Annotated in this window: 54 protein-coding genes (2 of these 54 cut by a window edge); 26 read left to right on the top strand and 28 right to left on the bottom strand. The window is 70.2% G+C overall.

All coding sequences use genetic code 11. The features are described from left to right. The 4 genes from LXM64_RS13235 to LXM64_RS13250 all read left to right on the top strand — a co-directional run. Nucleotides 1-556: the end of a cohesin domain-containing protein gene (locus LXM64_RS13235; protein ID WP_234073602.1), read on the top strand. Its footprint begins 713 nt before the window's first position; the window shows 556 of its 1,269 coding nt (coding positions 714-1,269); its start codon lies off the left edge, out of view; the stop codon is at nucleotides 554-556. Continuing rightward, on the top strand, nucleotides 553-2,397 hold the full coding sequence (locus LXM64_RS13240) for an amidase family protein (protein WP_234073603.1): 1,845 nt from the start codon (nucleotides 553-555) through the stop codon (nucleotides 2,395-2,397). The genes LXM64_RS13235 and LXM64_RS13240 overlap by 4 nt, the downstream gene beginning before the upstream one ends. Before the next feature lie 148 nt (nucleotides 2,398-2,545). Continuing rightward, a complete protein-coding gene (locus LXM64_RS13245; RefSeq protein ID WP_234073604.1) occupies nucleotides 2,546-3,022 on the top strand; it encodes a hypothetical protein in 477 nt (158 codons plus the stop codon). Nucleotides 3,023-3,109: 87 nt separating this feature from the next. Beyond that, complete coding sequence (locus LXM64_RS13250; protein WP_234073605.1) at nucleotides 3,110-4,759, top strand: ATP-binding protein; 1,650 nt, start codon at nucleotides 3,110-3,112, stop codon at nucleotides 4,757-4,759. Nucleotides 4,760-5,152: 393 nt separating this feature from the next. Here LXM64_RS13250 and LXM64_RS13255 read toward each other — a convergent pair whose 3' ends face one another. The 3 genes from LXM64_RS13255 to LXM64_RS13265 form a co-directional block, all read right to left on the bottom strand. Further along, nucleotides 5,153-5,530, bottom strand: coding sequence for a PLD nuclease N-terminal domain-containing protein (locus LXM64_RS13255; RefSeq protein ID WP_234073606.1), 378 nt, complete (start codon nucleotides 5,528-5,530; stop codon nucleotides 5,153-5,155). Between the two features lie 132 nt (nucleotides 5,531-5,662). Beyond that, nucleotides 5,663-5,929, bottom strand: a complete 267-nt coding sequence (locus LXM64_RS13260) for a hypothetical protein (RefSeq protein ID WP_234073607.1) — start codon at nucleotides 5,927-5,929, stop codon at nucleotides 5,663-5,665. 70 nt (nucleotides 5,930-5,999) lie between these two features. Next, complete coding sequence (locus LXM64_RS13265; protein ID WP_234073608.1) at nucleotides 6,000-6,473, bottom strand: hypothetical protein; 474 nt, start codon at nucleotides 6,471-6,473, stop codon at nucleotides 6,000-6,002. Between the two features lie 46 nt (nucleotides 6,474-6,519). Between LXM64_RS13265 and LXM64_RS13270 the strand changes: the two genes are divergently transcribed. Beyond that, entirely contained in the window at nucleotides 6,520-6,927 is a 408-nt protein-coding gene (locus LXM64_RS13270; protein ID WP_234073609.1) for a VOC family protein, read from the top strand. Here the strand turns inward: LXM64_RS13270 and LXM64_RS13275 are convergent. The 3 genes from LXM64_RS13275 to LXM64_RS13285 are packed head-to-tail and all read right to left on the bottom strand — an operon-like array spanning nucleotide 6,905 to nucleotide 8,975. Further along, entirely contained in the window at nucleotides 6,905-7,861 is a 957-nt protein-coding gene (locus tag LXM64_RS13275; RefSeq protein ID WP_234073610.1) for an alpha/beta fold hydrolase, read from the bottom strand. The genes LXM64_RS13270 and LXM64_RS13275 overlap by 23 nt on opposite strands. Then, nucleotides 7,858-8,334 carry a hypothetical protein gene (locus LXM64_RS13280; protein ID WP_234073611.1) on the bottom strand — a complete coding sequence of 159 codons (477 nt, stop codon included), beginning with the start codon at nucleotides 8,332-8,334 and terminating at the stop codon, nucleotides 7,858-7,860. The genes LXM64_RS13275 and LXM64_RS13280 overlap by 4 nt, the downstream gene beginning before the upstream one ends. An 11-nt stretch (nucleotides 8,335-8,345) precedes the next feature. Then, nucleotides 8,346-8,975: a hypothetical protein gene (locus LXM64_RS13285; RefSeq protein WP_234073612.1), complete on the bottom strand. Its 630-nt coding sequence runs from the start codon at nucleotides 8,973-8,975 to the stop codon at nucleotides 8,346-8,348. Between the two features lie 84 nt (nucleotides 8,976-9,059). On the opposite strand from LXM64_RS13285, the gene LXM64_RS13290 reads away from it, so the two are divergent. Beyond that, nucleotides 9,060-9,734: a helix-turn-helix domain-containing protein gene (locus tag LXM64_RS13290; protein ID WP_234073613.1), complete on the top strand. Its 675-nt coding sequence runs from the start codon at nucleotides 9,060-9,062 to the stop codon at nucleotides 9,732-9,734. A 72-nt stretch (nucleotides 9,735-9,806) separates the two neighbouring features. Next, nucleotides 9,807-11,177: an NtaA/DmoA family FMN-dependent monooxygenase gene (locus LXM64_RS13295; protein ID WP_234073614.1), complete on the top strand. Its 1,371-nt coding sequence runs from the start codon at nucleotides 9,807-9,809 to the stop codon at nucleotides 11,175-11,177. 57 nt (nucleotides 11,178-11,234) lie between these two features. Here LXM64_RS13295 and LXM64_RS13300 read toward each other — a convergent pair whose 3' ends face one another. The 7 genes from LXM64_RS13300 to LXM64_RS13330 form a co-directional block, all read right to left on the bottom strand. Next, nucleotides 11,235-11,645 (bottom strand): DUF2255 family protein, encoded by a 411-nt coding sequence (locus tag LXM64_RS13300; RefSeq protein ID WP_234073615.1) that lies wholly within the window; start codon nucleotides 11,643-11,645, stop codon nucleotides 11,235-11,237. Nucleotides 11,646-11,697: 52 nt separating this feature from the next. Further along, nucleotides 11,698-12,687, bottom strand: coding sequence for a class I mannose-6-phosphate isomerase (locus LXM64_RS13305; RefSeq protein ID WP_234073616.1), 990 nt, complete (start codon nucleotides 12,685-12,687; stop codon nucleotides 11,698-11,700). Nucleotides 12,688-12,706: 19 nt separating this feature from the next. Then, complete coding sequence (locus LXM64_RS13310; RefSeq protein ID WP_234073617.1) at nucleotides 12,707-13,873, bottom strand: ADP-dependent glucokinase/phosphofructokinase; 1,167 nt, start codon at nucleotides 13,871-13,873, stop codon at nucleotides 12,707-12,709. Nucleotides 13,874-13,908: 35 nt separating this feature from the next. Then, the gene (locus LXM64_RS13315) at nucleotides 13,909-14,772 is read right to left on the bottom strand and encodes a ketose-bisphosphate aldolase (protein ID WP_234073618.1); all 864 of its coding nucleotides are present in this window, start codon (nucleotides 14,770-14,772) and stop codon (nucleotides 13,909-13,911) included. 61 nt (nucleotides 14,773-14,833) lie between these two features. Further along, on the bottom strand, nucleotides 14,834-15,679 hold the full coding sequence (locus tag LXM64_RS13320) for a carbohydrate ABC transporter permease (RefSeq protein ID WP_137418964.1): 846 nt from the start codon (nucleotides 15,677-15,679) through the stop codon (nucleotides 14,834-14,836). A gap of 1 nt (nucleotide 15,680) precedes the next feature. After that, complete coding sequence (locus LXM64_RS13325; protein WP_234073619.1) at nucleotides 15,681-16,610, bottom strand: carbohydrate ABC transporter permease; 930 nt, start codon at nucleotides 16,608-16,610, stop codon at nucleotides 15,681-15,683. 67 nt (nucleotides 16,611-16,677) lie between these two features. Then, complete coding sequence (locus LXM64_RS13330; protein ID WP_137418962.1) at nucleotides 16,678-17,973, bottom strand: ABC transporter substrate-binding protein; 1,296 nt, start codon at nucleotides 17,971-17,973, stop codon at nucleotides 16,678-16,680. A gap of 230 nt (nucleotides 17,974-18,203) precedes the next feature. Here LXM64_RS13330 and LXM64_RS13335 point away from each other — a divergent pair, with 230 nt between their 5' ends. Then, nucleotides 18,204-19,010: a DeoR/GlpR family DNA-binding transcription regulator gene (locus LXM64_RS13335; protein WP_234073620.1), complete on the top strand. Its 807-nt coding sequence runs from the start codon at nucleotides 18,204-18,206 to the stop codon at nucleotides 19,008-19,010. A 58-nt stretch (nucleotides 19,011-19,068) separates the two neighbouring features. Here the strand turns inward: LXM64_RS13335 and LXM64_RS13340 are convergent, their stop codons facing one another. After that, on the bottom strand, nucleotides 19,069-19,752 hold the full coding sequence (locus tag LXM64_RS13340; RefSeq protein WP_234073621.1) for a hypothetical protein: 684 nt from the start codon (nucleotides 19,750-19,752) through the stop codon (nucleotides 19,069-19,071). Between the two features lie 237 nt (nucleotides 19,753-19,989). Between LXM64_RS13340 and LXM64_RS13345 the strand changes: the two genes are divergently transcribed. Further along, nucleotides 19,990-20,670: a hypothetical protein gene (locus tag LXM64_RS13345; RefSeq protein WP_137418960.1), complete on the top strand. Its 681-nt coding sequence runs from the start codon at nucleotides 19,990-19,992 to the stop codon at nucleotides 20,668-20,670. Between the two features lie 148 nt (nucleotides 20,671-20,818). Here the strand turns inward: LXM64_RS13345 and LXM64_RS13350 are convergent, their stop codons facing one another. Further along, on the bottom strand, nucleotides 20,819-22,108 hold the full coding sequence (locus LXM64_RS13350) for a glycosyltransferase (protein WP_234073622.1): 1,290 nt from the start codon (nucleotides 22,106-22,108) through the stop codon (nucleotides 20,819-20,821). Further along, a complete protein-coding gene (locus tag LXM64_RS13355) occupies nucleotides 22,105-24,252 on the bottom strand; it encodes a glycosyltransferase (RefSeq protein WP_234073623.1) in 2,148 nt (715 codons plus the stop codon). The genes LXM64_RS13350 and LXM64_RS13355 overlap by 4 nt, the downstream gene beginning before the upstream one ends. Before the next feature lie 119 nt (nucleotides 24,253-24,371). Here LXM64_RS13355 and LXM64_RS13360 point away from each other — a divergent pair, with 119 nt between their 5' ends. Both LXM64_RS13360 and LXM64_RS13365 read left to right on the top strand, forming a co-directional pair. Further along, nucleotides 24,372-25,541 carry a polysaccharide pyruvyl transferase family protein gene (locus LXM64_RS13360; protein WP_234073624.1) on the top strand — a complete coding sequence of 390 codons (1,170 nt, stop codon included), beginning with the start codon at nucleotides 24,372-24,374 and terminating at the stop codon, nucleotides 25,539-25,541. A 40-nt stretch (nucleotides 25,542-25,581) separates the two neighbouring features. Then, complete coding sequence (locus LXM64_RS13365; protein ID WP_234073625.1) at nucleotides 25,582-26,310, top strand: peptidase M23; 729 nt, start codon at nucleotides 25,582-25,584, stop codon at nucleotides 26,308-26,310. Nucleotides 26,311-26,409: 99 nt separating this feature from the next. Here the strand turns inward: LXM64_RS13365 and LXM64_RS13370 are convergent, their stop codons facing one another. After that, nucleotides 26,410-26,568 (bottom strand): hypothetical protein, encoded by a 159-nt coding sequence (locus LXM64_RS13370; RefSeq protein ID WP_234073626.1) that lies wholly within the window; start codon nucleotides 26,566-26,568, stop codon nucleotides 26,410-26,412. An 84-nt stretch (nucleotides 26,569-26,652) separates the two neighbouring features. Between LXM64_RS13370 and LXM64_RS13375 the strand changes: the two genes are divergently transcribed. The 4 genes from LXM64_RS13375 (at nucleotide 26,653) to LXM64_RS13390 (ending at nucleotide 31,829) form a co-directional block, all read left to right on the top strand. Further along, the gene (locus LXM64_RS13375; RefSeq protein WP_234073627.1) at nucleotides 26,653-28,113 is read left to right on the top strand and encodes a glycosyltransferase family 2 protein; all 1,461 of its coding nucleotides are present in this window, start codon (nucleotides 26,653-26,655) and stop codon (nucleotides 28,111-28,113) included. A gap of 51 nt (nucleotides 28,114-28,164) precedes the next feature. Further along, nucleotides 28,165-28,566 carry a hypothetical protein gene (locus LXM64_RS13380; RefSeq protein WP_234073628.1) on the top strand — a complete coding sequence of 134 codons (402 nt, stop codon included), beginning with the start codon at nucleotides 28,165-28,167 and terminating at the stop codon, nucleotides 28,564-28,566. A gap of 51 nt (nucleotides 28,567-28,617) precedes the next feature. Then, a complete protein-coding gene (locus LXM64_RS13385) occupies nucleotides 28,618-30,150 on the top strand; it encodes a zf-HC2 domain-containing protein (RefSeq protein ID WP_234073629.1) in 1,533 nt (510 codons plus the stop codon). 104 nt (nucleotides 30,151-30,254) lie between these two features. Continuing rightward, on the top strand, nucleotides 30,255-31,829 hold the full coding sequence (locus tag LXM64_RS13390; RefSeq protein ID WP_234073630.1) for a LuxR C-terminal-related transcriptional regulator: 1,575 nt from the start codon (nucleotides 30,255-30,257) through the stop codon (nucleotides 31,827-31,829). A 16-nt stretch (nucleotides 31,830-31,845) separates the two neighbouring features. On the opposite strand, the gene LXM64_RS13395 is transcribed toward LXM64_RS13390, so the two are convergent. Next, nucleotides 31,846-32,028: a hypothetical protein gene (locus tag LXM64_RS13395; protein ID WP_137418952.1), complete on the bottom strand. Its 183-nt coding sequence runs from the start codon at nucleotides 32,026-32,028 to the stop codon at nucleotides 31,846-31,848. A gap of 87 nt (nucleotides 32,029-32,115) precedes the next feature. Further along, nucleotides 32,116-32,823: a hypothetical protein gene (locus LXM64_RS13400; RefSeq protein ID WP_234073631.1), complete on the bottom strand. Its 708-nt coding sequence runs from the start codon at nucleotides 32,821-32,823 to the stop codon at nucleotides 32,116-32,118. Between the two features lie 373 nt (nucleotides 32,824-33,196). Here LXM64_RS13400 and galU point away from each other — a divergent pair, with 373 nt between their 5' ends. Further along, complete coding sequence (gene galU, locus LXM64_RS13405) at nucleotides 33,197-34,087, top strand: UTP--glucose-1-phosphate uridylyltransferase GalU (protein ID WP_234073632.1); 891 nt, start codon at nucleotides 33,197-33,199, stop codon at nucleotides 34,085-34,087. 97 nt (nucleotides 34,088-34,184) lie between these two features. Further along, nucleotides 34,185-35,555, top strand: coding sequence for a cell division initiation protein (locus LXM64_RS13410; RefSeq protein WP_234073633.1), 1,371 nt, complete (start codon nucleotides 34,185-34,187; stop codon nucleotides 35,553-35,555). 167 nt (nucleotides 35,556-35,722) lie between these two features. On the opposite strand, the gene LXM64_RS13415 is transcribed toward LXM64_RS13410, so the two are convergent. Further along, the gene (locus LXM64_RS13415) at nucleotides 35,723-35,935 is read right to left on the bottom strand and encodes a hypothetical protein (protein ID WP_137418948.1); all 213 of its coding nucleotides are present in this window, start codon (nucleotides 35,933-35,935) and stop codon (nucleotides 35,723-35,725) included. Nucleotides 35,936-36,137: 202 nt separating this feature from the next. Between LXM64_RS13415 and LXM64_RS13420 the strand changes: the two genes are divergently transcribed. The 4 genes from LXM64_RS13420 to LXM64_RS13435 all read left to right on the top strand — a co-directional run bounded on the left by LXM64_RS13420 (nucleotide 36,138) and on the right by LXM64_RS13435 (nucleotide 42,268). Beyond that, nucleotides 36,138-37,220, top strand: coding sequence for a sensor histidine kinase (locus LXM64_RS13420; RefSeq protein WP_234073634.1), 1,083 nt, complete (start codon nucleotides 36,138-36,140; stop codon nucleotides 37,218-37,220). A gap of 334 nt (nucleotides 37,221-37,554) precedes the next feature. Then, nucleotides 37,555-38,253: a TetR/AcrR family transcriptional regulator gene (locus LXM64_RS13425; RefSeq protein WP_234073635.1), complete on the top strand. Its 699-nt coding sequence runs from the start codon at nucleotides 37,555-37,557 to the stop codon at nucleotides 38,251-38,253. 19 nt (nucleotides 38,254-38,272) lie between these two features. Further along, nucleotides 38,273-38,626, top strand: coding sequence for a nuclear transport factor 2 family protein (locus LXM64_RS13430; RefSeq protein WP_234073636.1), 354 nt, complete (start codon nucleotides 38,273-38,275; stop codon nucleotides 38,624-38,626). 132 nt (nucleotides 38,627-38,758) lie between these two features. Then, on the top strand, nucleotides 38,759-42,268 hold the full coding sequence (locus tag LXM64_RS13435) for an LPXTG cell wall anchor domain-containing protein (RefSeq protein WP_234073637.1): 3,510 nt from the start codon (nucleotides 38,759-38,761) through the stop codon (nucleotides 42,266-42,268). A gap of 61 nt (nucleotides 42,269-42,329) precedes the next feature. On the opposite strand, the gene LXM64_RS13440 is transcribed toward LXM64_RS13435, so the two are convergent. From LXM64_RS13440 to LXM64_RS13450, 3 genes are all read right to left on the bottom strand, one after another. Next, a complete protein-coding gene (locus tag LXM64_RS13440; protein ID WP_234073638.1) occupies nucleotides 42,330-43,370 on the bottom strand; it encodes a hypothetical protein in 1,041 nt (346 codons plus the stop codon). Nucleotides 43,371-43,455: 85 nt separating this feature from the next. After that, entirely contained in the window at nucleotides 43,456-43,620 is a 165-nt protein-coding gene (locus LXM64_RS13445) for a hypothetical protein (protein WP_161594136.1), read from the bottom strand. A 76-nt stretch (nucleotides 43,621-43,696) separates the two neighbouring features. Further along, on the bottom strand, nucleotides 43,697-44,848 hold the full coding sequence (locus LXM64_RS13450; RefSeq protein ID WP_234073639.1) for a MalY/PatB family protein: 1,152 nt from the start codon (nucleotides 44,846-44,848) through the stop codon (nucleotides 43,697-43,699). Nucleotides 44,849-45,047: 199 nt separating this feature from the next. Between LXM64_RS13450 and LXM64_RS13455 the strand changes: the two genes are divergently transcribed. Continuing rightward, nucleotides 45,048-46,076: a TerC family protein gene (locus LXM64_RS13455; RefSeq protein WP_234073640.1), complete on the top strand. Its 1,029-nt coding sequence runs from the start codon at nucleotides 45,048-45,050 to the stop codon at nucleotides 46,074-46,076. Nucleotides 46,077-46,185: 109 nt separating this feature from the next. Here the strand turns inward: LXM64_RS13455 and LXM64_RS13460 are convergent, their stop codons facing one another. After that, nucleotides 46,186-47,019: an endo alpha-1,4 polygalactosaminidase gene (locus LXM64_RS13460; RefSeq protein ID WP_234073641.1), complete on the bottom strand. Its 834-nt coding sequence runs from the start codon at nucleotides 47,017-47,019 to the stop codon at nucleotides 46,186-46,188. Next, complete coding sequence (locus LXM64_RS13465) at nucleotides 47,016-47,381, bottom strand: response regulator transcription factor (RefSeq protein ID WP_137418939.1); 366 nt, start codon at nucleotides 47,379-47,381, stop codon at nucleotides 47,016-47,018. The genes LXM64_RS13460 and LXM64_RS13465 overlap by 4 nt, the downstream gene beginning before the upstream one ends. 69 nt (nucleotides 47,382-47,450) lie before the next feature. Here LXM64_RS13465 and LXM64_RS13470 point away from each other — a divergent pair, with 69 nt between their 5' ends. Beyond that, nucleotides 47,451-49,439 carry an ATP-binding protein gene (locus tag LXM64_RS13470; RefSeq protein ID WP_234073642.1) on the top strand — a complete coding sequence of 663 codons (1,989 nt, stop codon included), beginning with the start codon at nucleotides 47,451-47,453 and terminating at the stop codon, nucleotides 49,437-49,439. Between the two features lie 277 nt (nucleotides 49,440-49,716). Here LXM64_RS13470 and LXM64_RS13475 read toward each other — a convergent pair whose 3' ends face one another. The 3 genes from LXM64_RS13475 to LXM64_RS13485 form a co-directional block, all read right to left on the bottom strand. Continuing rightward, complete coding sequence (locus LXM64_RS13475) at nucleotides 49,717-51,480, bottom strand: hypothetical protein (protein WP_234073643.1); 1,764 nt, start codon at nucleotides 51,478-51,480, stop codon at nucleotides 49,717-49,719. A gap of 239 nt (nucleotides 51,481-51,719) precedes the next feature. Further along, complete coding sequence (locus tag LXM64_RS13480; RefSeq protein WP_234073644.1) at nucleotides 51,720-52,877, bottom strand: cystathionine gamma-synthase; 1,158 nt, start codon at nucleotides 52,875-52,877, stop codon at nucleotides 51,720-51,722. Further along, on the bottom strand, nucleotides 52,874-53,884 hold the full coding sequence (locus LXM64_RS13485) for a pyridoxal-phosphate dependent enzyme (protein WP_234073645.1): 1,011 nt from the start codon (nucleotides 53,882-53,884) through the stop codon (nucleotides 52,874-52,876). The genes LXM64_RS13480 and LXM64_RS13485 overlap by 4 nt, the downstream gene beginning before the upstream one ends. Before the next feature lie 403 nt (nucleotides 53,885-54,287). Between LXM64_RS13485 and LXM64_RS13490 the strand changes: the two genes are divergently transcribed. From LXM64_RS13490 to LXM64_RS13500, 3 genes are all read left to right on the top strand, one after another. Then, the gene (locus LXM64_RS13490; RefSeq protein WP_234073646.1) at nucleotides 54,288-55,268 is read left to right on the top strand and encodes a MetQ/NlpA family ABC transporter substrate-binding protein; all 981 of its coding nucleotides are present in this window, start codon (nucleotides 54,288-54,290) and stop codon (nucleotides 55,266-55,268) included. Between the two features lie 109 nt (nucleotides 55,269-55,377). Then, nucleotides 55,378-56,412 (top strand): methionine ABC transporter ATP-binding protein, encoded by a 1,035-nt coding sequence (locus tag LXM64_RS13495; protein WP_234073647.1) that lies wholly within the window; start codon nucleotides 55,378-55,380, stop codon nucleotides 56,410-56,412. After that, nucleotides 56,412-56,576: the 5' end (the start) of a methionine ABC transporter permease gene (locus tag LXM64_RS13500; RefSeq protein WP_234073648.1), read on the top strand. Its footprint extends 498 nt past the window's final position; only the first 165 of its 663 coding nucleotides appear in the window; its start codon is at nucleotides 56,412-56,414; its stop codon lies off the right edge, out of view. The genes LXM64_RS13495 and LXM64_RS13500 overlap by 1 nt, the downstream gene beginning before the upstream one ends.

Here is a 56,576-nt window from a genome sequence, read left to right on the forward strand (position 1 = left end):
GGCCAGCGGTTACGGCACGACGGTCGCGAAGCCCTCGTCCGGCACGGTCGTCGCCGCACCCCAGTCGAGCGCCGCGCCCACCAACCAGACGGCGCAGATCGAGGCATCGACCTCGAAGCCCGGACTGGGCGACACCGTCGAACTGACGGTCACCGGCCTCGCCGCGAACACGGCACATCGCATCGAGCTGCACTCCGACCCGATCGTGCTCGGCACCGCGGTCAGCGACGCGGCGGGCTCGTTCACCTTCACGGCGACGATCCCGAAGACCGCCCCCACCGGCGAGCACGAGATCGTCGTCCTGGCCGACGACGCCGTGGCGGCGACCCTCCCCATCACGATCGCGGAGGCGACCGCATTCCCGACACCGACGGCCAGCCCGACCGCTTCCGCCACCGCGGCCCCCGAGGTCGACACGGATGCGGCATCGTCCGCCGGCTCCGCCGACGGCCTCGCCTGGTGGATCTGGGTCGTCATCGCACTGATCGTGGTCCTCATCGCGGCCGTCATCGCCCTCACGATGTCCCGCAACCGCAGCAAGGAGAAGAGCGAATGACGCACGTATCCATCGCCCCCGTCCGCCGCGCGACGCTGCTCGCCGGGATCGGCCTCGCCACCGTCGGCGTCCTCGTCGCCGGTGCGACGCCCGCCTACGCCGCCGACGACTCGGTCAGCTACCTCGCGCCGGAGTACCAGGTCGGCGAGCTCACCGGCGACGGCAAGGTCGACACCGACGACCTCGCCATCCTGATGACCGCCGTCGGAAAGACGTCCGATGACGCCGACTGGGAGACCGTGGCCGCGGCCGACGCCGACGGCGACGGCGTGATCACCGTCCTCGACGTCGCCGCGCTCTCCAAGGCGTACCTGTACGACGACGACCCGTTCGAGATCCTGGAGACCGATGTCGTCGCCGTCCAGAAGGCGATGACCGCCGGCGTCCTCACCTCCGAGCAGCTGACCGCCGAGTATCTCAACCGCATCGCCGCCTACGACCGCGTCGCCGGCATCGACCCCGCCACTCCGGCCGAGATGCTGGAAGCGATCGTCGCCACCAACCCGAACGCGATGGCGGAGGCGAAGGCGCTCGACGCCGAACGCGCCACAACCGGTCCGCGCAGCATCCTGCACGGCATCCCGGTGCTGGTGAAGGACAACATCAACACGCTCGACATGGCCACGACAGCGGGCTGCGCCTGCCTCGCAGACAACCGCACCTCGACCGACGCGGAGACCGTGGAGCGGCTGAAGGCGATGGGAGCCATCGTCATCGCCAAGGCCAACCTGTCCGAGTTCGCCCAGTCCACGGCATCCTCGATCAGCAAGTACGGCACGACCCGCAACGCCTACGGGCTGGGACGCGACCCGGGCGGCTCGAGCGGCGGCACCGGTGCATCCGTGTCCGCCAACCTCGGCGTCTTCGGACTCGGAACCGACACCGGCGGCTCCGTGCGCGTCCCGTCCTCGTTCAACGCGCTCGTCGGCATCCGCCCCACCATCGGACTCGTGAGCCGCGAGGGCGTCATCCCTCTGGACCTCTACCGCGACACGGTCGGCCCGATGGCCCGCTCCGTCTCGGATGCGGCACTCGCTCTCGATGCTCTGGCCGGCAGCGATCCGATGGATGCGGTCACCGCCGGCGCCGACGGCGTCAAGCCGCTGTCGTACGCACAGGCCCTCGACCCGAAGGCACTGCAGGGCAAGCGCATCGGATACATCTCGGGCCTCGTCTCCGGCAACCAGAACGCCGTCGGATTCCGCCTGGTCCGGGGCGCGTTCGCCGACCTGGAGGCCGCCGGCGCCACCGTGATCGACGTCGGGAGCTTCGGCACGGTCAACGGCTACGGGCTCGGGAGCCTGCCGGGCAGCTCCTCGTTCACCCACGACATGAACGAGTACCTGAACGCCTACTACCGGCCGGGCTACACGTTCGCCGACCTCGCGCAGCGGGTCACCGACGCGGCGACCAGCGGCGGCCCGACCCTCTCCACCTGGTCGGCGGCCACCGTGCGCGGCTGGGCCTCGACGAGCGACGCCACCCGGGATGCGGCCTACCCGAACTTCAGCCGCACCCAGCAGGCGATGCGTGACCGCGTCGATCAGCTCATGGCCCAGTACGACCTGGATGCCGTCATCTACCCGAGCACCGGCGGGACGGTCGGCTCCCCGGCCAGCAACAACCGCATCAGCGCGTTCAGCGGCTACCCCGCGGTCTCGGTGCCGATGGGTTTCGCCGACTCGACGCTCGACGAGACCAGCTACAGCGGATTCCCGATGGGTCTGGAGTTCCTCGCCGAGCCGTACTCGGAGTCGAAGCTCCTGGGCTTCGCCTACGCGTACGAGCAGCAGACCCAGCACCGCCGGCCGACAACGCTCTTCCCCGACCTCGCGGGCTGAGCATTCCGCACGGCCACGCGCGCCCCGCTCCGCTTCGGCGGGCGGGGCGCGCGTGGCTCTGCCCGTTCACAGACCTTCCCCGCCGGTTTCTGTCCCCGCCTTCCCCTGCCCCTCCCACCAACCTTCAGTAAGGCGTAAGGTTGAGGACATGGAGACCTTCCTACTCCGCCTCGACCGTCTCGCCGGCGGCCGCATGGCGGGCTACCGCGTCGACCGCCCCGACGACCCTCGTGTGAGCCGCGCCTTCCGAGCGATCACGATCCTGCTCGTCGTGTGCTTCCTGCTCGGCATCGCCACCATCGTCACGTCGGCCTGGCTCACCGCATCCGGCGAGGACGTGGGCTTCGCCGTCTGGATGCGGTGCCTCGTCGTCCTCGGCATCACCACGACCCTCTTCTACTTCCTGTGGCGTGCGCGCGCCGGCTGGTACTGGGCGATCCGTCGCCTGCAGCTGTTCAGCCGGATCTTCCCGATCGTGGCCCTCGTCCTCGCAGCGATCCCGGGGCTCTACCCGTGGTGGGTCATCAGCGAGCAGATCGTGTTCGCCATCCTGCTGATCGGCGTCTCCGACTACCTGCAGTCCGACTACCTCCGCGCCGCCTACCCGAAGCCCACGCGCCCCTAGCGCAGCGACGGCCCGCTCGTCGGCTGTGGCGCTCGCGCGCCGGCAGTGGCATGGTCATCTCATAACGGGGTGATCCGAGGAGCAGCAATGCCGTTGTTCGAGATGGAGGCGAGCCCCCGGGGCCGCATGCGCGTCTTCGGGCGCACGCAGCTGCCGTTCGCCCTCGGCGCTGTGTTCATCGCCGCCGTCGCCGCGCTCGTCGACGCGTCCCTGCTGGGGCGCTGGCCCATGATCACGGGCTTCGTGCTCACCATCATCGCCACGTGCGCCGCCATCGCCGTCCCGTGGGAGCGCCTGCATCCGGCGGCCATGATCTCGATCGCCGTGCTCGACATCGTCACCGTCGCGTTCCTGCGCGCGGAACTCGCACCGCTGGTGCCCGCGGTCACGATCCTCGCCCTCTTCCCCCTGCTGTGGTTGGCCTACGGATTCCGCTGGTACGGCATGATCGTCGCCGTCATCGGCGCCGCCTTCATCACGTCGTTCCGCTTCGTGTACGTCGCGCGCTGGCCCTCGAACCCCGCCGAGTGGGCGAACGTCGTCACCTTTCCCGTCCTCATCCTCGGCGTCGCGGTCATCGTCTACATCGCCGCGAACCAACTGCGTCGCAATGGCGCGCGCCTCGCCGCAGCGTCCCGTGCGCAGTCCGAAGCGCTCCGCGACGCGAGGGATGCGGAGGCGATCGCCCGCGGCATCCTGAACACCGTGAGCGCGGGGGTGGCCTTCTACGACGCCGATGGCCGCCTGGACGTTGCGAACACCACCGCGCGCCGGATGACCGATGTCGCGGGCTTCCGACTCGACACCCCGCCCTACAGCGGCGAGCACGCCTTCAGCGCCGACCGCGTCACCCGCATCCCGGACGAGGAGCAGATCATCCCGCGGGCCCTGCGCGGTGAGACGATCGCCGACCACTTGGAGTGGATCGGTCCACCCGACTCGCAGGTGGCGATCATCGCCTCATCGGGACGCGTGCACCGCGAGGACGGCGTGCTGCTCGGAACCGTCGTCGTCGCCTACGACGTGACCGAGCTGGCGGATGCGATCGAGGTGCGCGAACACTTCCTGCGCACGGTGTCGCACGAGCTGCGCAGCCCGATCACGAGCATCACCGGCTTCCTCGATCTGATCGACGAGGCCGTCGACCCCGCCGACACGAAGGTGCACGACTACATCGACATCGTCACCCGCAAGACCAACGACCTGCTCGACCGCGTGCGGGACCTTCTGTCGGCGAACGACGGAGCCAAGTCGCCGAACTGGGCCAGCAACGACGCCGCCGTGCTCGTCCGGGATGCCGCGGAGAGAACGCGTGGTCTCGCCGACAGCCACGACGTCGTCGTTCAGGCCACCGGACCCGATACCCTGCCCGTTTTCGCGGACCGTGAGCAGCTGACGAGCGCGATCGCCGAGCTGCTCACCAACGCCATCAAGTTCGGTGATCAGAGCGCCGTCGTCACCGTCCGCTACGGCCTCGTCGGACGCCGCGTCACGATCGCCGTCACCAACTCCGGCCACGGGATCGCGCCCGGCGAACAGCGCCGCGCGTTCGACCGCTTCTACCGTGCGCCGTACGCACGCGCCCAGGCGATCCAGGGATTCGGGCTCGGCCTCACCAACGTGCGCGCGATCGTGGCGGCTCACGGTGGCCACATCCACATCGACAGCGTCCACGACGAACACACGACCTTCACGCTCGACGTCCCCCAGCACCCCTACACCGTCAGCCAGGCCTGACCCGTCCCCGCTGCTTCCCCAACGCGCCCGAACTCCTGCAAAACCGCCGGATCCCCCTCACACCCCGACCCCGCACTCAGTTCTGCAGGAGTTCGGACCACCCCCGCGCGCCGCCGAAGTCGTCGAGGGAGGAAGAGCGAGAGAAGAGGCAGCGGGGAAGAAGAGAGACAGAAGAAGAGAGACAGAAGAAGAGAGACAGAAGAAGAGAGACAGAAGAAGAGAGACAGAAGAAGAGAGACAGAAGAAGAGAGACAGAAGAAGAGAGACAGAAGAAGAGAGACAGAAGAAGAGAGACAGAAGAAGAGAGACAGAAGAAGAGAGACAGAAGAAGAGAGACAGAAGAAGAGAGACAGAAGAAGAGAGACAGAAGAAGAGAGACAGAGAGCGCGGCGCCTAGAGGCCCGCGGCGCCGCTGTCCTTCGCGGCCCGCCGGCGCCGGATCTCGGCCTCGAGGGCGGCGGCACGCTCCTCGCGCTCGAGGTCGGCGAGCTGCTGCTCCGTCGTGCGCGTATCGCGCGGCCGCGGCGCCGGAGCGGGCGCAGCCTCGTCCCTCGACCACCGGCGCGGGTCACCGAAGCTCATGGCCTCGCGTCCTCCGCTCCATTCGCGACCGAGCGTGAACCAGAGGATGGAGCCGACGAGCGGCAGCAGCACGATGAAGAAGATCCACGCGACCTTGGGCAGGAACCGGATCTGGTCCTCGCGGCGCGTGATGGCGTCGATGAGCGCGACCACCATGACGGCGAAGATGATCAACGCGAGGAACGGCATGCATCCAAGGTGCCGCAGTGAGCCGTCGAGCGCAACGGTCGCGGCGCCCGCATCCGGTCGCGGAGCCCGCATCCCGCACGACCGACGGATGCGGGCAGCCCCACCGACCGACGGATACGGGCAGCCCCGCCCTCAGCCGGCGACGAGCCAGACGATGACGGCCGCGACCAGCAGCACGGGCGAGATCCATGCCATCCAGCGGGTCGTCGGCAACGGCTCCCACCACACGCGCAGCAGGCTGACGAGGACGAGGAAAGAAGCCATGAACACGACCGCGAGGTGCACGCGCATGACGGTGCCCGCCACGATGAGGATCACGCCGCACACCTGCATCGCGAACAACCGCCACAGCACCACGTGCGGCGGCCGGAAACGTCGACGGGATGGTTCCGCGGTCACGGCAGCAGCCCCGACATCGCGGCATCCGGCCGTACGCAACGGCCACGGAGGTCGCAGAAGGTAGGCATGGTCACAGCGCGCCCAACGCGTCGACGAAGACCTGCGGAAGCACGACGTTCTCGGGAGCGGCCTGGAAGAGCGGCGCGACGTTCTCGACCCTGTGCCCGGCGATGCCCGTACCGATCGGCGTGACGAGGAAGGTCGTGTCGGGATGCGCGTACGCGTAATCGAGGAAGTCGACGATCTGCTCGAGCATCGTGTCGTAGCCGCTCATCGTGTCGATCGCGTAGGAGCGCCCCGTCGGCCCGACTCCCACCCCCCACTCGGCACCGAAGCTCTCGAAAGCGGCGCGCGCCGCACCTGCGCCGTGCTCCCCCGCCGCGTTGCTGCCGAACACGAACACCTCGTCGTCGGCGAGCTGCGTCACGACCTCCGGAGTCCGTCTGGATCGGAGCTCTGCACGGCGTCCCTCCTCCTTCTTCCCGCCTCGTGGTTCACGAGACGGCCCGAGCAGGAGTCCGAGCAGGTCGTTGAAAGCAGACATGCGCCCAGTATTCAGCACCCTCTGCGATGCCCGGCACAATCGTCGAGTGGCACGAATTCATCACATCGAGATCTGGGTCGCCGATCTGCAGCAGACGGTCGCGGAGTGGGCCTGGCTACTCACACGACTCGGTTCCACACGGCAGAGCGAGTGGGCGAACGGTCAGTCCTGGTCGCTCGGTGAGGCATACCTGACGCTGACCACCTCGCCCGCGCTCTCCGACCCTGAGCACGACCGCCGACGGGCAGGCGTGAACCACCTCGCCTTCGCCGTCGACACCACCGACGAGGTCGACGCCATCATGGCGGATGCGGGGGCACACGGGTGGCGGCCGCTGTACCACGACCGTTATCCGCACGCCGGCGGTCCCGATCACTACGCGGGCTGGGTGGAGAACTCGGCCGGTTTCAAGGCGGAGATCGTCGCAGCCCTCAGTCCTGCTGCTCCTTCATGATCCGGGCGTGCGAGGTCTTCCCGCGCGCGACCTCGCGATCGTCACGGCGCAGCACGCCGACGAACTCGACGAACCGAGCCGCGAACGCGCGGAACGCGGCCGACACGCTCGCTGCGCGCGGCTCGGGCGTCTCGGCCTCCGCATCCGGCATGAGGTTGAGTTCGCCGTCGGTGTCTCGGGGCGTCCGCGCGAACGCGACGCACAGCCGCGCGACGCCCTCGGCATGCCCGTGCATGACGGAATGCGCCGCGCCTCCGATCTCCCACGTCGACGCGAACGGGATCTCGCGCGCCACGCGCTCGACCCACGCGCGCGGCACCACGTCGTCGTGCTCGCCGCGGATGACGAGCGTGTGAGCACGGATGTCGGCGAACAGCTCCTCGATCGGAAACCGCATCATCTCCGGCAGCACCCGCAGAAACCATCGCGGGCCGCACAGCAGGTAGGCGCCCACCGCCAGCACCTTGATCTTGAGCGGTTCGTGCCACGTCGATCGCAGGAACCGCAGCGCGAGCCGCGGTAGCCGACGCGCTTCGGGGTCGACGACCGGGCCGATGAGCACGAGCGTCGAGATCTCCGGCCGCCGCCGCGCGACCTCGCTCACGATCTGCGTGCCCATGGAGTGCCCGACGAGCACCGGGTCCTCCAGGGCGAGCTCGTCGAGCACCGCCTCCACCGCATCCGCGTACTGCGCGATCGACATGGCGGATTCCGGATGCGGCACGCCGCCGAACCCGGGCAGGTCGAGCGCGTGCACCGCGCCGAACTCGTTCAGCTGCGGAGCCAGGCGCTCGAAGTAGGTCGCCGCGACGCCGATCCCCGCGACGAGCACGAAGGCACGCTCCCCCTCCGCCCGGATGGAGGACACGCGCGTGTAGGCCGTGCCGCATGCGACACGGTGCACGTCGATGACGGGTGCGGACGCGGCCGTCACGGTGAGGACGCGAACAACGAGCCGACGAACAACAGGAGCGCGAAGGCCGCCACGGCGTTGCCGATCATCACGAGGAAGGCGGACATCGTGAGTCCCGCGAACGCGCGACGCCAGAAGGACGCGCCGGCGGGCACGGTCGACGCGTAGGAGAAGGTACCGACCGCGATGATCACGATCTCGAACGCGGCGATCCACCATGCCTGGAGCATCGCCACCTGAGGCGCGAAGACACTCACGGCGAAGTCGCCAGTCACCGCTGCGTACACGCTCACAGCCAGCCACACGAGGTTGAGGGCGAACAGGGGCCACAGCCACGCCCAGCGCTCCCGCACGTCGAACCGCGCGTCATGCCCGTGGACGCCACCGTGCTCGGTGCGCTCACGCACCGCATCCGTCGAACGCGCCCGGCGCGAGGGCACGGCCTGCCGCCATCCGCAGTCCGGCTCGACACAGGTATAGGTGACGGCGCTCATACCGATCGAGGCTATCGGTCCGAGCGGCGGGCACGCAGGCCCTGCACGAGCAGCACGATCGTCATGACGAACGCGAACAGCGGCAGCCCCACGGCGCCGAGCGCAAGGAGCGTGCCTGTGCGATAGTCGACGTTGCCCATCCGGCCGAGGCCGATCCCGCCGCCACCGGCTGTCACGTCGCCGGCCAGCAGGAACTCGCCGTCGTAGGCGTCGATCTGCGACCGACAGGTGACGGATGCGGCAGCCCCGCCCGCATCCGCAACGCTCTGCACGGGCGAGAAGCCTTCGCCGTGGGTCATCCACCACAGCGTGTCGTCCCACCCCGGCGACGGCACCGACCAGGTGCGCAGGGGGGTCCCGTCGGTGGTCTCGGCCCGGCACTCGACGAGCCCCAGCAGCGGCGCGGCGCCCGACGCCCACACCCCCGTCACCCCCTCCGCGGGAAGCTCCACCGTCTGCCCCAGCGGCACCGGCTGCGCCGCCGCGACCGACTGCGACACCGGCACCGCCCACAGGGCCCAGATGAGTGTGCTCGCCACGACGCACACCCCCACCAGCGCCCACAGCAGCTGCGTCCTGTGCCGCATCCGCATCCGCGACTCCTGCGCCCGGAACGCTTCGTCGGCGGCGAGATCGGTCACGCGTCGAGTGTACGGATGCGGCATCGACCGCCGCATCTGATAGCGGCGACGAATCGCACACCGCGCCTCACCTAGGCTGGGCGCATGAGCGAGCAGCCCTCACCCACCGCCGCCGCCATCGGCCGGGCCGTGCGGGAGGAACGCACGCGCCGTCAGCTCTCGACGCGCGCGCTCGCGGCGGCCGCCGGGGTCTCGCAGCCGTTCCTGACGAACGTCGAGAACGGCCGGGTGATGCCGAGCATCGCCTCGCTCTACAGCCTCGCCGGCGCCCTCGGCGTCTCCGCCGCGGCGCTGCTGCCCGAGCAGCCCATCCGCCTGGAGGTCGTCCGCGCCGGCGGCGGCTCCCGCATCCCGATGCGCGACACTGACAAGCGCAGAAGCAGCGACGGCGACCGGGGCGGCAAGGAAGACGGCGAGACCTATACGCAGCTGATCGCCGGCGCGCGCGGGCGCCAGCTCGGTGCCTATCGGTTCGAGCTCGCGGCCGGTTACGAGGACGTGACCTACGCGCACGACGGCGAAGACATCGTGCACGTGCTCTCCGGCTCCCTGACCTACCGCTACGCCGACCACGACGACGTCGAGCTGCACCCTGGCGACACCCTCTGGGTCGACGCGCGCGGCGAGCACTCCTGGGTGGTGCCCGCCGCGCAGCACGGCATGACCGAGCTCCTGCTCATCACCGCCGCGGGCGCGACGCATCGCCATGGCAGCGGCTCAGACGTCGACGCCGAGCCCGCGACAACCACGCAGCGATAACTCACACGAATCGTTACATCGACGGCGAGCACCGGTCACACCCGCGAAACACGCGATTCCTAGCGTGGCCGCATGCCCACCAAACAGCTCGTCCTCGGCGCGTTCGAGGAGTTCACCCCCAACTTCATCGGCAACAGCTGGCACCACGAGCGCGGCGACACCGCCGCCTTCGCCACGCTCGAGTTCTGGACCGACATGGTCAAGAAGCTGGATGCGGCGGGCTTCGACTTCTTCTTCATGGCCGAGGCCATCGGCTACCCCATGAACGACGCCGGCGAGGTGCCGGAGGCCGTCATCCGCGAGGCCGTGCAGTTCCCCGTGCACGACCCGCTCACCATCATGTCGGCGCTGGCGGCGACGACGCCGCGCATCGGCTTCGTGGCGACCGCATCCACCACCGCGCAGCAGCCCCTGCTGAACGCACGCACCTTCACGACGCTCGACCACCTGACGGGCGGGCGCATCGGCTGGAACATCGTCACGAGTGACAACCAGCAGGCGCTCGTACGTCTGCTCGGCCGCACGCAGGTCACCCCGCACGACGAGCGCTACGCCGCAGCGACCGAGTTCGTCGACCTCGACCTCGAGCTCTGGGAGGGCGCCTGGGAGGACGACGCCGTCCGCGCCGACAAGAAGAACAAGGTCTTCGCCGACCCGAGCAAGGTGCACCGCATCCGTCGCGACGGCACGTACTTCACCTTCGACGGCTACTTCCCCGCGACCCCGTCGCCGCAGCGCACGCCCACACTGTTCCAGGCGGGCACCTCCGAGGCGGGCACGACGTTCGCCGCGCAGTACGCGGAGTGCGTGTTCACGCAGGACCGCAACGCCGCGCGCCTCGCGGCGGGCATCGCGCGCCTGCGTCAGAAGGCCGTGGATGCGGGTCGACCCGCATCCTCCATCAAGGTCGTCAACGGGGCGTCGTTCATCATCGCCGACACCGAGGAAGAGGCCGAGCGCCTGCGCGCCGAGCTCAACACGACCGCCACCCGCGAGGCCACGGCCGCGCTGTTCCTCGGGTGGTCGGGCGTGGACCTCGCCCAGCTCGACCCCGAGGCGACGCTGGATGACGTCTCGACGGAGGTCGGGCACACGATGCTCGCCATGTGGCGCAACCCCGATGGCACGAGCCCGACGATCGGCGAGATCCTCGACTCGCTGCCCGCCACGTTCGGCGGCATGAAGTTCACCGGCACCGTCGCCTCGGTCGCCGACCAGGTCGAGGCGTTCGTGGCCGAGACGGACGTCGACGGCTTCCTCGTCGAGAACTGGTACGGGGGCATCGAGGGCTACACGGAGTTCACCGACCAGCTCATGCCGGAACTGCGCCGCCGAGGCCTTCTGCCCGAGACGCCCCGCACGGGCACGCTCCGCGAGATGCTGACCGACGCCGACGGCCCGCGCCTTCCCGACTGGCACCCCGCGGCCCGCTACCGCCGCTGACCCGGCCGGGATTTCCCGCCCGCTCGCTTCGACGGATGCCGGAGCTCTCCGTGCCCCTCAGGCGGGGCGGACGATGAGCGTGTGCCGGAGCGACTCGGCGCTGACCACGGGCGGCACGTGCTCGGGGAAGTCGGCCGCGTACTTCGCCTCGTAGGCGGCGGAGACCGCATCCTGCACCGGGTCGTCGGCGGCCACGCGGGCGAACGTCACCGCGACCCGCGGGTCGTCGAGCGCCGCCACCGGATCCTGCTCGGCACGCGCACCGTCGGCCAGGGTGAACGCCGCCGGACGCCCCGACTCGGCGCGGCGGAACCACGCCGTCCTGTCCCCGTACGCGGCGCGGACGTAGGCGGCGTCACCGACGACGACGGCCCAGATCGGCGTGGCCACCGCGTTCCCGTCGCGGCGGGTCGTGACGACGGTCACCGTCGAGGTGGCAGCGAGGTGGGCGAGCAGCGCATCCGTCATGCCCCGAGCCTAGGGCGTACCCAACCCCCGTCCGACGGATCGGCACGCCCGGTCAGGGCGCGGGCGGGCGGGCGACGAGCACCTCGCCTTCTCCTGCCACCGCCACCTCGCCCTCCGCGGCCGGGACGAGGAATACGCTCCCCGCCGGCGCGGACTCCCCGGCGATCTCGAGCGCGCCGCGGGTCACCACGAGCACCGCGAAGCCCGCGGCGATACGCACCGCATCCGTCACGCGATGCCGCTCGAGCCGCACGAACGAGTCGGCCTCGGACGGGAACACCGATTCGGGACGCGCCGCGAAGGGCGCATGCTGAACGAGCCGCGTGAGTTCGGCGGGCGCCCGGCGGTTCAGGTTCACGGCGTCGAGCGCTCGGGCGAAACCGAGGCCGAGATGCCCGTCCCGGGCGCCGTCGAGCTCGAAGCCGCGCCACTCGAGCAGGATCGAGAGGTCCTCGGGCTGCTGCAGCTCCAGCAGCAGCACCCCCTCACCGATCGCATGGAGCTCGCCGGGCGGGATCCACACCACATCGCCCGACTGCACCGGCACGGTGTGCAGGAGATCGAGCAGAGCCACCGTGTCCTGATTCTCGACGAGGTCGCGCAGCTCGCTGGCCGCGACGGGACGGCGCAGCCCGACGTGCACCCAACCGCCGCGGAGGATGTACCAGCCCTCGGCCTTGCCGTGCGCGTGGCCCAGCCGTTCGGCGGCGAACGCGTCGTCGGGGTGGGCGTGCACCGGCAGCCGCTGCCCGGCATCCAGCAGTTTCACGAGCAGCTGCGGGTCGGCACCCCACCGGGCGACGTGCGCCTCGCCGAGCCAGCGCACGGGATCGGCGGCGATCTCCTCGCGCAGCAGCGCGCCGCCGGGCAGCCGGCTCAGCCCGACCTCGCGTTCGCCGAACACGGTCGTGCACGAGGCGACCCAGTCCTCCGGCTCGTGACTTGCCGCGGGCGCCTCGCGACGGAAGTCGGTGATCTGCCGCCCGCCGCGGTAGAAGCGCCGAGCGGGCCGGTTCGACGGCAGCCGCACGATCATGCTCATGCCAGGAACCCGCCGACGTTCATGCCAGGAACCCGCCGACGAACGTGTCGCCGAGGCCGATCGTGGTGGGGTGGGCGACGTCGACGCGGTACGCGGCGACGCCCACCGCACCGGGGACGAGGCGCTGCACCTCGGCCACCACCCGTTCGCCGTCCGGATGCCGGTCGAACCCGGCCGTGGCCGCCATATCCTCCGCGGTGGCCGCGTCGCCGAGGCGGTAGCGGGTGGCCGCGAGCCGCACGGCGTTCTCGAGCGCGCCGCGGTGTCGGCCGGCCTCCGGCCCCGTCGCGATCGCCCAGTACCGCGTGTGCACGACGAGCGCGGGGGCGCCGATCAACCCCTGGGCCGCGGCGAGCGCGGCGGCCACATCCGCGGCATCGGTCAGCGACACCGGGCGTCCGACGTACTCCTGCAGTTCGTCCTCGTTCATGCCGTGCACGTCGATGACGTCGCCGAGGCGCGCACGGACGATGTCCGAGAATTCCCTGCGGTAGAAGCCCGCATCCTCGTAGTAGACGAGCGCATCGGCGGGCAGGCGCGTCATCGCCGCCCGCAGGTCGTCGAGCCGTGAGGACAGAAGCGCCTCGTCCTGCATGGTGTTGAACCCGGAGACCAGGAAGGCGCCGGCGTCGGCGAGCGCGTCGGCGAGCTCGGGCGCCAGCGCCATCTCGCGGTTGGGCGCGTCGTTCGCGAAGATGATCCGGTTCGGCGCCGGCGCGATCACCTCGCCGTCGACGAGGGCGACACGCGCGCCCGTGGGGTACTGCACGATGAGGTGCGGGTCGAGGGTGTCGCGGGTCGCCGAGCAGATGTAGGCGAGCTCGGGCGGCAGCAGACGCCGCACGTTGTCGTCGATGCTCACGAGGTGCTGCACGCTGGGGATGCCCAGCCGGGCGAGCGCGAGCCCCGCCCGCACGCCCGTGCCGCCCAGCGTAACGCGCGTCTCGAAGCGTTCGGCGAAGCGCGTCACGATGTCGGATGCGGCCACGAACCGCTCCCCGCCGCCGCCGGCGGCAAGGAAGCCGAGCACCGTCACGACGAGCGCGCGCTCGTCGTCGATCGGCGCCGCGGTGGTCAGCTCGCCCCGGCGCACGCCGTACGCGCGCGCCAGCTGCTCGAGCACGGCCGCATCCCATCGAACTTCGTAGTCGACGGTGCCGCCGAGCCCCAGGACGAGCTTTCCCACCACGGCGCCTCCTCGTGAATCCCGTGACCTGCCGGTCAGTACAGCGCGGCCTTGCCGGCCGCTCCGAACAGGTCGATCTTCTCTGCCGCGGTGACCTTCAGCGCCGCGATCGCGCCCGGCTGGATGGCGTTCGGCTCACGCAGCCGCTCGTCGGTACCGAGGATCTCGCGCATCTTGTTGTGGTACGAGACCTTGATGTCGCTGGAGATGTTGATCTTGTTCACGCCGAGCTCCACCGCGCGACGCAGCTCGGAGTCGGGGTTCGCCGATCCGCCGTGCAGCACGAGCGGGATGCCGACGGCCGCCTTGATCTCCTCGAGCAGATCGTGGCGCAGTTCGGGGTTCTTATCGGCCGGATACAGACCGTGCGAGGTGCCGATCGCGATCGCGAGGCTGTCGACGCCCGTCTCCTCGACGAAGCGCACCGCGTCCGCCACGTTCGTGTAGATGATCTCCGCCGCGCCCGACTCGCCGTAGCTGTCGTTCGCGCCGATCGTGCCGAGCTCGCCCTCCACCTGGATGCCGACGGCGTGAGCGGCGTCGACGACCTTGCGCGTCAGCGCCACGTTCTCCTCGAACGGCAGGAGCGAGGCGTCGATCATGACCGAGGTGAACCCGGACTGGATGGCGACGATCATCTGCTCGTAGCTGCCGCCGTGATCCCAATGGATCGCGACGGGAACCGACGAGCGGTGGGCGCGGGCGTGCATGGCGGCGATCAGGTCGGTGGTGATGTGCGAGACCTCATCCGGGTGGATCGCGATGATCACCGGGGCCTGCTTCTCCTCGCTGATGTCCATGACGCCGTTGAACATCGCCCAGTCGCTGATGTTGAACGCGGGGATGGCGAAGTTGTGCTCGTTGGCGACGTCGAGGATGGACTTACCGGTGTACAGCACGATGGATTCTCCTTGAGTGGGATGGGTGACGGGACGTCGGGACAAACGGGAAGGGCGCGGGTCAGCTCTTGACCGAGCCGGCGGTCAGGCCGCTGATGAAGAACCGCTGCAGCACGAGGAAGAGGATCAGCACGGGGATCGAGCCGAGGATGCTCATCGCCATGATCTGGTTCCACTCGTAGGAGTGCTGGCCCATGAGCAACTGGATGCCGATCGGCACCGTGCGCATGTCGGTGGTGCGGGTCAGGGTCAGCGCGAACAGGTACTCGTTCCACGCGATCATGAACGTGTAGATGCCGACCGAGACGATGCCCGGCACCGAGATCGGCACCAGCACCCGCCAGAGCGCGGTGAACGAGCCCGCCCCGTCGACGCGCACGGCCTCGTCGAGCTCGCGCGGCAGGGTGTTGAAGTACCCGGTCATCATGATGATCGCGTAGGGCAGCGTGAACACCATGTAGGTGAAGATGAGGCCCGGGTAGGTGTTGTAGAGGCCCAGGGCGACCATCAGACCGAAGTACGGGATCAGCAGCGTGATCGGCGGCACCGCCTGGACGCTGACGATCACGACGTTCAGCACCCGCTTGCCGCGGAAGTCGAAGCGGCTGAACGCGTACGCCGCCTGGATCGCGACCAGCAGCGTCAGGATCGTGACGGCTCCGGCGACGATGTAGCTGTTCAGGAAGAACCGCATCGTCTCGGCGTTCGTGAAGATCTTCACGTACGCGTCGAACGAGAACGCATCCGTCACCAGCCGCGGCGGGCTCTCGAAGATCTGGGTGTTGGGCTTGAACGAGCTCGAGAGCATCCACAGCACGGGACCGGCGGCGAAGACGGCGCCCGCCACGAGGCCCACGAGCAGCAGCGTGCGCGCGAGACGGGTGCGCGAAGCAGTGGTCATCGACATGTCAGTCCCTCGCCTTCTGGTGGCGCACGTAGAACACGGCCAGCACCATCGACATGAGCAGCACGAGGACGGCGGATGTGGCCGCCAGCGAGAAGTCGTACTTGGCGAAGGCGAGCTTGTAGGTGAACGTGCTGAGCATCTCGGTCACATCGATCGGACCGCCGCCGGTGGTCATCCAGATGAGCGCGAACTGCTGCGAGGTCCAGATCAGATCCAGCAGCACCAGGCTGATGATGATCGGACGCAGCTGCGGCACCGTGACGTTCCAGAAGCGCTGCCAGGCGGTCGCGCCGTCGACGGTGGCCGCCTCGTAGAGATCCTGCGGGATGCCCTGCAGCCCCGCCAGGAGGCTGACCATGAAGAACGGGTAGCCCGCCCAGATGTTGATGAAGGTGACGGTGCCCAGCGCCAGTTGCGGCGAGGCGAGCCACTCGATGTTCGTGTTGAGCAGGAAGTTGATGACGCCGTTGGGGGCGAGCAGCATCCGCCACAGCACCGCGATGACGGCGGCGGTGAACAGCCACGGCAGAACGTAGAGGGCGCGGAAGATCGTGCGGGTGACGCCGCCGAGCAGGCGGCTGTTGAGCATCATCGCGAAGCCGAGACCGAGCACGAGGTGGGCGGCGACGCTGACGACGCTGAAGAAGATCGTGTTGCCCGTCGCCTTCCAGAAGCCCGGGTCGCCGAGGACCGTCAGATAGTTCTGGATGCCGACGAACTCCGGCGGGGGTCCGAGGATCGCGCTGTCCTGCAACGAGTAGCCGACGACCATGACGATCGGCACGACCATCAGGATGAACAGCAGGATGAGGGTGGGGGCGAGGAAGCCGTACGACTCCGTCGTGCGCCGCAACTGGCGACGCTTCTTGCCGGGCGGACGGCCGGTGACGAGTGTCTCCGTGTCCGGCGCGGTCAGCGTTCTGAGTGTCATGCTCGGTCAACTCCTGACGTATCCGGGTGCCGCACCGCGCGGTGCGGCACCCGGTGGCGGAAAGGGATCAGAACTCCGCCGTCCAGCTCTCCTGCGCCTTCTTCAGCGCGTCGGGGATGGACTGCTGTCCGTCGAGGGCGGACTGCAGCTGCTCGCCGAGCTGACGCATGAGGTCCTCGGCCACGGGGAGGCCGGTGAACTCGTTGGCCGGGTAGCCCGCCTTGTAGATCTCGAACGCGGTCTTGAACAGCTCGTCGTCGTTCACGAAGTCGGGCTCCGAGCCGGTGTTGCCGGGGAAGGCCTTGGCCATCGTCGACAGCTTCGAGTTGGTGTCCTTGCTCATCAGGAACGCCACGAGCTTGGCCGCCGCATCCTTGTGCTGCGAGTTCTCGGCCACGCCGATGCCCCACGAGGCGTAGGGGATGCCGCGCTCACCCGTGAAACCGTCCTTGGCGGGGATCGCCGAGATCGAGAAGGTCAGGTCGGGGTTGTTCTCGCGGATGAGGTTGATGTGCGCGAGCGAGTCGATCATCATGCCGACCCGGCCGTTGGTGAACTCCTCGACTTTGTCCTGCTCCTTCATGGTGAAGCTGCCGGGGGCGATCACGCCCTCGTCCCACAGGTCGCCGATGTACTCGACGGCGCTCGTGACGTCGTCGTTGGTGAGGTCGGGCTGGCCGCCGTCGAGCATCGTGCCGCCCGAGGCCCAGACCCATGACATGACGTCGTTCTGTACGCCGTTCGGTGCCTCGAGCGAGAGCGGCAGCACCCAGCCGTGCACGTCGCCGCCGAGAGCGGTGATCTTCTTGGCCGCATCCTCGAACTCGGTGCGGGTGGAGGGCGGTGCGCTGACACCCGCCTGCGAGAGCAGGGCGTCGTTCGTGAACATCGGGTAGACGAAGTTGACGACGGGGATCATGTAGGTCTTGTCGTCGACCTTGATCTGGGCGGCCAGCTCGCTCTCGTCGAAGCCGGCGTCCTTCAGCAGCGGACCCAGATCGGTGATGACGCCCTTGGATGCGAAATCGTTGACCCACGCCCCGTCGAGACCGACGACGTCGGGCATCGTGCCGGATGCCGCGCCGGCGAAGAGCTGTTCCTTCGTCGATGCGTACGGGCCGCTCACGAGGTCGACCTTGATGCCGGGGTTGGCCTGTTCGAACTCGTCCATGAGGGCGCGGAACTCGCCGTCGGGGAGTTCCGGCTCCCACCACTGCGCGAATTCGATCGTGACGTCGCCGCCGCTGTCGCCCGAACCACTGCCGCCCGACGAGCAGCCCGTCAGAGCCAGAAGCGTGGTCGTCGCTGTCGCGACACCCATGAGCATGATTGCGGTACGGCGTCCTCGCCGGAATGCGGACATGTCTCTCCTCTTCGAGATGGTGCGGCATTCCGCTCATTTCTGCAGCTTCATGCCTGTTTAAGCAAGATTATGCAGCGCTCCCTGCATCCCGTCAAGACACGGATTGGTCACGAGAGCCCCTGAATCACGGGACTTCTCCGCCCCGCACGGCTGGACTCTCGGTCCAGAAGTTTGCGGCTGCTTGCGGTTGACTCCGCTGTTTTGTGCTGTCCTGTGCTAGATATGAGGCCATGGACGCGCAGCGCAAAAGCACCTCCCGCCGACTGCCCGCCGGACGCAAGGCGGATCTCGCCGCTTACGTGGAGGAGGTCGGGCAGGTCACCGTCGCCGACCTCTCCGCGCACTTCGGCGTCTCGATCGACACCATCCGCCGCGACCTGGACGAGCTCGATCGCCAGGGCGCGCTCGTGCGCACGCACGGCGGCGCAATGAGTGCGTCGGAGGGGCCGGGCCGCGATCGCGGGTTGGATGTGCGCCTGCGGATGCAGGTGCCGGAGAAGGAGAAGATCGGCAAGCTCGCCGCCGAGCTCGTCGACGACGGCGCGGTGCTCATGATCAACGGCGGCACGACGGTTCTCGCCCTCGTCCGGGCGCTGCGCAACCACCGTGACCTCACGATCGCCACGAACAACCTCCGGATCCCCGCGGAGATCCCGCCGAGCGTGTTCCGCGACCTCTACGTCTTCGGCGGGGCCGTGCGCACCATCACTCAGGCGACGACCGGCCCGGTGAGCCTCGCGATGACCTCGGCAGGACCGGACGTGGACATCCGCGCGGACATCGCCTTCGTCGCGGTGGGCGCCGTGGACGCATCCGGATACTCCGCATCCAACCTCGGCGATTCGACGATGATGGCCGAGATGATCCAGCGCGCCGACCGCACGGCGATCCTCGCCGACTCCACCAAGCTCGGGCGCCGCCTGTTCGCACAGGTGACGGCCCTCGAGGGCGCCGATTACCTCATCACCGACGCTCCCCCGCCCGACGACCTCGCCGCGGCCCTCGCCGCCGCCGGCGTCACGGTCATCTGCGACTGAGGAACACGCGAGCGTTCATCCCCCGACCTGCTGCCGGCGGATGCGACCAGCGACGGCCCTAGGCAGCGCGCCAGCGCAACCGTGAATCCTCAGCGGTGGTCGTGCACACCATCGGCACGCCGTTCTTGCTCACACCCGTCGCGCCGGCGGACGAGCAGAAGGCGCCGGGATGCACGGTGGCCGGCGCGGCAGGTTCAGGAGCAGGCTGCGCCGGGGCGGGAGCCGGTGGCGCCTCGGGCTGAGGAGCGGCGGGCGCGGGCTGCGCCGGGGCCGGCGCGGGAGCGGGCTGCGCCGGCGCGGGTGCGGGCTGCGCCGGTTCGGCGGGCGCCTCGGTCGGCGTCGGCGTCGGCGTCGGCGTTGGTGTCGGGGTGACGACCCGCGAAGGCGTGGGGCGCGGCGTGGTCTGCGAACCGTCGTGAGAGGTGGGACTCGACGTCGCGACGGGAGTCACCGACACCTCGCGCGGATTCATGGCGCCGTATGCGGCCGCACCGACCAGGAGCACCACGAACCCGCCCGCGGCAACGGCCGCTCCCGCACGCCGCATCGCCGGCAGCCCGGCCCAGCTCGGTCGCCGGGTGACCACCACATAGACACCGGTGACAAGGGCGATGAGCCCCGCCATGATCAGCAGTCCCCCGATCCCCGTACTGAACAGGCTGACGATGAGCAGCAGCGCGCACAGCGCCCCGCCGAAGACCGTCCAGAGACCGAATCGCTTGCGCGCGCCGACGCGTGACATGTTCCCCCCAGGGTTCGACGCGGCCCCCACAGCCGCCGTCTCCAGATTATCCGGATCGTCGGCGGCCAGATCCCGATCGTCCGGTCGGAGAAAACGCCCCGCCTCGGAGGTTTCGGCCCGAATCCTCCGAGATTCGCGCGATTCTCCGAACCACGGATGCGGGAGGCGCCCGGGCAGGGAGCTTCCGGGGCGCGCAAGGGGTCATCGGGACCCCCGAACGGACTTATGCTGAGCGCGATGTCCACAGCTCTCGTTCCCCCCGTCGAGGTCGTGATCCCCTGGCGGGACGCGCCGACCCGCCGCGCTCCGTTCGCGCTCGTCCGCCGCTGGTACGAGACCCATCTGCCCGAGGCGTCGGTGCGCACGATCGACACCGACGACGACGTCTTCGTCCTCGCCGCCTGCCGCAACCTCGCAATGCGCACCGCGCATCCGGATGCGGTCGTCGTGATCGGCGACGCCGACACCCTCCCCGAGGCGGAGCCGCTGCGCGCCGCGATCGCCGCCGCCCGCACGAGCGGACGCGTGCACCTGCCGTACGACGAGTACCGCTGGCTCGGCGCGAGCGGCTCGGCCGAGTACACGGCCGGCACACCACTCGTCGACTGTACGGTCGAGCAGTACGTCGAGGGTGCGTGCTCCGGCGTCTACGTCGCGACACCGCAGACGTGGTTCGCGCACGGCGGCCAGGACGAGGCGTTCCGCGGATGGGGCTTCGAGGACGCCGCCTGGTACCTCACCCACCAGGCCGTGCTCGGCGAACCGCCGCGCCGCCATGCGGGACGCGTGTACGCGCTGCACCACGCGGCCGAGCAGCGTGTCGGCGCCGGTTACGAGGCCAACGAGGCCCGCATGGGTCTCTACCGGGCCGCGGCCTCTGACCCCGGCGCCATCGCGCGTCTCGTCGGCATCTCCTGACCTGCACAGAGCCACCTCGCCGAGCGAGCATTCTTTCGCCGAGCGAGCACTCGATCGGATGCTCACTGGGCGATCGGATGCTCGCTCGCGCCACGGGCTTGGCGCCATGGGCTCGGCGCACCGGACTCGGGGCCGGCCGACAGCGGGGTCAGGCCAGCGCGTCGAAGGCCCGGAGCGGTCCGGGGCGTTCGCGGCCGTCGCGCCGCATCCGATCGCGCAGCGCCGGAGCCGCCGCATCCGGTCGCAGCTGCCGGGCGACGGCATCCGCGAGCTCGGACGCGGTCGCGCGGTTGGGATCGCACGCGATGCCCACACCCGTGCGCTCCAGCGCCGCAGCCCCCGCGAACTGATCCGTCGAGAACGGAAGCACCACCAGCGGCACGCCCTGCGCGCACGCCTCGGTCACGGAGTTGTTGCCGCCGTGGGTGATCGCGGCCGCCGCCGAGCCGAGCAGGCGCACCTGCGGCAGGTACTCGCGCACGAGCCAGTCGGCGGGGATGTCGCCCCACGCCGAGGTGTCGGCGGCACCCGTCGCGATCGCGGCGCGCACGCCGAGAGAACGCAGCGCCTCGACCACCCGCGCCAGCACGTCGTCGCGCACCGAGAGGAAGCTGCCGAAGCTCACGTACACGTACGGCTCGCCCTCGTCGATCCAGCGGGAGATCGACGGGTCGACCGTCTCCTCGCGCAGCGTCGAACCGAGGAACACCCCGGGAGCCATGGCCCGGCCGTCGCCGTCGGCGAGCTGCTCGGGGTAGTTGTAGAGCACGGTGGCGCCGTGCGACGCGAACGCGTCGGCCACGACGGGAGCCGCGGGATCGATCTCGGATGCGGCGTCGTTCCACTGCGCGGTGAAGCGCTCCGACACCTCCGCCGCCAGAACGCGCAGGGCGGCCAGACTCTCCGGATCCGGGTCGAACGCGCGAGGCCAGAACGGCGGCACACCGTAGAGCTCCCCCGGCACCGGTAGCGCCGTCGGGTGGCCCAGCACGACGTCCCCGTACGCGACGCCGGCGGCCTGCATCGCCATCCGCGCGCTGAAGGCGAGGTGGTCGACGAGGATGCGGTCGGGCCGCACACGGTCGATGATCTCGAGCGTCTGCCGACCGCGGCCGACCGGGTCCCACATCAGATCCGTGAGCCGTTCCCTCGCCTGGTAGGTGAGGGTCTCGACCATGCCCCGGCGCGTCGCGGAGAAGAACCCCTCGAGCGAGGAGGCCTCGTCCGCCTGTTGCTGCGCGGTGCGCATGACTCCCGCGTTCGCGCCCCGTCCGAGCGACAGCTCGACATGCGCGAAGCCGGCATCCGCGACGATGGGCGCCGTCGCAGGCCCCGTCGCCACGGTGACCTCGTGCCCGCGGTCCTGCCAGGCGGTCGCGAGGGTCGCGAGCGGCAGCAGATGCGAGGCGTAGTCCGGACTGATGACGAGCAGCCTCACGACGGCAGCACCGCCAGACGGGCGAGATCCGCATCCTGCGAGGCGACGGTCTGGTACAGCGGGGCGAGCGTCGCCGCCATCGCCTGGATCGTGAACCGCTCGGCGACCATCGCGTGCGAGCGCTCGGCGACCGCATCCGGCTCCACCTTCGCGTGCGCGAGCGCATCGGTGATCGCGACGACGAAGCGCTCGCGATCCCAGGTCGGCGCGAGGAAGCCGGTACGACCGGGCTCGACGTACGTGGCGGGGCCACCGGCGTCCGGCGCCACGACCACGAGACCCGTCGCCATCGCCTCCAGCAGGGCGATGCCGAACTCCTCCTTGATGCTCGCGCACACGTACACCCCGGCGGGCGCGGCGAGGCCGGGCAGACCGAGACGGGCGGCAGCCAGCCACAGCGCCGTGACGCCGTTCGGCCGGTGCCCGGGAAGCAGCAGGCCGCGCGCTGCGCGTTCGGCGGCCGGGACGACGGCGTCGATGCGCTCGAGCTGCTCCCGCTCATCCACCGACGGATGCGCCAGGTCGCCCCCGATGATCAGCAGGTTCGTGCGCGCGGCGAGCGCAGAGGTGTGCCACGCCTCGACGAGCGACGCCATGCCCTTCACCCGGTGCAGACGCCCCACGCTGACCAGCAGCGGCAGACCACGGCGCTCCTCCGGCAGGTCTCCCAGCATCCGCTCGAGTTCGGCGAGGCCCTCCGGCGCGTCCCCCTCGGCGCCGTAGGCGGCGAGACGGGAGACGGCGTCGTCGACGACGGCGAGGTCGACGCCCTCGGCCACGACCGTGTGCCGCTCCGCGTGCGTGGTGATGTCCACGCCGACCAGCCGCTTCATGTCGTCGGCGAGCGTGGGCCGGGGAAAGAGCACCGTGTGCTCGGCGCCCGCCGCCAGCGACTGCACGAGTCGGGCGCGGAACCAGTAGTGCTCGCGCAGGTCGGCCTCACCGAACCCCTCGCGCGTGAGCTGACCCGACTCCTCGAGCGAGGTGATCACGGAATGCGGGTCCGGCGCCAGCGTGAACACGGTGGGGATGCCGAGCTCGCGGGCGACGTCGGCCGCCGCGAGACTTCCCACGTCCGCCATGCGCAGGTGCAGCACGTCCACGCGCCCCGCGGCGCGCAGCACCCGGCGGATGCCGCGACGCGCCTGCACGCGCAGCCCCCACGCCGCGGCGGAGGGCACCGGCGAGGACGCCATGGGCACACGTCCGAAGCGGTGCCCGCCACGGGTGCCCGCGACGTCGAGAAGGTCGCTCGCGGCCTGGTCGATGCTGCCACGACCGAGGGTGATCACGCGCTCCACCAGCCCGGAGTCATCCGCGACCAGGGCATCGCCGAGCCGCACGAGAAGGGTCGCGATGCCGCCGTTGTCGCCGGCACCGGCCGTCGCCAGCTGCGCGTCCATGTCGGCGTGCAGGAACAGTTGCGCGATCGTGCGGGGCGCGTCGGCCGCATCCGGCCGCGGCGGGACGAGATCCAGCAGTGCCAGCCGCGCCACGGACGCCAGCCGGCCCGTGGTCGCCATGAGCTCGTCGAGCGTGCTCTCGACGGCGGGGTGCCCGGGCCGCTGGCCGAGCGCGGCGATGGCGGCTTCGCGCACCGCGTCGTCCTCCGACTCGTCACGGGCGATCGCGATGAGCGGTCTCGTCGCCAGCGGCGCACGGACGAGCCCGAGGGTCTCGACGAGGCGCGCCCGGGCGGCGGGGTCGTCGGTGGACACGAGCGCCGCCTCGAGGGCGACGGCGAGCACCTCGCCGGAGGGCACGGACCAGCCTTCGAGGGTGCGCTGGGCGAGCATGGCGGAGAATCCGCCGGCGGCCACCATCGCGATGAGACGCCCGACCGCGTCGAGCCGCGGCAGCCCCTGCGACAGGGCCCAGGCGGCATGCTCGCGCACGTACGCGCGACGATCCGACAGCAGCGCCGCCAGCATCCGTCCGGCTTCCTCGTCGGTCATGGCTCCCAGCGCGTGCACCGCCGCGAGGGCGCGCACGTCGTCCTCGCTCGCGAGCGCAGCGGCCAGATGGCGCAGCGACCGCACACCCGGCTCCCGGCCCGCCTCGAACGCCAGTTCGTCGGCGCGGCGCAGCGCATCGACGATGGTCGGAGCGCTCTGCACCGCATCCATGGACGTCTGAATCCCCACGTCCCACTTCCCTTCACCGTCGCCGCACGGCCACGAGCGAATCGATCGTAGAGAACACGTCTGTACGGCAGGCTAGCGTTGAGTCGCATCCCTTCCCCCGCTACGATCCCGGAGCCCGCGTGAGCGTTCTTGCCATCGGCGATGTCGGCGTCGTCGACGATCTGTTCCACGTCGGCGACGAGGCGATGTTCGACGCCGCCGTCGTCGAGCTCCGCCGTCGCGGCATCGACACGATCGGCGTCTCCTCCTCCCCCGCCGAGACCCGCGAGCGGTACGGGATCGACGCCGTCGACCGACTGGGCTTCGTGGGGCTCGACCGCGACGCCGCAGCCCGCCGGGCCGAGCAGTTGGCGGATGCGGCGACAGGCCGCGCCCTCCTCGCCGCCGACGACCCGGCCCGGGGCGTCCTCGACGCACTCGATGCGGTCACCGGGGTGCTGCACACCGGCGGTGGCAACCTGGCCTCACGGTGGCCGGTGCACATCTACGAGCGCACGACGCTCACCCGGATGGCGGCCGCGCGCGGGCTGCCGGTCGTCTTCAGCGGCCAGACCTTCGGGCCCGACCTGACCGCCGACGACGAGGCCCGGCTGCGCGCAGCGCTCGCGGCCGCCGCGCTCGTCGGCGTGCGCGAGGGCGCCACCGACGCGCTCGTGCTCTCGTGGGGGCTCGATCCCCGCCGGCAGGTCGACGACGCGTCCTTCCTCGACGCCCCCGCCGTCGCCCCCGCATCCGGCCCGCTGCTCGTGAGCCTGTCGGGCTGGTATGCGCACCGCCCGTCGGCTGCGGTCGACGCGGCCCTCGCACGCATGATCGACGCCGCCGCAGCGATCACCGGCGCCCCCATCGTGTTCCACGCGCACTTCGGCCCCCTCGCCGACGGCGACGTGCGGGGAGACGTCGTGGTGCACGAACGCGTCCGCGCCCGTCTGCAGACCCCCAGCAGACTGGAGACGACCGCGGACACGGCGCACGCCGTCGCCCTCGCCCGCTCCGCACGCCTGCTCATCAGCTCCCGCTATCATCCCGTGGTGTTCGCGGCACCGTCCGGGGTGCCCGTGCTCGCCCTCGCGGCAGACGAGTACACCCGCATCAAGCTGACCGGTGCGCTCGAGCCGTGGGGACAGGACGGCGTGATCGACATCGACGACGCGGCGGCCGCATCCGCTCTGCTTCCCGCGCTGACCTCCGGCGCCGCGTCCCTGCGGCACGCTGCGGCTGAGCGGTCTGACGCGCACCGCTCGCGGGCGTCGCAGTGGTGGGACGACGTGGCGGCGGTCCTCGGCTGAGCCCGGGGAAACTCCAGGTGCGCCCTCTACCCTGACCGCGATGTCCCGACGTCCCCCGGCCGCCCGCCGCCGCCCGCCCGCCCGGCGACGCCCGCGTCATCGGCGCGCCCGCTCCGGTCGGCGCAGGGGGATGCGCGGCGGGCTCATCGCGGCCGTCGTCCTTCTCGTCGCGGCCCCCCTCGTCCTGGTCGTGGCGCTGATCGTCGCCGGCAGCGCAGCGATCAGCGCCTTCGATGCCGACGACCGGATCGACGTCGGCATCGACGACGCGCCCAGGCCGCCATCCATCGCGGAGCCGGGCATCGCGGGCTACGGTTCGGGCCAACTCGCGAACGCGTGCACGATCCTCGCCGCGGGGCGCGACCTCGGCTTCGACGAGCGCGATCAGACCATCGCGATCATGACGGCGATGGGCGAGTCATCGCTGCGGAACCTCGACTACGGCGACTGGGAGACGAGCGGCGTCACCAATCCCGACGGATCACCTACGACCTCGATCGGACTGTTCCAGCAGCAGGATTCGTGGGGCACACGTGACGAGCGCCTCGATCCGTACACGGCGGCGACCATCTTCTTCCGGGCGATGGCGGAGCGGGTGCCGGATCGGGCCGCGCTCGATCCCACCCAGGTCGCGCACGAGACGCAGGTCAATGCCGATCCGCTGCACTACGCGCGGTTCTGGGACCGCGCCGTGCGTGTCGTCGCAGCGCTGAACGGCACACCGCGCGCGGGCGACCGCACAGACGGCATCGCGCTCTGCCCCGCCTGACCGGCGCATTGCCGGGCTGCCTGGCCGATCGAGACGAAGAACTACTCACCGCCGGCCGCGCCGAAGCGCGCACCGCCTACATTCGAAGGCCGCGCGGGGCTAGCTCTGTCGTCGGATGAAGCGCATCAGCGCGGCGATGATCCCGATGACGAGGATGATCAACCCGATCCAGAGCAGGAACTTCACCGCTTCCACGAACACGCCCAGCAGCAGCAGAACGATTCCGATGATGACCAAGAGAACAGCGATTCCGACCATGCCTTCAGTCTGCGTGGCGGCTGACCCGCACCGGGGGCCCTTGACGAACATCGCCGCACCGGGCATGGACACCCGGACGCATCGATGATCCGTCTCGCTCCCGAGCTGTCACCGCTGGGATGGTTCCTGTTCGCCGCGATGGTGCTGCTGGTCGCCACCTACCTCTACTTCTGGTGGATGGTCGTCCGCGCCAGCACGCACGCTCATGTGTCGCGCCGGACGATCACCGACGGCGACGTGGCGCGGGCGCTGCACCTCGCCGCCGAGAGGGGGCACACCGCGCAGTTCCTCATCCAGATCACGACGAAGGGTGGCGCGCTGTCCGTGGTGCAGCGCGGCGTCGATACGATCCTGGAGGGGGTCTCGGCCTTCCCCAGCCTGCGGGCGGCAGTGTGGGTCGAGATCGTGACCGAGGATGCGCGTGAGGTCGCCGCTCTCGCCGAGCGCTACGCCGACGCGCCTGTGCCCGTCGTACCCTTCCTCCTGCCCTCCGACTATCGCACGCGTCTCGGCACCCTGTTGAAGGCACGCGCGCTGGAGTTCATGGTCGACGAGCACCGTCGTCATCCGCGCGACTGCTACGTCGTCCACTTCGACGAGGAGTCCGTTCTCACGCCGATGAATCTCGCGCGACTCGTCCATCGACTCGCCGAGCATCCGGTCGGGATCTCGGAGGGCATGATCTCCTACGGTCTCGACTGGGACCGTGCGACGCTCGTCAACAAGGCGATGGAATCGAATCGACCGTTCGGATGCCACGAGTGCTACGCCGTCATGACGAGTCCCCCGCCCCTGCATCTGCACGGCTCGAACCTCGTCGTGCGCCAGGACCTGGAGAACGAGATCGGGTGGGACATCGGAACGCTGGACGGCGCCGCCCTCATCGCCGAGGATCTCGTGTTCGGGCTCTCGGCCTACCTGCGCTTCGGCCGAGGGGTCTTCGGGTGGCACCACACCGAGATGATCGAACAGCCGCCGTTCACGCTGAAGGCGGCGTACAAACAACGCGAGCGCTGGGTCTTCGGCGCGCTGCAGGCGTTGTCGCACCTGCAGCGCAGTGCGCAGTGGAGTGAACTGTCCCGCCGCGACCGCGCGCACATCGCCGTCGTGATCCGGGCCCGCGTGTTCACCTACGCACTCGGGTTCCCTCTCTCATTGCTCGCCCTGGTGTCCAACGCCGTGGTCATCACGGCGACCGCTGCGGAGGCGGTCACGACCGGGACCTTCGATGTCGCGCCGCCCGAGCTCACGGTGTACGGGATCGTCTCCGTCGTCGGTCTCGCCCTGTGGCTGGGCGGAACCCAGCTCGGCCTCTTCTACAACCTCCGCTCCACCGGGAAGTCCGCGATCAAGAAGGCGCGCGAGCATATCCTGGTGCTTCTGGTGACGCCCCTCGCGGGCATCGTCGACACCGCAGGCCCCCTGGTCGCGGTCGCCATATGGAGTGTCGGGATCCGCGCGGTGGCGTGGAAACCGACTCCCAAACTCGCACCCGCGCCGACGTCCACACCGGCTCCCGCATCCGGCGCGGCGCGTGTCGGCTGAGGAATTTCGCGCAACCGCGTCACGATCTGGCGACCTCCGCGTCTCTCAGACATGCACCCCGCGCACACCGAGTTCACCGTTCCGCCCCGTCGCGCATGGCGGCGCTGGATGCCGTGGCCGACGACAGGGTCCAGGGAGCGGATCGCGCCCGATCGGATCGTGATCCGCGGACCGCTGGTGCACGTCTACTACGGGCAGGACACGGCCATCTGGCGGCGCGGGCTCGTGGGATTCTGCGTGCCGCGTCCGAGCGATGCCAGAACAGGCCGACGCCTGCGGCGCTGCGTGGTGGTGACGGTCTTGGGAGCAGGGCCCTGCGTCCTGGACTGCCGCGCGTTCACCGACGATGCGTTCGCGGATCTCGTGCGTCATCTGCGCAACTTCGAGTCCATCGGCGATTCTGCACAGAATGCGTGGGACCTCCACCCATCGCTCGGCGAGGCCCTAGTCTGAGAAGACCCGAAGATGAGAGCTTTCTCACAAAGCCCGAAGACCCGAAGACCGATGCCCGAGCTGTCTGACGACGATCTCGTCGAACGCGTCCGCGCGAACGACTCCCGCGCCTACGGCGAGCTGTGGCTGCGCCATTCCGCCGCCGCGCACGCCGTCGCGCGCGCGTTCACGTCCCTCGACCCCGACGACGTCGTCGCCGAGGCCTTCACCCGCATCCTCGCCGCGATCGGGCGCGGTCAAGGTCCCGTCATGGGCTTCCGCCCGTACCTCCTGACCGCGGTGCGCAACGTCGCCGCGGAGTGGGGCTCCCGCCAGGTCAAGGCGGACACGATGGACCTGGAGGACGCGGCCGGTGCCGCCTCCGTGGATGCGGAGCACTCCGCGCTGTCCGCGCTCGAGCGCGGAACCACCGCCAATGTGTTCCGCAGCCTGCCGACGAGATGGCAGGAAGCGCTCTGGTACAGCGAAGTCGACGGGCTCAAGCCACGGCAGTTCGCGCCGCTGATGGGGCTCGCTCCCAATGCTGCGTCCGCCCTCGTGATCCGCGCCCGCCGCGGTTTCCGAGACGCGTGGGTCACGGCACAACTGCGCAACCCGAGCGGTCCGGACTGCCATGAGACGCTCCCCCTGCTGGGTACGCACACCCGCGGCGCCCTCTCGCGGCGCGACGCCCGCCGAGTCGATGCTCACCTCGCCACCTGCACCGGCTGCGCGCTGGCCTGGAGCGAGGCCCGCGATGTCGCCTCGCGACTCGCCCTCGTGCTCATACCCCTCGTCGTGGGTGTCTCGGCGACGGCCAGTTACGCCGCCTGGGCGCAGTCCGGCGGCGCACAGGCCGCGGCCGTGGCGATGGCGGCGGGCAGCGGGCACGCCGCGACGAATGCGGGCGGCGGGCTGCTGGGCTTGCTCCGCCCACGCGGCGCCGGACGCAGTTCCTGGCAGGTCACCACCGTCGTCGCCGTCTCCGCGGTGGCCGTTGTGGCCGGTGGGGTCGCGTGGGCCGCGACCGGCGGTCTCGGCGGCTTGCTCGCCCCGCCCGTGCCCGCAGCGATCGGGCCGGTGGACACCGCGGCCGAGTCGTCGACGACGACACCGGAGGCGCCGGCGCTGTCGACTCCCGAGATCGACGTCACCCCGGATCCCTCGGCGATCCCGACGAGCGCGCCGAGCCCGGAGCCGACGCCCCAACCCACGCGCACCCCCCGCGCGACGCGTCCTGCCGTGCCCGAGGCTCCCGCACCGCTCCCCTCGGGCATCCTCCCCGCTCCTTCGCCCTCGGCCACGACCGCGCCGACCCCCACGCCAGCGGCATCGCCCTCACCGACCGTGTCACCGTCGCCATCCGCATCACCGTCGCCATCCCCTACCGCGTCACCCTCACCGACCGCGTCGCCCTCACCCACGCCGTCCCCCACTGCGTCACCGACACCGACCGCATCGCCGTCGCCCTCGCCCACGCCCACCGCGTCACCCTCGCCCACCGTGTCGCCCTCACCCTCGCCGTCCCCCTCGCCGAGCGGACCCACCCAGCCGACGGAGCCGGAATGCCCCTGGCCCTGGGGTTGGTTCTGCTTCCCGTTCTGATCGAACATTCTCGGAAACCGCGTCACGAAACCGCGTGAGACGCATCTCTCCTGACAGGAAACGCGACCCCCGCGTCACCGCAGACCCGAGAGGCCACGCAGATCGTGAGCGATGTCACCCGTGAACCGCAGCGCGCCCTGAACAGCGCCGTCGACGACGAGGATTGGGATCGCGTGACCGCGCTGATCGCCGGGCACTGGTCGGCGCTCATCCTCAACGACGCTCCCGCGCTCCTGCGCGCGTTGGAACGGCTTCCCGCAGCCACGCTCGCCGCACAGCCTCGTTACCTCGCCGCGCGCACCTACCTGCGCCACCTCTCCGACGGGGCAGGCAGGGTGCACCGCTATCGGCACTCCACCTTCGAACGGCCGACGGCGCTGCTCGACGTGCTCGTGGAGCACACCAGCCGCGCGGCCGCCGAGCGCAGCGCCGGCCACGTCGCTGCGGCCGTCGCGCACGTCGAACGGGCCCGCGACGCGCTCCGCAACGCCTCGATCGAGGCGGCGGAGGCTACCCAATCCGCCCTCCCCCACCTGCACGCCCAGTGGGCCCGGGTACGCGAGTTCGCCGGACAGATCGAGCAGGCGGTCACCGAGTATCAGGATGCGTACGACCTCGCCGTCCTGCTGCAGGACGACCTCATCCGCGCGTCGGCAGCAGCCTCACTCGCCGGTATCCACGCGCTCGCGGGACACAGCTCCGCGGCCGCCTACTGGTCGCGCATCGCCGCGCCCGGCTCGCTGGGGACGACCGCGGCGAAGTACGAGGTGCCGGCCCGTGTCGCTCAGGCGCTGCGCGAACACGACCGGCTGCAGTTCGATGCGGCGCAGCGCACTCTCGCCGCGATCGACCCTGCGACGCTCGGGGAGCACTGGGCCCACGTGCTGCACACGAAGGCGCGGATCACGTCCGCGGAGGATGCGTCCGCTCTGCTCACCGAGATCGACGTCGCCGCCACTGCGCACCCGGGCCCGCTGAGCGAGGCGGGCTTGGCGGGAGAGCTGGTGGCGTGTGCCCGGATCGATCTGTTGCTGCGGCGGGGAGATCTCCTGCGCGCGACGGCGGTGCTCGAGCGGGCCGAGGAGGCGCTCGCCCGCGGGTCGCGCGTCGACGGGTTCGATCTGTGGCCGGCGGAGCCGGGTCACCTCACCCTCGCGCGGGCGCGGGTGGAGTCCGCATCCGGTCAGCATCGTCGCGCCCTCACCACGCTCACTCCGCTGGTGGAGCAGGCGGCAGCGAGCCCACGCCTGCTGATCGAGACCTTGATGACGGCTGCGACGGCCTGCCTGCATCTCGAAGAGCCCGAGAACGCCGCGGGCGCGATGCGTCACGCCCTGCGCCTCGCCCGTGAGTACGATCTCGCCGCCAGCCTCTCGACGGTCGGGCGCCGCGACTTCATCCGGCTGATCGAGACGGCAGCACTGGGAGACGACGATCTCATCGCCCTCGTGCAGCAGACCGCCCGCTTCCCTGACGCCGCGTCCGCGCCTCAGCTGACGGCCCGGGAGCGCGCGGTACTGCGGGAGCTGGCCACCGGCGCCACCACCGCCCAGATCGCAGAACGGCTGTTCGTCAGCCCCAACACGGTCAAGACGCAGCTGAGCAGCGCCTATCGCAAGCTGGGCGTGGCGTCACGCAAGGAGGCGGAGGCCGCCGTACGGCGCCTCGGATTGAGCTGACCCACGGCGGGAGGCGTCATCGGCCCATGACCTGTGTGAGCACCCACCCGCCGGCCAGGAGGAAGGGAGCCGCCGCGGCGACCGCCACCAGACCGATCACACCGATCCAGCCGAGCACGACCAGCGCGAGCGCTGTCCCTCCGCCACCCCGGCGCAGCGGCGGGCGGAGGGACAGCGTGCGGAGGTTCTCGGTGGTCATGTCTCAAGCGTGACAAGCCGCCGCATCCGTGACATCCGTCGGGAGGATGTTTCACATCATCCCCGAGGACTATTCACCCGGCGCGGTTCACACCGTGCGCGGCATCGTGCCCCGCCACGGGCGGCGGGTCGGAGCGGGGGCGGCATGAAACGACGCCTCGACCCAGTTCTCGAGCTTCCAGGTCGGCACGCGGAAGATGCGCGCGACGAGCACGACCGGATGCCCCGCCTCGACGACCGCCGCGACGGCGAACTGCTGCAGCGAATCGAATGTGCGGCCCGCGAGAGCCCCGCGGCGGAGGTCGTCGAAGGACCGCGGGGTCGGGCTGGGCGCGGGCGGCGCGGAAGCGGGCGCCGTGGCGCGCGGCGCAGGCTGCACGAACGGAGCGGAACGCGCCGGATACCTCACAGGGGACACCGGCTGAGGGGATGGGGTGGTTCGCCCCACGGACGCGCCCGCGAAGGACATCGGGTCGGCCGCACCGAGGTAGCCGACCGGGGGCTCCCAGAGTTCGGGGACGTCGAGCGGGACGTAGCCGACGGCGGAGGCCTGCGGCGTCGCGCGCGGAACGGTCGGTGCGGCAGGCGCCGCCGTCGGCGCGGACATCGATCTCGCGAAGGGCGCTCGCGCGGGGAGCGCACGCTCGGCGGCCGGACGCTCCGGGACCGGCGGATGCGGCTCCTCGGCGCTGTCGGGCACGCGCGCCATCCGTATCGCCACCACGACGAGGGCGGCGATCGCGACGGCAGTGACGACGAGAACGGGGTTGTCGCGTGCCCAGACGATCAGGTCCATGACGCTTCCTCTTCCGCTACGGCACCCGGGCATCACATGCCCGGATCGTGCCGCGTTCAGAGGGGGGTCGGGTAGCCCGTCAGACGTGACACATGAGGTGTACAGGGGAAGACTACTCCCCCGCCCGGCCCCGGCGAGGATCTGGCGCGATCGATTCCGAACCGAGATGAACGGCGGACCCCGATTGTTCGGGACCGGGGTCCGCCGCGCAAGAGCCTTCGCGGGGACCTTGCACGGCTCATCATGCTCGACGGTTCCCGGGGTCGGCTCTGTGGACACGGTGAATTCGCCCGGGGATTCACCCGCAGAACGGATGCGGAGAACTGCTCAATCGGAAACACCCCGTTCATCAACCATCTCTAGTGTTCGGCGCATGGCACACGCACCGATCAAGGCCGTCATCCCCGCAGCGGGGCTCGGGACCCGCTTCCTGCCCGCGACCAAGGCGATGCCGAAGGAGATGCTGCCGGTCGTCGACAAGCCCGCGATCCAGTACGTGGTCGAGGAGGCGGTGGCCGCGGGCAGCGACGACGTGCTGGTCATCGTCGGACGCAACAAGAACGCCTTGGCCAACCATTTCGACCGCGTCGCGGAGCTCGAGCACACGCTGGAGCGGAAGGGCGACGCCGCCAAGCTGGAGAAGGTCATGCAGGCCAGCCGGCTCGCCGATGTGCACTTCGTGCGCCAGGGCGACCCGCTCGGGCTCGGCCACGCCGTGCTGCGCGCCCGCAAGCACGTGGGTCACGAGACGTTCGCCGTCCTCCTCGGCGACGACCTGATCGACGCCCGCGATGTGCTGCTCGCGCGGATGATCGAGGTGTCCCAGGCGCGTTCGGCGACCGTCGTCGCTTTGATGGAGGTCGATCCTTCGCAGATCCACCTCTACGGCTGCGCGGCCGTCGCCCCCACAGCGGAGGACGATGTCGTGACCATCACCGGCCTCGTCGAGAAGCCATCGGCCGCCGACGCGCCCAGCAACCTCGCCGTCATCGGACGCTACGTGCTCAAGCCTGAGATCTTCGACGTGCTCGAGGAGACCGCGCCGGGCAAGGGCGGAGAGATCCAGCTCACCGATGCTCTGGAGGCACTGGCCGAGGACGAGAGCATCGGCGGACCGGTTCTGGGAGTCGTCTTCCGTGGCCGCCGATACGACACAGGAGATCGGCTCGACTACATCAAGTCGAACGTGCAGCTCGCCCTCGACCGCCCCGATCTCGGCCCCGACCTGGCGGAGTGGATCAAGGAGCTCGCCACCAGCCTCTGAAGCGACGTCGGCGATCGCAGCGGAGATTCACATGCGCATCGATGCACGAGAACGGGCAGAGTAGAACAACACACCCGAACCCTCCGGAAGGCACGGCATGACCGACGCGCGTCCAGACTCCCCCGATGACTCGCAGGCGGGCTCCAGCCCGTTCGATGAGCTGATGCGCCCGTCCCCGGGTGACGAAGGCAACACGTTCTCGGTGGGATTCCGAGGCTACGACCGTCACGAGGTCGACACGGCGATCTCCGAGCTGACGAACCGCCTGCAGCGCACCACGGCGGAGCTCGGTACGGCCGAGGCGCGTCAGCGGGACACCCTCGACCGGCTGCGAGAGGAACAGCAGGCGGAGATCGAACGCCTCGTCGCCGAGACCGAGGAGTCCGTGAACCGGGTCCGCGAGGAGCAACGCGAGCAGGCGACGCGCCTCGAGGCCGATCTCCAGACGGCGACGGCGCAGATCTCCGAAGCCGAAGCGCGCATCGCGGCCCTCACCGCTCAGCTCGTCGAGCGTCCGGACGGCGAAGAGGGGGCGGATGCCCAGGCGCCGGCCGACCCGTCGACGCGCGATCAGTTCGAGGCCGTCCTTCGCGTCGCCGAGGAGCAGGCGAGCCTCATCGTGCAGAACGCAGCCGCACAGGCCGAGCGCCTGCTCGAGGCCGCACGTGAAGAGGTCGCGACCCAACGCGCCCAGGCTCAGGCGGACATCTCCCGCATCCAGGCGCAGGCCCAGCACGATGCCGACCAGGTGCGTCTACGGATCGATACCGAGTACACGGCGCACGAGGCGACCATCCAGCGCGAAGCGGCGCACGCCGCTGAAAAGCTCGCGCAGGCGGAGCGAGAGGCCGAGACCATCCGGTCGGAGGCGGAGAAGGGCGCCGCGGCACTGCGAGCCATGGTGACGCGCGAGACGGCGCAGCTGCGCAGCGACACCGAACGCGACGTCCGCGAGATGAACGCACGGCTGCTGGAGTTCGAGGAGACGCTGACCCGCCGTCAGGATGACGCGCAGCAGGAGTTCCTCGTCCTGCACAACCAGGCGGTCGCCCACGCCGAGCGCATCACCTCCGACGCGAACGACCAGGTCGCCGCCTCCCTCGAGCACGCGCAGCGCATCTCCGCGAAGGCGGACGACTACGAGAGGCTCATGCGGGCCCAGGCCGCGCAGATCGAAGCGGACGCACATGTGCGTGCGCAGGAGAACCTCGACCGCGCGCGCACCAAGGCGCACAAGATCGTCTCCACCGTCATCGACCATTCCACCGCCGTCCTGCGCGATGCCGAGGACCGGACGCGCGCGCTGCGCTGGCAGCAGCAGCAGCTCACGAGCTTCATGTCGGAGGTGCGCGAGCTGATCCGCCCGGAAGGCGTGCTGACCGCGGCGGTCGGCGCGGACGAAGCGACAGCCGAGTCAGATCACGGCGACGGCGACGGCGACCCCGAGCGGGAGAGCGAACACGCCTGAGTGGAATTGCTCAGATCAATGAATCTCCTGTGTTCCATGTGATTGAATTCAACTGAGTGGTCGCTCCCCGCGAAGGCCCGATCACTCGCACCCGAGCTGGGGCCCCGGCCAAATGCTCATACCCCCCTCCCCGGCATCGCCGAGGAGGGGGGTTCTGCGTTTCCCGATCAGCGCGTGAGCACCGCGGCGGCGACGAGGGCGACGACGCCTGCGGCGAGCAGGGCGACACCGATGTAGAGGGACCAATGCGGACGCTGCGAGAGCTTGCGGTGCAAGCGGCGCCGGCGGCGGGCACGCGCCTTCGCCTCGCGGTCGCGTACGGCAGCCTGACGGGGTCCGGCGCTCGAGCGATATCCTGAGCGCGAGTACGGTGCCTGCATGCGTCCTCCCAAGGACTGAACGGTTGGAGCCGGGGGACCGTCGAGACGCCGGAGCATCAGAGTCGGGAGCTCCCTCATCCGCCGGCCTTCCCCGAAGATACCCACGCATGTTTTCCTGCAGGTTGCGGCTGAGTACTTTCCCGTCGCCGATCACGACCCACCCCCGGCGACGGGCAGAATGCGACAAAGGAGAGAGGCCGCGATGGGCGCATCGGCAGGCGGGGGCTTCTCCGTCGAAGACGGACTGCTCGACCACCTCGACACCGGGATCGCGATCTTCGACCCCGAGGGTCGTCTGCGTGCGGCCAACGCCGCCGCACACCGCTATGCGCGGCTGCAGGGCGTGGACCTGGACGATGTCGATCTGGCGCGCTCCCTCCGCGAGAGCCCGCCCGGATTCGATATCGACGATGCGCCCTTGCGCGCGGATCAGTCGGTCATCCTCGCCGCGGCGGAAGGCCGCGAGGCGCAGCGCACGGTATGGGCCGGACCCGTCGACCGGCGCCGAGCGCTACGCAAGTCGTCTCATCGGATCACGTCGCCCACGACCGGACTCGAGGGAACGGCGCTGCTCACCCGGGACGTCTCACGGCGCGCCCACCACGACCGACTGCCGCATGACTTCCTCGCCTCGACCTCGCACGAGCTGCGAAACCCGCTGACCCCAATCGTGGGGCATCTCGAACTTCTCACCGACGACATCGCCCGAGGCGAATCGAACGCATCGGCGCGCCTCGAGATCCTGCGTCGCAACGTCGACCGGATCATCCATCGCCTCGACGAGCTCCTGCTCGTCGAACACCTCGCTCCGCGGCTGGTCCTGACCCCGTGCGATGCCGCCCTCATCGTCGAGGATGCGGTCGCGGCACGTGCCTCGGACGCGTCCGCACACGAGATCCGCATCCTCGTCGATGTCGTCCCGACTCCGGTAAACGCGGACGCGAACCGCCTGCGGATGGCCATCGAGGCCCTCATCGGCAACGCCGTCAGGTTCGCTCCGCGCGGCTCAATTGTCACCGTGGCGCTCACCTCCGACGCCTCCACGGGGCTGGCCGACATCACGGTGATCGACGAAGGACCCGGATTCCGCCCCTCCGAGCTCGCCAGGGTCTTCGAGCCCTTCCACCGCGGTCGCGACGCTCGGGCCAACGCGGTACCGGGCCTCGGGCTCGGACTCGCCGTCGCGCGTGCGATCGCGCACGCCCACGGTGGTGCCATCGACATCGTCAGCGAGCCGGGATCGGGCGCGGTCGTGACGCTCACCGTGCCCGTCGACCATCGGTGAGGGCATTCTCACGGCCGTGCCCTTCCGCCCCGGCGACCGCCCGTGGTTTACTCCTTCCGAGCGCCCGCTCCCCGCGAAGGCCCGAGCGCTCGCATCCCGTAACGGCCCCTCGCCATCGCCGGCGAGGGGCCGTTCTTGCTCACGCGCGACGCGCGGTGCGCGCGCCTTTCATACGTTTCACATAATCGAAACACAGGCAGCGTCCCCAGAGCGGCTCGGTCCCCTAGCGTGAGCGGAGTGAATCGCCCGGTTCACTCCCTCTCCCGGAGCACGACGATGCCTGCGCGCCTGCCCACGCCCTCGCACCGACCTAGGTACGCACTAGGGTGGGGCCGTGCCGAACCCGACCGACGGATCGCGCGGCAGGCTTCTCGACGCCGCCGAGGCGCTGCTCCGGGAAGACCCCGACCGGTCTCTGTCGATGCGCGCGGTGTGCTCCCGCGCCGGCGTACAGCTGCCCACGCTCTATCACTTCTTCGAGAGCAAGCAGGGACTGCTCGACGCGCTCGTCGAGCGCGGTTTCGCTCGCTTCGCACGTCTCCTCGACGAGATCCCGTCGCCGGCGGCGACGGGATCACCGGCAGCGATCTGGGACGCGCACCTCGCCTTCGCCGTCGAGCATCCGGCGCTCTTCACCTTGATGAGCGGACACGTCCGTTCCGACTCCCCGCGCAGTGGAGACGACATCGCGGAATCGGTCATCCGGCGCCTCCTGCGCGAGGAGGCTGCGGCGGGCGGGCTCGCCGTATCGGCGGACGAGGCGGCGTGGCGTCTCAGGACGGCGGCCACGGGGGCGGCTCTCTCCGCCATCGCAGATCCTGCCGCATCCGAGCGCTATGCCGATGCTGCGCGCGATGCACTGGTCGCGGCGATGACGCGTTCGACGGATCGGTCGTCCCCCGCCGCTTCGATCGGTGCACACGCCGGTGCACTGCAGGCAGCGCTGACCGGTGCAGCCGCAGAGGTGCTGGAGCCCGCCGAGCGCGCCTTGCTCGAGCTCTGGCTGGCGCGATTGTCCCTGCCGCCGACGTGACCTCCGCCGGCGACAGCCGATGAGTTCCGCGGCAGCGGGTTGGTTCTCCGCCCTGTCCGCCGGCGACATCACGGCACTGTCGGCCTTCCTCGCGCCCGAGGCGGAACTGATCGGCCCGGACGGTCGGCGCGTGCGCGGTAGCGACCGCGTGCTCCGCTGGCTCATGGACGCGGCCTCGCCCGCCGACGCGCGACTGCGCGTCGGCACCGTCACCCACGCGTACGGCATCGCGGCCGCCACCCTCAGCGTGGAGATCCTGTTGGCCGACGGAGAGCACATGACCGAGCGCGGGGTCATGGCGGTGACGGTCGGGCGGCGCGGGGTGCGCCGCGTGGTCATCGACGACGAGAATGTCTATATCAGTGATACATAACTGCACATAACGGTTAAGTTTTATTTCCATCCGGTTTCTCCGCGCCCGTCGTGCGAGAGCGGTCCCTAGCCTCGGACGCGGACCGCGCGGATACGCGGTTCGACCCGACACCCTTCCTCGCATCGGAGAACCGTGAGAACACGTCTGTCCTCGCGCGCTCGATGGCTCGCGCTCACCGCGACCATCGTCACGCCCGTCATCGCCCTCACCTGCGCACCATCCGCCGCGTTCGCCGCGCCGTCCGACGCCCCTCTCGCCTCAGGCGAGGACTGGTCGGTCACCCGCGCACCGGGCGGATACCTCGTCACCGTCGATCTCGACGAGCCGCTGCCCATCGTCAGCGACGCGCCGACGCTCGTCGCCGACGGAGAGACGCTCGGATTCGCCACCGAATCCGCCGACGGGCTCTCGCTCAGTCTGTTCACAACGGATGCGACCGTGACCCGCGCCGCCGACATCGACAAGGGCTGGGCATCCGCCGACATCGACAAGGCAGCCGAGCAGCCCGCCCCGGAACGCGTCGATGAGCCGACGAACGACGAACTCGTCGAGCAGATGAGCCGGATGGCGCCGCTCGCCGCGACCGCCGACCCCGCCGATCCCGGCACCTATGCGGTCACCGAGGCCGAGTACGACTTCGGCGACCGTGCCGTTCCCCTCGCGGGGATCTCCGGCATCCGCGGCGAGATGACCGGAAAGATGTACCTCACCGACGCACCCGGTGAGCGTCCGACGGTCATCCTGCTGCACGGCCGTCACACCTCCTGCTCCACGGGCACCGCGAACCCGCTGCGCTGGCCCTGCGGCCCGAACCAGGTGAACGTGCGCAGCTACCAGGGCTACGAGGGCACCGGACGCGCGCTCGCATCGCACGGTTACAACGTGCTCTCCATCGCCGCGAACGCCGTCAACTCGAACGACAACCAGCTGGCATTGGACTACGGCGCCCAGGCCCGCGGACAGCTCATCCTCGACACCCTCGGCATGCTCGAGAAGGCGAACTCGGGCGCCGCCGTCGTCTTCGACGATGTCTCATGGCCTGCTGAAGACGGGACGGTGACCCGCACCTCGCGCACCCTCGACGAGGCGCTCAGCTACGCGACCACGCGTCGGGACGCTCCCGCCGCGGCAGGCGGCGTCAGCGCCGCCTCGCTCGCCGGCCGCTTCGACCTCGACACGGTGGGCATCATGGGCCACTCGCGCGGTGGTGAAGGTGCGACCTCGGCCGTCACTCTCAACCAGGGTCTCGCCGACCCCTACGGCATCGTGTCGGTTCTGCCACTGGCGCCCGTCGACTTCGGGCGCATGACGGTCCCCGATGTGCCCATGGCCGTGTTCCTCCCGTACTGCGACGGCGACGTCAGCAACCAGCAGGGCCAGCACATGGTCGACGACTCGCGCGGTGCGTTCGGCGACAACGTGATGCGCTCGGCCGTGTGGGTCATGGGCGCCAACCACAACTTCTTCAACACCGTGTGGACGCCGGGCATGTACCCCTACGCGACCGGCGACGACTGGAGCACGAGCGACCGCACGTCCTCCTGCCGCACCGCGGATCCGTCGCGGCTCACCGCCTCGCAGCAGTACCGGGTCGGCGTTTCGTACATGACCGGGTTCTTCCGTCTGACGATGGGCGGCGAGTCCCAGTTCCGGTCGCTGTTCGACGGCTCCGCCACCCCGTCGACGACCGCGACCTCCTACGCGGACGTGCGCATCATGGCGTCGCAGCCCAGCTCGGCGACGACGATGCTGACCGACTTCACGCGCAGCAGCACGCTTGTGCGCACGGCGGGCAACGCTTCGGCCCAGGTCTGCGCGAACGCGGAGACCGCCTCCTCGATCGCTCCGTCCGTCCCGTACTGCACCCCTCGCACGGTCGGCACCGCGCGGGTGCCGCACTGGACGCCGGTGCGGTTCGGACTGAATGTGCCCGCATACCCCGTCACCCGCGTGACGTGGACCGGTTCGACCACGAATCCGGCAGCGGTCAGCAACGGACAGCTGCTCGTCACGGTGCCCGAGGGATCGCGCAACGTGTCCTCGCACACGCAGCTCACCCTCAAGGCGGCACCGGATCTGTCGGTCGCCAGCGGCACCGACTTCACGATCACCGTCGCCGACGGCTCGGGCCGCACCTTCACCCGCACCGCGTCGGAGATCAACCCGTTCGCCGTGAACCGCCTGCCGGGCGGCACACACACCTCTCTGAACAAGATCGTGCTGCAGCAGCTGACGATCCCGACGGCGGAGATGACCGACATCGATCTGACCGACGTGCGAGAGGTGCGCATCGGCGCGAGCGTGGGTGCGGACGCCACGGGCGCCGGAGGCCTCTACCTCTCCGACCTCGCCTTCGACACTCCTACGTCCACCCCCGCGAAGGTCGCGACCCGCACCACGGTGAACGTGGCCGGCACGGTCGTGGAGGAGGGCAAGGCCGCCGACACCCGGGAGATCGCCGTCTACCTGAACCGCGCCGAATCGTCGACGGTCACGGCGTGGGTGAGCTTCGTGCCCACGTCCGGCCCGGTCTCCGCCGCCGTCCAGGGCGTGCGTTTCGCCCCGGGTGAGACGTGCACGGTCGTCGAGGTGCCCATCGCCGGCAACATCCTGCCCTCGACCACGCCGTCGACCGCGATCACGGTCAGCGCGACGAACACAACCGGCGCGGTCATGGGTGCGAGCGCGTTCAACACGCTCACCGTCCGCGAGGACGACGGCGTGACCGGCTCGCTGCCGGCTCTGCCGGAGGCAGGTGTGCAGGGCGACGCATGCGCCGAGTTCGAAGCGTCCCGCACCGCGGGCGCGCTCACCGCGTCGGCCACCGAGCTGGCTCCCGGCGCCGAGCTGACGCTCACCGCGACCGGCTACCGTGTCGGCGAGTCGGTGCAGTTCACCTTCGCCGGCACGGAGGCAGCCACAGCGACCGCAGCCGCTGACGGAACCGCGTCGGCGACGTTCACGATCGCCGACGACCAGCCGCTCGGCTCGCAGACGGCACGCGCGATCGGTGCGGGTTCGGCGCGCCTGCAGGAGGCGACGGTCGACGTCCTCACCCCCACGACGACGACGCTCTCGCTCGCCGAAGGCACCTCGCTCGTCGAAGGCGCGGAGCTGACGTTCATCGCGAAGATCGACGGCGCCGCGACCGAGGGCACCGTGACCTTCACCGACGGTGGCGCGGCGGGCGGCGGAGCGGGATCCACCGCTCCGACCGCAGCGGCGGGGGCTCTGCTGGGCAGCGTCGAGGTCGTGGACGGCGTCGCGCGACTCACGCTCCCGGATGGCCTCTCGGCGGGCTCGCACGCGGTGGTCGCCGTGTTCGGCCGCACGGCGATCGCCGCGGAATCCCGTTCCGAGCCGCTCACGTTCACGCTCGCCGCAGCGCCCGTGACCGAGGAGCCCGGCACCGGCGGCGAGCCGTCCACCCCGGGCACCGGCGGCGAGCCGTCCACCCCGGGCACCGGCGGCGAGCAGCCCATCACCGGAGCACCGGCCGCGGCTCCCGCGGACCGCGGCGACCTCGCCCTCACGGGTGGCGAGATCGCGAGCTGGGCGCTCCTGGCCGGCGGTAGCCTGCTCGCGCTCGGCGCCGCACTGCTGGTCGCCCGACGACGAGCAGGGGCGCGCGCGGACTCCTGACGTCAGCGAAGAGGGGCGTCGCCGATCCGGCGGCGCCCCTCTTCGTGCTCTCGCGGCGGTTTCACGCCTGCGCGATGACGACGGCCAGCACCATGTCGGACTCGACCGTCGTGGCGGTGACCTCGAGGTCGGGCACGTAGGTCTCGCGCAGGCGATCCGAGCTCTGCGCGAACCGCTTCCGGATCTCGTCCGACGCCACATCCGGTGTCGCGACAGGGCACACCATCGCCACCCGACCGGGGCCGATGAGGCCCACCTCGGCGTCGTCCGCGAACGTCCGCGTGCAGGCGACGACAAGCGCTGTGTTGACCTCGTCGATGTACTCCTGGCCGAAGGACTCGCGGATCAGCTCCAGTTCGTCGACGGTCACCACCCGCCAGGAGACGGCGCCGTGCTCGGCGAGGATCGCCCTGGCGCGGGCGGCCAGTCGGTCGCGCGTGCCCACCTGTTGGACCCGACGGCTGGCGCGTTCGTCTCGGGCGGCGGCCAGCACGCCGAAAGCAAGGAGGATCACCGCGAGCACCCCCGCGATCGTGGTGGGACCTGTGGCGAAGAACTGGGCGTAGATCCCGTCGTACAGACCGTCGATCGCCAGGAAGATCACGCGGCCGACGGAGTAGAGCGCGTAGCCGATCATCGTCGCCGCGATCGCCAACGTGCCGCTCGTGTCGCGTGCGCGGCCGGTGCGCGCCTCGATCGCCGTCAGCGTGCAGCCCGCGATCAGCAGAAGGATCTTGATCCCCGACGACACCGTCTCAGACAGCAGGATGCTGCACACGAACATCGCGACGCCGCCCGCGATCACGACCCACAGCCGCCACGGCCGCCTGTCGTTGAGCGCGCCGACAGCCACCCACAACAGGGCCGGCGCCAACACCATGGCGGCGTCGCCGGCGGCGAGGGTCCACACCGCCTGCTCGAGCGAGAAGTAGATGACGTAGAGAAGGCTGGAGAACACGGCGAACACCGCGGAGGCGGTGGCGATCCCCAGGAAGGACCCGGAGCGATACGAGGGCCCTCTCACCCAGAGGAACGCCGCGAGGACGACGAACGTCGCCACGATGCTCACACCCACCAGCGGCAGACCGGTCATCGCGTTCATGCGCGTCCCTTCCGCCGCAGGATGAGAACGCCATGCTACGCGGGGCAGGGCCGGGCGTCAGTCGAAGACGGAGAACCCCGTTGCGTCACCGCCGGCGCAGCGGCCGGAAACTGGGGATGGGGATCGGCTTGCTGATCGGGCTCGCCGGCTCCGGCACGGCGGCGCCGAAGCGCTCCTCGAACTCCCGCCGCACGTCTTCCTCGAAGTAATCCGCGTCATCGCGGAGATCGTCGTGCTCCTTGATACCCATGACCGCCTCCTGCTGCGATCACGGTAGGTCGGCGGATGCGGCATGCCCCGGGGGTTGCGTATCCGCGACGACCCGTCTACTCGCGCGCGCTCGCGCCCATGGCGGCGACCGCGTGCGCGAGCAGCGGCCGAGGCATCGCGAGCACGAGCCGAAGGAATCCGGGAGCCGCGCACAGCGCGCCGTCGGTCAGCACGACCCCTGCGCGCTCGCGGAAGAAGTCCGCGGGGGTGTCCGGCAGCGCGAGGCCGCGCGTGTCGAGCCACGCGAGGTAGGTCCCTTCGGGCGGCGTGTACCGCACCTCGGGCAGATGCTCGGCGAGCAGATCGACCAGCAGCATCCGATTGCCGTCGAGGTACTCGATCGTCTGGGCGAGCCAGGGCTCTCCCTCCTCGTAAGCGGCGATGGATGCGACGACGCCGAGAGTGGATGCGCCGTGCACGTGAGCGAAACCCACGCGCCGGTAGATGTCGTCGTCGTTCTGGTTCGACGTGATGAGCTGCGCGGCCTTGACCCCCGGGATGTTCCACGCCTTCGACGCGCTCGTGCCGGTGACGGTGTGCGCGGCGGTGGCCTCGGAGAGGGACGCGTACGGCACGTGGGCGACACCGCGGTACCGCAGCGGCGCGTGGATCTCGTCGGCGAAGACCCGGCCGCCGTGGCGTTCGACCACGTCGGCGATCCGGGTGAGCTCTTCCCGGGTGAGGACGGAGCCGGTCGGATTGTGCGGGTTGCACAGCACGAGCGTGCGCGCGCCGGCGGAGAACGCGGCGTCGATGCCGTCGAGGTCGTGCTCCCACCGCCCCGACACCACGCGACCGGGCACCGGGATCACCGGGTGTCCGATCGCAGGCAGGTAGGTGAGGAACGGCATGTAGGCGGGCGTGGGAACGATGACCGGTGACCCGGCGGGCGCGAACGTGCGGACCGCGACGCCCAGCGCCGCCATCACGTCGGCGACGGGGTGCACGCGCTCGGGCGCGATGCTCCAGCCGTAAGCGCGCCGCATCCATCCCGCCGTCGCCTTCGCCATCCGCTCGGCGAGCGCCGGCGACAGATACCCGAGCGTCTCCTCCTCGACCGCGCGGTGCAGTGCCGCACTCACCACCGGCGCGGTGCCGAAGTCCATCTCGGCCACCCATGCGCCGATCTTGCCCGGATGCAGACTCCACTTGCGACTCTCCGGGCGATCGAGCGTCTCGCGGCCGCGTTCGTCGTAGGGATGTGTCACAGATCCGACGCTACCGGTGGCGTGCGCTCGACGTGCCCGGGATGCCGTATTCTGTCATTCAAGCAAGGGGAGTACTCCCGCTCGCGGTCGGCTCGTCAATACGGATCCAACGTCGGATCCCGGGCCGCCGGTCCCGACCAGCATCGGGGCGGAGGAGACCTTGGCGTCATGACCGTACGCCCACCCCTTGGAGTTCTCCGTGAACGTCACCCCCGTCATCTGGCTCATCACGATCGCGATCACGATCGCCTTCTTCGTCTTCGAGTTCTTCGTGCACGTGCGCAAGCCGCACGCCCCCACCATCCGCGAATCCGCCGTCTGGTCGGTCTTCTACATCGGCCTGGCGCTGCTGTTCGGCGTCGGGATCGGCATGGTGTCGGGCTGGACCTTCGGCGGCGAGTACTTCGCCGGCTACCTGACGGAGAAGGCGCTGTCGATCGACAACCTCTTCGTGTTCCTCATCATCATGACGGGCTTCGCCGTGCCCAAGGAGTACCAGCAGAAGGTGCTCATGATCGGCATCGTGATCGCGCTCATCATGCGCGGCGCGTTCATCGCGCTGGGCGCCACCCTCATCGAGAACTATTCCTGGGTGTTCTACATCTTCGGCGCGTTCCTGCTCTACCTGGCCTGGCAGCAGGCGTTCTCGAGCCACGAGTCCGACCCCTCGAACGGGCGGATCGTGCGGTTCATGCGCCGCATCCTCCCGGTTCACAACGAGTACCACGGCGACCGACTGACCGTGAAGATCGACGGCAAGCGCTTCGTCACCCCCCTGCTCCTGACGATCGTCGCCGTGGGCTTCATCGACCTGGTCTTCGCCCTCGACTCGATCCCCGCGATCTACGGACTCACGCAGGAGGCGTACATCGTCTTCACCGCCAACGCGTTCGCCCTGATGGGCCTGCGCCAGCTCTTCTTCCTGATCGGCGGACTGTTGGAGCGCCTCGTCTACCTGGCTCAGGGCCTCGCCGTCATCCTGGCCTTCATCGGCGTGAAGCTCGTCTTCCACGCACTCCACGTCAACGAGCTGCCGTTCATCAACGGCGGCGAGCACATCGACTGGGTCCCCGAGATCCCGATCTGGTTCTCGCTGCTGTTCATCGGTGCGACGATCGCGGTGGCCACCGTCGCGAGCCTGCTGAAGACCCGCAACGACCGCCTGAAGGCCGACCGCGAACGGGTGCAGGGGCGCCCCGTCGCCACCGCCGAGGTCGACGAGCACTGAGCTCACAGTCACGCACATCAGGAGATCTCCCCTCAGCGGGACCATTCGCGTGGAAATCATCCTGCGGAGGGGATTTTTCCTGACGAGCGGATGCGGGTGATGCGCCGCCTCAGCCCGGACAGATCTCGAAGGCGTAGTCCGCATCCCCCGGCGTCGTGAGGTCGCGATCGCGCAGCACGAGGGATGCGGGCGTCGCCGGGTCGGCGCAGAGTTCGTCGAACGGCCGGTCGATCGCGTCGGTGTACTCGATCGCCACCACGGCATCGCCGTAGACGTCGGTGTAGGCCGCGCACTCGTCGTAGTACGCGCACTCCTCCACCACGGCGAAGTCGAAGCCGGCCTCGGCGCGCAGGCGCTCCGCATCCTCCGCCGCGTTCTTCTGACCCGCGGCGAGGCCCGCGCGATGGGCCCGCTCGACGAGCAGCGTCGCGAGCGCGAGGTTGTCGTCGGCGCCCAGAAGATGGCCGGAGCGCGTGTAGGTGTCGAGGTTGTCGAACTCGACCGCGTCGTAGCCCGCCGCCGCACAGCCGTCGATCCACTCTCCGACGCGCTCCGCGATGGCCTGGCGGCCGCCATCCGAACGGGTGTCGAGCAGCGCTTCGTCGGGCCAGTCCGGGTCCATCACGTCCGCTCCGTCCTGACGCAGGACGAGGTCGTCTGGCCACTCGTCGCGCTCCCCGGGCTGCGTCTGGAACGCATTGAGGTAGCAGATCGAGTACACCCCGTCGGCGGGCGCCGCGGTGCGATCGCGGGCCACGATCCCCACCCGGGGATCCGGCGGATACGCGCCGCCGAGCTGATAGTCGACCGGCGTGGCGGCGGGCGGCGGCGGCGGCGACGCGGGCGCGTTCGCACACGCGGCGACGGCGACGCCCATACCCCCGACCAGCACGAGGACGGCTGCGGCCCGCGCCCGCGCGAACGCGGAGCGGCGGCGCGTCATGAGGCGAGCAGGACACCCACCCGCGCGACGAGCTCGCGCGGCGAGAAGGGCTTCGTCATGAAGTCGTCGGCGCCGGCGGACATCGCGCGCGCGATGTCCTCGTCCTGTGCCCGGGCGGTGAGCATCATGATGCGGGTGCTCGCGAAGGACGCATCGCCGCGGAGCTCCGCGCAGACCTCCAGACCGGTGCGGTGCGGCATCATCCAGTCGAGGATCACGAGGGAGGGATGCGCGTCGCGTGCCGCCACCAGGCCCTGCTCGCCATCGGGAGCAACGGCGACCTCGTGTCCCGACGCCGCCAGGCGGTGCTGGATCAGCTGCGCCACATCGGCATCGTCTTCGACGACCAGAATGCTCGCCACGGCCGCCACCTCCTTGTCACCCTTGACTCGTGGACGGGGTGGGGACCGCCGAGAGGGTACGTTCACAGTATGAAGGCTGGCGCCCCGTTCGCGACACTCGGCGCCCCGTCACGGACCGCTTGGATCCCCCCGTGGTGGAGTTGGCCGATCGCCGCGGTCACCATCGCCTCCCTGGGACTCACGGGGACGATCTTCACGCCTCCGGGAGGCAGCGCCGCCGCGTGGTGGCCTGCCGCGGGGGCTGCCGCTCTCTTCGCGCTGCTCAATCCCCCGCGACGGCGCGTGGCCGTCGTGCTGCTCGTTCTCATCGTGACGGTGATCCCCAACCTCATGTACGGGCGATCGCTCGCGGTGTCGGTCGGCTACGCGCTGGCGAACGCCATGGAGATCGCGGTCCTGCTGGCCGTCCTGGCGATCTGGGGCTACCGAGGATCCCACACGTTCTTGCTGCGACGCACCCGTGAGGCGCTCGTCCTCGTCGTCGCCGGTCTCACGGGCGCCCTCGTGGCGGCGTTGATCGCTGCCACCACGGCCGCCCTTGCCGGCGGCGGCGACTTCTGGGCGACGGCGCTGAGCGTGCTCCCGTCCCACGCGGCGGCCGTGCTTCTGATCGCGCCGTTCGCGTGCATCCCGCCGTCTTCCGGCCCCGTCCCGTTGGCGCGCTGGGAGGCCGTGCTGCAGCCGGCCCTCCTGCTGGGCGTGCTCGCATTCGTCGCCGCCCCCCGTGTGGAGATCCCTCTCACCTTCCTCCCGTTCATGATCATCGCGTGGGGATGCCTGCGCCTGCCCTTCGTGGCGTCCCTCATCGAGGTGCTCGTCGCCGGCATCGCGATTCTCATGGTCACCCTGGCCGGGCGCGGGCCGTTCGCGCTCGGGCTCTCCTCGGCCGACCGCGCGATCACCGTCGAGATCTTCCTCATCGCGTTGGCGACGGTGTCCCTCCTGCTGCTCACCGCGCGCGCGGAGCAGCAGGAGACGGCGCGTGTGGCGGCGCGCACCAGTCACCTGCTCTCGGGCGGGCTGGTCGAGACCGAGGTGGGCCTCGCCGTGGCCCGGCGCGACGGTGAGAGCACCCGGCTGCTGTGGGCGAATCCCGCAGCGCGATCGATGATCGCCCTCGAACTCGACGGCGACGAGTGGAAGGGCCCCCTCGAGCACGTCGCCCGCCATGCCAGCCGCGACGGCGTCGAGCGTGTGCACACGGACGGGGACACGTCGCTGCGCATGGTCGCCAACCCGATCGAGAACGATCCCGGGCTGTTCGCCGTCCAGGTGCTCGACGTGTCGAGCACCGTCCGCATGATCCAGGCGCGCGCCGAGGCCGAACGCGAGCGCGCCGCCGCCACCGAGCTGCGGGCCGACCTCAGCCGGCAGCGCGACGACTTCATCTCGACCACGAGCCACGAGCTTCGCACGCCCTTGACCAACGTGCTGGGCTACGCGGAGCTTCTCGAGGAGTCGCCCGTACTCACCACCCTCGAACGCGACTGGGTCGCCCGCATCCGCCGGAACGGTCTGCGTCTGTCGGATCTCGTGGAGGATCTGCTGATGGTCGGCGGAGCCCATGCGACGCCCGTGAGTCCCGGCGAGCAGCACACGCTCTCCACCCGTTCCGTGGTCGCGGCGATCGTCGCCTCGCACGGCGCGGCCGCCGACGAGAAGCGGCTGCGCCTGGAGATCGACATCGACGCCGGAACGAACGTGCACGGGGTTCCCGCCGACATCCATCGCTCCCTCGGAGCGCTGCTCACGAACGCGATCCTGTTCACGCCGACCGACGGGGACGTGCTGGTGCGCGTCCGCGAAGACGGCGAGGTCACCGAGTTCTCGGTCAGCGACAGCGGGCCCGGCATGAGCGATGCCGACCGCGACCGCGCGTTCGACCGCTTCTTCCGAGCCGCTGAGGCGGAGCAGTCCGGCACTCCGGGCGTCGGCCTCGGCCTGTCCATCGCGCAGCGCCTCGCGCAGCGCAACGGCGGGACGCTGGAACTCGTCTCCCCCGCATCCGGCGGCCTGCGCGCGGTGCTCCGGCTTCCGGCGGCGCCCCGCCCCGTCTGAACATCCCGCCCCGTCTGGGCATCCCGCATCCGTCCCCGCCGCTTCCGGGCCGGGAAGGTGCCGGCCCCCTGCGTGTCCCATGTGTGCACGAAACTCGTCGCGCCAGCATGCACAACTGAGACACGGAATCGGGCGCCGGGCGCCACTCGCCCTGCGTGTCCCACATATGCACGCCGACGAACACCGCAGCGTGCAGAACCAGGACACGGAGGAGACCGAGACGCGCACGGTCGCCACCCACACGTCCCCGGACGGATGCGGGATCAACCTGCGCGGTTCAGGCGACGGGCAACGGCACCCGCGCCTCGAGCACGACGTCGCGGCCGCGCTGGAAGAGATGCGCGCCGCCCAGATTGGCGATGCCTCGGCCGGCCGTGAGAGGCAGCGCCGAGCCGAGGCGTCCCGGCGACGACACCTCCACGCGCAGCTCCGGGGCCGCATCCGGGTCGCCGTGGGTCACCTCGAGTGTCGCCCGCCTCGCGCCCGAGTGTTTGACAGCGTTGAGGAAGCCCTCGCTCGCGATGTCGACGACACGGCGCGTCACGTCCTCGCGGCCGAGCGCGATCCGGGCCTCGTCGTCGATGTCGCTCGAGATCTCCAGAACATGGGACCACGTCTCGATCATCTGGGCGAGCGCGTTGGGCGGCGCGATCGGCGCCGGCTCGGCCTGCGTCGGCGCGGTGCCCTCGATCTCCGCCAGCGCCAGAGTGATCGTGGCCGCGAAGGCATCGACCTCCTCCGCTGTCGCCGCACGTTCGTCCACCGTCGCGGCGAACAGCACGCACCGCCCCTGCACGCGCCCGTGGAGCTGCTCGGCGGCGCTGCGCAGCTCGACACGCGCGCGCGTCGTGCGCGTCGCCACCGCATCCGTCTGCGCGGCCAGAGCGCGCGACAGGCGACGCGTCTGCACGATCGCGCTGTGGATGGCATCGGAGGAGACACCGATGATGGCTGCGAGCAGCGGGAAGGCGAGGATCGGAACGAGCGCCGTCGGCAGAGTCTCAGGCGCCAGGAGGATCGCGGCGGAAGAGAAGAGGACCCCGGTCGCGAACCAGGCGAACAGGATGGCGGCGCCGCGGCCCGTGGCCGAACGTCGGCGCGACGAGCGACGGGCGACCGCGTCGGCCACGAAGCCGCAGACGAAGACGAGCACGACGGCGAACAGGGCGAGCGCCGTCGGCACCGTCGTCAGCGTGTACGGAAGGCTGCCGACCACGTAGGCGATGCTGACGACGACCGGGCTCGGGGGGCGCAGCCGCGCCAGCAGCGGTCGCCGCGCGGCGGCGGGCACCTCCACGGGACCGGTCCCCGCGGGAATCTCGGACAGCGGCAGCGCCGCCTCATCCTCCAGATCGTGGCTGACCGCGCGGACCGACTGCGAGAACGCGCTGACGTCGTCGAATCCGGGACTCGTCGCCACGAGCTGTGCGAGCTCGGTGCGAAGCTTCGCGAGCTGCCCGTGCAGCAGGATGCGGGCGCGGCGCGCGTAGGCGTCGGCGCGACGGTCGGCCTCGCTGAGATCGGACAGCGCGACCCGCAGGCGCGAGCTCGCGTCCCGGGTGGCGTCGTAGGCCACCGTCGCCGCGGCGACGAGGGAGAGCACGATGAGCCAGATGACGACATTCGTCGTGATGCGCTCGACCCACGATCCCGTGCTGGGCTCGTGCAGCAACAGGAAGCCCGCGGCATCGTTGAGCAGGGGCCGCACCGCTCCCGCGGCGATCACGGCGGCGAGCACGAGGACGGCCCGCCGGCGACGGCGTCGTATCCGACGTTCGGCCCACGCCACCGGCATCAGGAGCGCCACCAGCAGGGCCCAGACGAGAACCGAGATTCCGATGGCAGGCAGATACTCCACCGTCGAGTTCACGGACCGGTAGGCGCCGAGCACGGTCACCGCGATCAGAAGGGCGACGACAGCGCTCCATCCGCTGAAGAAGCGACCGCTGGTGACGGTCCCCCACCAGATCCGCGCCACGCGTCGCGCACTTCCGACGGCACCGCCGCCGCGGCCCTCGGCGTATGTGCGGGCAGGGGTCATCGCCGGTTCCGTCCGGTCACGTCGTCGCTCGACGCCTTCGACGACACGGAGTCTGGGCGCACCATCGATCTCATAGATCCCCTCAGGCCGTCGGGTCGACCTGCTTTGCGCGACTACTGTACCCAGCGCCGCGCGGGAACGGGCATCACACGAGCGATTGCGCACACAGCGTCACGGATACGACCTCAGATCGCGGCGAGCGCCGCATCCCGATCCGCGAGACCCGGAGACGTGTCCGCTCAGATCGCGGCGAGCGCCGCATCCAGATCCGCGAGGAGATCCTCCGCGTCCTCGATGCCGACCGAGAGGCGCACGACCTCCACGGGGACCGCCAGTTCGGTCCCGCGCACCGACGCGTGGGTCATCGCATCGGGGTAGTTCACGAGGGACTCGACGCCCCCGAGCGACTCGGCGAGCGTGAACAGTCGCGTGGACTCGGCGAAGCGGCGGGCCGCGGCCTGGTCGGCGAGCGCGAGCGACACGATGCCGCCGAAGCCGCTCATCTGGGTACGCGCGATGTCGTGGCCGGGATGCGTCGACAGGCCGGGATAGTAGACGGCCGCCACCCGCTCGTGGCCGGCGAGGAAGTTCGCGACGGCATCGCCGTTCTCGCTGTGGCGCTGCATCCTCACACCGAGCGTCTTGATGCCGCGCGTGGTCAGCCAGGCGTCGAAAGGGCTCGAGACCGCGCCGACGGCGAACTGCAGGAAGCGCGCGGCCTCGGCGAGCTCCGCATCGTTCGTGACGAGGGCGCCGCCCACGACGTCGGAGTGGCCGCCGAGGTACTTGGTCGTGGAATGCACCACCACGTCCGCGCCGAGGGCGAGCGGCTGCTGCAGCGCGGGGGTCGCGAACGTGTTGTCGACCACGACCAACGCGCCCGCCGCGTGCCCCAGGCGCGCGAGGCCCGCGATGTCGCTGACCTTCAGCAGCGGGTTGGAGGGCGTCTCGACCCAGAGGATGCGGGCCGGTCGCTCCTCGAGGGCTGCGGCGACCGCATCCAGGTCGCTCATGTCGACGACGCGGAGCGTGACGCCCCACGGGCCGAGCACACGGGCGAGCAGCCTGTAGGTGCCGCCGTACACGTCGCTGCCGAGGAGGACCTCGTCGCCCGGCTTCAGCACGGCGCGCAGCAGTGCGTCCTCGGCGGCGAGTCCGGACGAGAACGACAGCGCGTGCTCGCCATGCTCGATCGCGGCGAGCTGCGTCTCGAGAGCCGTGCGGGTCGGGTTGCCGCTGCGGCCGTACTCGTAGCCGCCGCGAAGACCACCGATGCCGTCCTGCGCGAACGTCGTGCTCATGTGGATCGGGGGGATGACCGCACCGGTGGTGGGGTCGAAATCCTGCCCTGCGTGAACCGCGAGACTGCCGAAGGCGCGGGCTGCGGGGTTGGTCATCGGTGTGCTCCTTCGTCGGTGCCGGCTCCGGAGAGCAGGCTCGTGGTCTGTTCGACGGCGAATCCGTGATCGGTCATCCAGGCGTCGTCGAAGATCTTGCTGAGGTAGCCGCGACCGTGGTCGGGCAGCACCACGACGACGACGGCATCGGCGGGCAGCTCGCGCGCGGCTCGGAGGGCGGCGACCACCGCCATCCCGCCCGATCCCCCCACGAGCAGGCCCTCTTCACGGGCCAGGCGGCGCGTCATCGCGAAGGCCTCGGCGTCGTCCACGCGCTCGTAGCGGTCGACGACGGCGGGGTCGAAGGTGGTGGGCCAGAAGTCCTCGCCGACCCCCTCGACGAGGTAGCCGTGCAGCGGGCCGCCGGAGTAGATCGATCCCTCCGGGTCGGCGCCGATCACCGTGACGCGACCGTCCGACGCCTGCTTGAGGAAGCGGCCCGTGCCGCTGATGGTGCCTCCGGTGCCGATGCCCGCGACGAAGTGCGTGACGGCACCGTCGGTGTCGGCCCAGATCTCGGGGCCCGTGGTCTCGAAATGTCCGCGCGGGCCGTTCTGGTTGGCGAACTGGTTCGGCTTGAACGCCCCGGGGATCTCACGCGCCAGCCGATCGGAGACGCTGTAGTACGAGTCCGGATGCTCGGGCGGAACGGAGGTGGGTGTCATCACGACCTCGGCGCCGTAGGCCCGCAGCACCGCGACCTTCTCACCGGCGAACTTGTCGGGGACGACGAAGATCATCCGGTAGCCGCGCTCGAGGGCGACCAGCGCCAGGCCGACACCGGTGTTGCCGCTGGTGGGCTCGACGATGGTGCCGCCGGGCTGCAGCAGTCCATCGCGTTCGGCGGCGTCGATGATGTTCTTCGCGATGCGGTCCTTGGCGGAGCCGCCGGGGTTGAAGTACTCGACCTTGGCGAGCACCGTGGCAGCGATGCCGTCGGTGACCCGGTTGAGCTTGACGAGCGGGGTGTTGCCGACGAGCGCGGCGACGCTGGATGCGTAACGCATGGAGGTGTCCCTGGGTGCGGCGGGGCCCGGCTGCGGGGAGCCCGCGGGTTGTCGGTGGTTATCGGTGAGGGTGCGCGAGAGGGCGCACAGGATCACTCAGCGACAACAACGACAGGTAAGCACGCTGCGACCCTACCAGAGCCCGCGCCCGCCCCGCGCCGCCGAGCGAGCACCGCTTCATCGAATGAGCACTCGATCGGATGCTCACTCGATGAACGGATGCTCGTTCGCGCGATTCGGGCCCGTGACGGGATATGACGACGCGCGACGCGATGTGACGGCTCGGATCGGAGGCCGCCGACCCGGTGTGGCGCAATGAGGACATCGCGACCCACGGGTCGCCCGACACAGCACACAGAGCCTGCGCGCCACCGGCGCTACGGCCAGAGCAAGGAGACATCACATGTCCGAGAACCCGTCCGACTCCGCCGACCTGCGGACGTCGCTCGACGCATCCCGCAAGCGCCGGCGCACCGTCTGGCTGAGCGTCGCAGCCGTCGCCGTCGTCGCGGTGATCGTCGGCGTCGTCGCCATCGTCGCCAACCTCACCCGCTCCGAGGAGCCGGCCGCCGCGGCAGGCGGCGAGGAGCGTCTCGCACTGCGTATCGCGGTCAGCGAGGACTCCGACTTCCAGAGCGCCATCGCGGACATCGCGGCGGAGAAGGGGCTCGACGTGACCTGGGTCAACGTCGACGACTGGGTGCTGCCGAACACGGAGCTCGCCGCCGGGACGGTCGACGGCAACGCGTTCCAGCACATCCTGTACCTCTCCAACTTCAACGCCCAGAACGACGAGGACCTCACGCCGGTCTTCTCGACGCTCATCACGCAGTGGGGCATCTTCTCCGCGACCCTCGGCGACACCGACGAGATCCCGGACGGCGGCCGCATCGCCATCCCCGACGACCCGTCCAACGGCGGCCGCGCGCTCGGCATCCTGGCCTCGGCGGGACTCATCGAGCTGAGCAAGGATGCGGGCGACTTCCCCTCGGTCGACGACGTCACCGCCAACCCCAAGAACCTGGAGTTCGTGCCGATCGCGGCGACCACGATTCCGCAGCAGTTCGACGACCCGAGCCTGTCCGCCGTCGTCGTGGGCCTCTCCTACTTCGACCCCTCCCAGGGCATCACGGCGGACAAGGCCCTGTACCTCGATGACTCGCTCGATGAGAAGAACCTGCCGTACATCAACGTCGTCGCCAGTCGCGCCGACAACGCGGACGACCCGGCGTGGAAGATCCTCGAGGAGGCGTACGCCGACCCGCGCGCGGCCGAGGCGCTCGAGAAGGAGGACAAGGGCGCGACGGTGCTCGTGCAGATCCCCGTCGACACCCTGCGCACGAAGCTGGCAGACCTCGAGAAGTCCGCTGCCGCCAACGGCTGATCCGCGCTCCGCGCGCTGCTCTCGCTCGACGACCGGCCAGACCCCGGTCGTCGAGCGAGGCCGTGGCGCGAGATGTGACGCACGCACCCGCATCCACTCCTGGAGGAGCATGAGCACCGCCGTCCGCTTCGAGCACGTCTCGAAGACCTACACCACAGCCCGCGGGCGCACCCTCACCGCACTCGACGACGTGAACCTCACCGTCGATGCCGGCGACATCTACGGGATCGTCGGATACTCCGGCGCCGGCAAGTCCACGCTGCTGCGCACCGTCAATGCGCTGGAGCGTCCGACCAGCGGACGCGTGTTCGTGGGCGAGAAGGAGATCACGGCGCTCGACGCGGCGGGCCTGCGCCGCGCCCGCCAGCGGATCGGCATGATCTTCCAGCAGTTCAACCTGCTGCGCTCCCGCACGGTCTACAAGAACATCGCCTACCCGCTGCGACTCGCGGGGGTCTCCGAGAGCGACACGATCGACCGGGTGGCCGAGCTGCTCGACTTCGTCGGACTGTCCGACAAGGCGCTCCAGCACCCCTCGCAGCTCTCGGGCGGGCAGAAGCAGCGCGTGGGCATCGCGCGCGCGCTCGCGAACCGACCCGACGTGCTCATCAGCGACGAGGCCACGAGCGCGCTCGATCCTCAGACGACGGGCGAGGTGCTGGACCTGCTTCGCCGGGTGCACGCGGAGTACGGCATCACGATCCTCGTCGTCACCCACGAGATGGAGGTGATCCGCGACGTCTGCAACCGCGTCGGGGTCATGCAGGAGGGCCGCGTCGTCGAGCAGGGCAGCGTGTACGACGTGTTCGCGCACCCGCAGCATCCCACCTCGCGCCGCTTCGTCTCCTCCGTACTGCACCACCTGCCGGCGGCGGAGACGATCCGCCGCATCCGCACGGTCCACACCGGACGTCTCGTGCAGCTGCACATCGAGAACCGGGAGTCCAACGACCCGTTCCTCTCGCGAATCTCCCGCGTGCACGACGTCGACGTGAACGTCGTCTACGGCGGCGTCGACGAGCTGCAGGCACGGCTGTTCGGAAGCCTCACCGTCGAGCTGCTCGGCACCGACGAGAACGTGGATCGCGCCCTCATCGACCTGCGGGATGCGGCACTGGTCACCGAGCTGGAAGGAGCACGCTGATGGATGCGGCCTACCTGGACGCCCTGCTCCCGCGCATCGGCCGGGCCCTGTTCGAGACGTTGCTCATGGTGACGATCTCCTTCACCCTCGCCACGATCCTCGGACTCGGCCTGGGGCTGCTCCTGTACGCGACGAGACCGGGCAACCTGCTCGCCAACCGGGTC

It is taken from the genome of Microbacterium binotii (assembly GCF_021398715.1).
Lineage (GTDB): Bacteria > Actinomycetota > Actinomycetes > Actinomycetales > Microbacteriaceae > Microbacterium > Microbacterium binotii_A.

Coding starts and splice junctions, on each gene's coding strand:
- LXM64_RS13370 (WP_234073626.1), bottom strand. CDS start 26,568: ATGGTCGGAATCGCTGTTCTCTTGGTCATCATCGGAATCGTTCTGCTG.
- LXM64_RS13320 (WP_137418964.1), bottom strand. CDS start 15,679: ATGTCGATGACCACTGCTTCGCGCACCCGTCTCGCGCGCACGCTGCTG.
- LXM64_RS13255 (WP_234073606.1), bottom strand. CDS start 5,530: ATGCCGTTCCTCGCGTTGATCATCTTCGCCGTCATGGTGGTCGCGCTC.
- LXM64_RS13475 (WP_234073643.1), bottom strand. CDS start 51,480: ATGACCCCTGCCCGCACATACGCCGAGGGCCGCGGCGGCGGTGCCGTC.
- LXM64_RS13330 (WP_137418962.1), bottom strand. CDS start 17,973: ATGTCCGCATTCCGGCGAGGACGCCGTACCGCAATCATGCTCATGGGT.
- LXM64_RS13400 (WP_234073631.1), bottom strand. CDS start 32,823: ATGGACCTGATCGTCTGGGCACGCGACAACCCCGTTCTCGTCGTCACT.
- LXM64_RS13290 (WP_234073613.1), top strand. CDS start 9,060: ATGAGCGAGCAGCCCTCACCCACCGCCGCCGCCATCGGCCGGGCCGTG.
- LXM64_RS13265 (WP_234073608.1), bottom strand. CDS start 6,473: ATGTCTGCTTTCAACGACCTGCTCGGACTCCTGCTCGGGCCGTCTCGT.
- LXM64_RS13300 (WP_234073615.1), bottom strand. CDS start 11,645: ATGACGGATGCGCTGCTCGCCCACCTCGCTGCCACCTCGACGGTGACC.
- LXM64_RS13460 (WP_234073641.1), bottom strand. CDS start 47,019: ATGACGCGCCGCCGCTCCGCGTTCGCGCGGGCGCGGGCCGCAGCCGTC.
- LXM64_RS13395 (WP_137418952.1), bottom strand. CDS start 32,028: ATGACCACCGAGAACCTCCGCACGCTGTCCCTCCGCCCGCCGCTGCGC.
- galU (WP_234073632.1), top strand. CDS start 33,197: ATGGCACACGCACCGATCAAGGCCGTCATCCCCGCAGCGGGGCTCGGG.
- LXM64_RS13365 (WP_234073625.1), top strand. CDS start 25,582: ATGTCCCGACGTCCCCCGGCCGCCCGCCGCCGCCCGCCCGCCCGGCGA.
- LXM64_RS13470 (WP_234073642.1), top strand. CDS start 47,451: ATGAAGGCTGGCGCCCCGTTCGCGACACTCGGCGCCCCGTCACGGACC.
- LXM64_RS13490 (WP_234073646.1), top strand. CDS start 54,288: ATGTCCGAGAACCCGTCCGACTCCGCCGACCTGCGGACGTCGCTCGAC.
- LXM64_RS13245 (WP_234073604.1), top strand. CDS start 2,546: ATGGAGACCTTCCTACTCCGCCTCGACCGTCTCGCCGGCGGCCGCATG.
- LXM64_RS13440 (WP_234073638.1), bottom strand. CDS start 43,370: ATGAACGCGATGACCGGTCTGCCGCTGGTGGGTGTGAGCATCGTGGCG.
- LXM64_RS13250 (WP_234073605.1), top strand. CDS start 3,110: ATGCCGTTGTTCGAGATGGAGGCGAGCCCCCGGGGCCGCATGCGCGTC.
- LXM64_RS13445 (WP_161594136.1), bottom strand. CDS start 43,620: ATGGGTATCAAGGAGCACGACGATCTCCGCGATGACGCGGATTACTTC.
- LXM64_RS13380 (WP_234073628.1), top strand. CDS start 28,165: ATGCACCCCGCGCACACCGAGTTCACCGTTCCGCCCCGTCGCGCATGG.
- LXM64_RS13305 (WP_234073616.1), bottom strand. CDS start 12,687: ATGAGCATGATCGTGCGGCTGCCGTCGAACCGGCCCGCTCGGCGCTTC.
- LXM64_RS13480 (WP_234073644.1), bottom strand. CDS start 52,877: ATGACCAACCCCGCAGCCCGCGCCTTCGGCAGTCTCGCGGTTCACGCA.
- LXM64_RS13280 (WP_234073611.1), bottom strand. CDS start 8,334: ATGAGCGCCGTCACCTATACCTGTGTCGAGCCGGACTGCGGATGGCGG.
- LXM64_RS13415 (WP_137418948.1), bottom strand. CDS start 35,935: ATGCAGGCACCGTACTCGCGCTCAGGATATCGCTCGAGCGCCGGACCC.
- LXM64_RS13485 (WP_234073645.1), bottom strand. CDS start 53,884: ATGCGTTACGCATCCAGCGTCGCCGCGCTCGTCGGCAACACCCCGCTC.
- LXM64_RS13295 (WP_234073614.1), top strand. CDS start 9,807: ATGCCCACCAAACAGCTCGTCCTCGGCGCGTTCGAGGAGTTCACCCCC.
- LXM64_RS13335 (WP_234073620.1), top strand. CDS start 18,204: ATGGACGCGCAGCGCAAAAGCACCTCCCGCCGACTGCCCGCCGGACGC.
- LXM64_RS13345 (WP_137418960.1), top strand. CDS start 19,990: ATGTCCACAGCTCTCGTTCCCCCCGTCGAGGTCGTGATCCCCTGGCGG.
- LXM64_RS13410 (WP_234073633.1), top strand. CDS start 34,185: ATGACCGACGCGCGTCCAGACTCCCCCGATGACTCGCAGGCGGGCTCC.
- LXM64_RS13430 (WP_234073636.1), top strand. CDS start 38,273: ATGAGTTCCGCGGCAGCGGGTTGGTTCTCCGCCCTGTCCGCCGGCGAC.
- LXM64_RS13325 (WP_234073619.1), bottom strand. CDS start 16,610: ATGACACTCAGAACGCTGACCGCGCCGGACACGGAGACACTCGTCACC.
- LXM64_RS13495 (WP_234073647.1), top strand. CDS start 55,378: ATGAGCACCGCCGTCCGCTTCGAGCACGTCTCGAAGACCTACACCACA.
- LXM64_RS13420 (WP_234073634.1), top strand. CDS start 36,138: ATGGGCGCATCGGCAGGCGGGGGCTTCTCCGTCGAAGACGGACTGCTC.
- LXM64_RS13240 (WP_234073603.1), top strand. CDS start 553: ATGACGCACGTATCCATCGCCCCCGTCCGCCGCGCGACGCTGCTCGCC.
- LXM64_RS13340 (WP_234073621.1), bottom strand. CDS start 19,752: ATGTCACGCGTCGGCGCGCGCAAGCGATTCGGTCTCTGGACGGTCTTC.
- LXM64_RS13375 (WP_234073627.1), top strand. CDS start 26,653: ATGATCCGTCTCGCTCCCGAGCTGTCACCGCTGGGATGGTTCCTGTTC.
- LXM64_RS13385 (WP_234073629.1), top strand. CDS start 28,618: ATGCCCGAGCTGTCTGACGACGATCTCGTCGAACGCGTCCGCGCGAAC.